We start from the raw sequence: 56,382 nt of genomic DNA on the forward strand, positions 1-56,382 counted from the left end.
CCGTCACCAGCATGCTGGCGCGCGCGCGCCACGTGCCGTCGTCGCCCGAGGCCGACGCCGCCCGCCGCCAGCGCGCCATCGCGCCGGAACTCCAGGGCATGAGCGCCGCCACCCGCCAGGCCTATGCCGCGCTGCGCCAGGCCCGCCACACTGCAGAAAAATAAGACCATGCGTATCGTTATCGACCTCCAGGCCTGCCAGCGCAGCACTCCCGATGCGGCAGCGCTGCTGCACCTGGCGCAACAGATTGCCCGCAGCGCGGCGCCGCCGCAGCAAGTGGTGGTGGCGCTGAGCGACCGCCATCCGGCCGCCATCATGCCGCTGCGCCACGCCTTCGCCGGGCTGGCCGAGGTGGTGCTGTACGAACTGCCGCCGCCGGACGGCGCCACGCCGGCCGACGCGCCGTGGCTGGCGCGCGCCAGCGAACAGATCCGCGCCGCCTTCCTCGCCACGCTGCGGGCCGACCTGGTGTTCGCGCCCGGCCTCGATGCCGCGCTCGACGTGGCCGCCGTCAGCCCGCTGTTCGACAGCTACGCCACGCTGACCGCGCTGCCGGCCGCCGACGATGTCGCCGCCATCTGGCCGCTGTTCGAACAGGCCGTGGCCGAGCACGCCGCCAACCTGGCCGCGACCAGCGCCGTGGCCGAGGGCAAGCCGCGCCTGGCCTACATCTCGCCGCTGCCGCCGGAAAAATCCGGTATCGCCGACTACAGCGCCGAACTGCTGCCGCAACTGGCGCGCCACTACCAGGTGGACGTGGTGATCGCCCAGCAGGACGTCAGCGACGCCTGGATCAAGGCCGAACTGCCGCTGCGCGACCTGGCTTATTTCGAAGCTCACGCCGGCGACTACGACCGCGTGCTTTACCACTTCGGCAATTCGCCGATGCACCAGCACATGTTCGGCCTGCTGGAGCGCCATCCCGGCATCGTCGTGCTGCACGATTTTTACCTGGGCAACCTGCTCGACCACATGCACCACAGCGGCCACAGCGCCGACGCCGGCGTGCAGGCGCTGTTCGAGTCGCACGGCTACAGCGGCCTGCGCGACCGCGCCGCCATCGGCCACCACGACGCGGTGTGGAAATACCCGTCCAACCGCGCGGTGCTGGACCAGGCCGACGGCGTCATCGTCCATTCGGAATTGCCGAAACGCCTGGCGGCCGACTGGTACGGCCCGGGCATGGCGGCGCAGTGGCGCGCCCTGCCCCTGCTGCGCGGCCTGGCCAGCGGCCTGCCGCGCGCCCAGGCGCGTCTGGCGGCCCGCCAGCGCCTGGGGCTCGATCCGTCGCGCTTCGTGGTGTGCGCCTTCGGCCTGCTCGGCCCGACCAAGCTGAACGCCGAACTGCTGAACGCCTGGCAAGCCTCCGAACTGGCGGCCGACAAGCAATGCCAGCTGGTATTTGTCGGCGCGACCATTCCCGGCGCCTACTGCCGCGAGCTGTCGTCCGCCGTCAGCGCCCAGCGCCGCGTCAGCATCACCGGCTTCGTCAGCCACGAGGATTACCAGACCTGGCTGGCCGCCTGCGACGTCGCGGTGCAACTGCGCACCGATACGCGCGGCGAAACCTCGGCCGCCGTGCTGGACTGCCTGCTGCACGGTGTGCCGACCGTGGCCAACGCCCACGGCTCGACCGCCGAACTGCCGCCGGAGGTGCTGTCGCTGCTGCCGGACCGCTTTAGCCGCGAGGAGCTCGGCGAAGCGCTGCTGCGCCTGCGCGCCAACCCGACCCTGCGCGACAGCCTGAGCGCGGCCGGCGCCGCCTATGTGCGCGAACAGCATGCGCCCGGCCGCGTGGGCGACCTGTACCACGACACCATCGAATATTTCGCCCGCCACAGCGCGCCGCGCCACTACCGCCGCCTGCTGGCCGCGCTCGGCGCGCTCGACGGCGCCGCCAGCGACACCGCGCTGCGCCTGGCCGCTCAGGCGGTGGGCGCCAACCACCTGCCGCCGGGCCCGCGCCAGCTGTTCGTCGACATCTCGGCCATGGTGCAGACCGACCTCAAGACCGGCATCCAGCGCGTGGTGCGCAGCATACTGATGGCGCTGATCGGCAAGCCGCCGGCCGGCTACCGCATCGAGCCGGTGTACAGCCCCGGCCGCGGCGAACCGTACCGCTACGCCCGCGCCTACATGCAGGACATGCTGCAGGCGCCGTTCGACATCGCCGACGACGCGCCGATCGACACCCGCGCCGGCGACCTGTTCCTCGGCCTCGACCTGATGATGCACGGCACCCAGCAGAACCGCGCCCAGTTCGAACGCATGCGCGCGCGCGGCGTGCAGATCTATTTCGTGGTGTACGACATCCTGCCGGTGCTGCGCCCGGACGTGTTCCCGTTCGGCGCCGAACCCGACTTCGCCGCCTGGCTCGACACCATCGCCGAACTGTCCGACGGCCTGATGTGCATTTCGCGCTCGGTGGCGGACGAGCTGCGCGGCTGGCTGCTGGCGCGCCCGCCGCTGCCGCGCCAGACGCCGCTGCGCCTCGGCTATTTCCACCTCGGCGCCGACATCGACGCCAGCGCGCCCAGCACCGGCCTGCCGCCGGACGCCGACCAGCTGCTGGCCCAGCTGGCCAGCCAGCCGACCCTGCTGATGGTCGGCACGCTCGAGCCGCGCAAGGGCCACGCCCAGGCGCTGGCCGCCTTCGACCTGCTGTGGCGCCAGGGCGTCCAGGCCAACCTGGTGATCGTCGGCAAGCACGGCTGGATGGTCGACAAGCTGGCCAAGGACCTGCGCGAGCATCCGGAACAAGGCAAACAGCTGCATTGGTTGAGCGGCCTCTCGGACGAGATGCTGTTAAAGCTCTACCATGCGGCATCGGGCCTGCTGATCGTCTCGGAAGGCGAGGGCTTCGGCCTGCCGCTGATCGAGGCGGCGCAGCACGGCCTGCCGATCGTGGCCCGCGACCTGCCGGTGTTCCGCGAAGTGGCGGGCGAGCACGCCACGTATTTCAGCGGTTTGACAGCCGAAGACTTGGCCGCTACCATGCGCGCTTGGCTGGATTTATTGCAAAAAAATAAAGCGCCACAGTCGGCCGGCATGCCGTGGCTGACCTGGGAACAAAGCGCCCAGGCGCTGTTGAGCGCGATGCTGGCTCCCGAATGGCAACATCTGATCCACCCTGAAGAACAACAACTATCATGATTATTGGAAACGGCCTGTTGGCCCAGGCGTTCAAGGCCTACATCCCGGCGTTTGCCGAAGAGCACGACCTGCTGGTGTTCGCCTCCGGCGTCTCGAACTCGCAGGAGCGCGCGCCCGAGCCGTATGCCCGCGAGCGCGCGCTGCTGGAAGAGGCGCTGGACCTGGACCGCTTCGTGCTGTACTTCAGCACCTGCTCGGTGTCCGATCCCGAGCTGTCGCACATGCCGTATGTCCAGCACAAAAAGGCCATGGAAGCGCTGATCATGGAGCGCGCCCGCCGCAAGGCGATTTTCCGCCTGCCGCAGGTGGTCGGCGCCACGCCCAATCCGCACACCCTGACCAACTATCTGTACGAACAGATCAGCACCGGCGCCCGCTTCAAGGTCTGGCTGCACGCGCGCCGCAACCTGATCGACGTGGCCGACGTGGCCTCGATCGTCTGCCACCTGGTGGAAAACCATGCGGCCGACGGCATTGTCACCAATGTCGCCAGCCCGGCCTCGACCGGCATCCAGCAGCTGGTGCACATCTTTGAAGAGGTGCTCGACAAGCGCGCCAACTACGAGAGCGTGGACGCCGGCGCCAGCTACGACATCGAAGCCGAGCTGGCGCTGAAGACCGCCACCGAGGCCGGCATCACCTTCGGCCCCGACTACGTGACCAACCTGATAAGGAAATACTATGGCCGCTGATCTGCCCCTGCCGCCGGCCGCCGCGCTGGCGCTGTCCTTCGTGATCCCGGTGTACGGCAGCGAGAAGGTGCTGCCGGAGCTGGTGTCGCGCCTGCAGGCCGTGCTCGACACGCTGCCGGCGGTGCGCGGCAGCTACGAGGTGATCTTTGTCTGCGACCGCTCGCCGGACCGCAGCTGGCACGTGATCCAGCAATTGTCGGCGCAATACCCGTGGGTGCGCGGCATCCTGCTGCGCATGAACGCCGGCCAGCACAACGCCCTGATGGCCGGCTTCGCCCAGGCGCGCGGCGCCATCGTCATGACCATGGACGACGACCTGCAGCACGCGCCGTCGGACATCCCGGCCCTGCTCGACGAGCTGGCCAGCGGCCGCGACGTGGTCTACGCCCGCTTCAAGAACCGCAAGCACGCCTCGTGGAAGATCGCCGGCAGCCGCCTGAACGACATGGTCGCCGGCTACCTGATGCAAAAGCCGAAAGGCCTGTACCTGTCGCCGTTCCGCGCCATGCGCGCCGAGATCGTGCGCGACATCCTGCGCTACCGCGGCCCGTATGTGTATGTCGACGGCCTGCTGCTGTCGGTCACGCGCAACATCGGCACGGTCGACGTCGAACACCACGACCGCTTTGCCGGCGACAGCGGCTACAGCCTGCGCAAGTCGATTTCGCTGTGGCTCAAGATGGCCACCAGCTTCTCGATCGTGCCGCTGCGCCTGACCTCGTTTGCGGGCCTGTTCCTGGCCGGCCTCGGCTTCCTGCTGGCCATCCTGCTGATCATCCAGAAGTTCACCATCGACAAGATGCCGATCGGCTGGTCGTCGCTGATCGTCACCATCCTGATCATCGGCGGCGCCCAGCTGGTGGCGCTGGGCATGCTCGGCGAATACCTGGGCCGCGTGCTGCTGACGCTGAACTCGCGCCCGCAATACGTGATCGGCGACAGCATCGGCCTGCTGGCCGCCGACGACCAGAACCACAAGGACCTCTGATGCAACAATTCCTTCTGTATTGCCTGTGCGGCGGCATGGGCGTGAGCACCGACTACGCGGTGTACTACCTCAGCTATACCGCCGGCATGTGGTACCAGGGCGCCAACGGCCTCGGCTACCTGGCCGGCACGCTGATGAGCTTTTTCCTGAACCGCATCTTCACCTTCGGCATGCGCGACCGCACGCTGCAGCGCCTGGCCATGTTCCTCGGCGTGGCCGCGGTCGGCTTCGGCGCCTCGGCGCTGCTGCTGTGGGCGCTGGTGCAGTTTGCCGGCGTCGATCCGCGCATCGCCAAGCTGATCACGCTGCCGATGGTGGTGGTGCTGCAATTCACGCTGAACCGCCGCCTGACCTTCAACGCCAAGAGCGCCGCCCCGGCCGCCGTTCCTTCCCAACATTGAGATCGCTTTATGACACAGCAATTTGACGCAGTAATCGTCGGCGCCGGCTTCACCGGCCTGACCTCGGCCCTGGCGCTGGCGCGCGCCGGCAAAAAAGTGGTGGTGCTGGACGGCGACACCACGCCGGGCGGCCTGGCCGGCACCTTTGAGTTCAAGGATGGCGTGACCATCGAGAAGTTCTACCACCACTGGTTCGACAACGACGTCTACGTGCCCGAGCTGGTCAAGGAACTGGGCATGGAGGGCGACGTCGTCATCATGCCGTCGAAGACCGGCATGTACTTCAACGGCAAGCACTGGAGCCTGTCGACGCCGCTGGACCTGCTGCGCTTCTCGCCGCTGCCCTTCCTCGACCGCATCCGCCTCGGCCTGATGGTGCTGAAGGTGCGCAAGGTCAAGGACTGGAAGGCGATCGAGCACCTGACCATCCAGGAATGGCTGGAGCCGCTGTGCGGCAAGAACGCCTACCGCGTGGTGTGGAAGCCGCTGATCGAGAACAAGTTCAATGTCTACCAGGACGCCATCAACGCGGTCTGGATGTGGAAGAAGCTGGTGCTGCGCGGCTCGACCCGCGACGCCAAGGGCGGCGAGCAGCTGGCCTACTTCAAGGGCGGCTTCGGCCGCCTGGCCGAAGCGATGGCGGCCGAGATCCGCAAGCTGGGCGGCGAGATCCGCTACGGCGCGCCGGTCACCGGCGTGCAGGCCGACGGCGGCAGGCTGCGCGCCGTGACCACCGCCGACGGCGCCGTCGACGGCAAGGAATTCCTGTTCACGCCGGCCTTCCCGATCATCGCCAACATCTTCGAGGGCAACGCCGACGCCGCCTGGCTGCAGCGCCTGCGCCGCGTCAAGTACCTCGGCAACGTCTGCCTGGTGCTGGAACTGGACCGCAGCCTGTCGGACACCTACTGGATCAACGTCAACGACCCGGGCTTCCCGTTTGTCGGCGTGATCGAGCACACCAACTTCGACAGCCCGGCCAACTACGACGGCAAGCACATCGTGTTCCTGTCGCGCTACCTGGCCAAGGAAGATCCGCTGTGGGCCGCCGGCGATAACGACTACCTGGACTTCGCGCTGGGCCACCTGCAGCGCATGTTCCCCGACATGCAGCGCAGCTGGATCCAGGACTTCCGCATCTGGCGCGCCGAGTTCGCGCAGCCGGTCACCGAAGTCGGTTACTCGCAATACGTGCCGGGCCGCGACACGCCGTACAGCAACGCCACCATCAGCACCATGGCGCAGATCTATCCGGAAGACCGCGGCACCAACTACGCCATCCGCGAAGGCAAGGCCGTGGCCAAGCTGATCGCCGCCAAGCTGGCCTGATCCGGCGTGCGCACCGAGCTTCAGCAAGACGTCCGCTCGTTCTGGCTGCGCACGCTGCCGCTGCTGCTGTGCGGCCTGCTGCTGGTGGCCCGGCTGGCGGACGCCCTGTGGTCCGACTCGGTCGACCTGGCCCACCACTACGCGCTGGCCGCCCGGCTGGCGCAGCACTGGGTGCTGCCGGCCGCCTACGACCCCAGCCTGGGGGAAATGAATGTCTACCCGAGCGGCGCCCACCTGCTGGCGGCGCTGGTCGGCCGTGTGGCCAACTCCACGCTGCTGGGCCTGCAACTGACGGCCTGCGCCGCCGTTGTGGCCATCTGGGTGGTGCTCTTGCTGTTCCTGCGCCAGTTGCCGGCGCGCGCCGCCGTCCTCAGCGGCGTGACGCTGCTGGCCCTGCTGCTGCTCAACCGCCATCTGCAATGGCTGGTACCGCATGGCGGCGAACTGGTCACCAATTTCTTCTACGCGCAGCTGACGGCCCAGGCCGGCGCGCTGCTGGCGATGCTGGCGGCGCTGGCCATCGAGCGCGCCGGCTTGCCGGCGTGGTGGCGCTACCTGCTGCTGCTGGCCGCGATCCAGGTCCTGTGCAGCGTCCACCTGATGCCGGCGCTGGAACTGCTGGCAGTGCTGGGACTGGGTTGCGCGCTGGATCTGCTGCCGCTGGCGGGACGCCAGCGCCGCCAGTCCGCCGCGCCGCTGGCCCGGCTGCGCGCGGTCCTGCCTGCCCTGCTGGCGCCGCTGATCGGCGCACTGCTGCTGGTGCGCCATCCGGGCTACGCCGTGATGCGCTCGCTCAGCGACCATGACGGCGGCATATTTCTCCATAATCTGAACAGTCCGCTGGCGCTGGGCCTGTATGCCGGCGGCGTGCTGCTGCTGTCCCTGATCATGCTGTACAGCTGGCGCCAGGCGCCGGCCGGCGAAGCGGCGCGTCACGCGCTGGGACTCAAATATATCGGCCTGTACGGCGGCGCCTGCGCACTGATGTGCGTGCTGCAATCGCTGGCGCTGCTGTTCCACGTCGGCACCGACTACGCGGTCAAGAAATACGTGTACGCCCTGCACACGTCGCTGCTGCTGGAGTTGTGCATGGTGCCGGCGCTGCTGCTGGCCTGGCACCGCCGGACGGCGCTGTATCCGACGCCGGCCCGCAAGCTAGCCTGGGGCCAGGCCGCCCGGCTGCTGTCGCCGCTGCTGCTGGCGCTGGCGGTGCTGCAGCAGCTGTCGCCGCGCATACCCCATGCCGACACCTCGACGCTGGTCCGCCTGGAGCAGCAGCTGACCACCGTGCGCGACCTGCGCCTGGCCGAACCGGCCGGCCGCTACACCTATGCGGCGCGGCTGGGCGTGAGTCCGGCCTACGCCTATATGTTCAGCATCGGCGTGTTTGGCGTACCGCGCGACAACAACGCCGGCGACCTGCTGGGCGACCGCATTCCCGGCGACCTGGCCCAGGTCGGCCACCTGCTGACCATCGCCAGCCTGGCCGAGGCCCAGCCGTACGCGCGCTGTCGTCAGGTTGACAGTCCGGCCGGCCTGGCGCTGCTGGATGGCGCCTGCCTGCAGGCGGAAATCAGCCCGCCGGAGCAGCATATCGCGCTGACCGACAAGAATCCGGCGATGCTGTGCCAGCTGACGGGCTTTTCCGCGCCGGAACAGAACGGCAGCTGGAGCAGCGCCAAAACCGCGGTGATCGCCTGCCCGGTGCCCAAGCGGGTCGCCGGCAAGCCGCCGACGCTGGCGGTACTGGCCACCCAGGCCTTTCTTGAGTCCCTGCCGCTGCAGCGGCTGGAGATCCGCGTCAACGGCGCGGCGCCGGCCACTTTCCGCTATGACGCGGCGACGCCGGCCCGTCTGCTGGAATTGCCGCTGCCGGCCAACGCCACAGCGCTGACGCTGACCTTGTCGCTGCCGGACGCCCGCTCGCCGCAGGCGCTGGGCCTGGGGACCGACCAGCGCGAATTGGGCGTGATGGTCCGCTCCATCTCCTTCCACTAAAGTCAACCTCCAACCAGGCGCACCATGTCCAAACCTGTTCCCACCACCACGCCGATCTCCGGCGCCGTCAAGGCCGCGCTGCTGCTCGGCATGGTCGCCCTGCTGCTGTGCGTCGGCATCGACACCATCTGGGCCACCTCGTCCGACTTCTCGCACCACTACTCGCTGGTGGCGCGCATCGCGCAATTGTGGATCCTGCCGCCCGGCGTCGACCCGAGCCTGGGCGAGATGAACATCTATCCGCGCAGCAGCCACATCCTGGCGGCCGTGCTGGGCATGCTGGTGCACTCGCCGCTGCTGGGCATGCACCTGCTGACGCTGCTGTCGATGATTGGCGCCTGGGCCGGCCTGGGCGCGCTGATGCTGACCCTGCCGCGCCGCGCCGCGCTGTCCACCATGCTGCTGCTGGCCTTCCTGCTGCTGGTAAACCGTCCGCTGCGTCTGGATATCTACGGCATCGAAGACATCGGCAACTTCTTCTTCGCCCAGCTGGTGGCGCAGGCGCTGATGCTGGGCGTGCTGGTGGCGGCGCTGGCGATGGAGCGGCGCGGCGTGGCGCCGCTGCTGCGCAACGGCTTCGTCCTCGGCAGCATCTACCTGCTGGCCGGCACCCACCTGCTGCCGACCGTGCAACTGGTGTGCGTACTGCTGGCGCTGGTGGCGCTGGACTTTGTCATGCAAGGCAAGCGCGGCAGCCGCGCATGGACCTTGAGCGCGTTGGCGACGCTGGCCACCATGGCGCTGGCGGTGCTGCTGATGATCAAGCATCCGGCCTATGCGGCCATGAAAACCATCAGCGCCAACGACGGCTCGCTGACCCTGCACTGGCTGGGCAGCATGGCGCGCATCGCCGTCTACTGCGTGGCGATCGCCCTGCTGTCGGGCTGGCTGACCTTCAGCTGGTGGCGCATGGCGCGCCGCGGCGAAGGCCGCGACTGGCTGGCGTTCAAATATATCGGCCTGTTCGGCCTGGCGGCGGCCGGCCTGTGCCTGCTGCAGATCGCGCTGCTGCATGTGGGCCAGGGGTCCGAATACGCCGTCAAGAAGCACGGCTTCACGCTCAACAGTGTGTTCCTGGTGGAGCTGGCGCTGCTGCCGGCGCTGCTGTCGACGCGGCTGCGCCAGGCCGCGCCGGGTCCGCATCCGCTGTGGGACGTGCTGCACGGCGCGCTGGCGCTGCCGCTGCTGATCGCCACCGCCTTCCTGACCATCACCTGGCACCGCGGCAGCATCGACACCTCCGACGCCGTGGCGCTGGAACACAAGCTGGAGCTGCGGCGCGACCTGGTGCTGCAACCGACGCCGGGCAAATATGTCTACGTGGTGGAAGTGCCCGGCATGCCGTCGTGGATGTCCTATCTGTACACCATCGGCGTGTTCGGCACGCCGCGCACCATGAACAGCCTGGACGTGCTGAGCGACCGGCCGCTGACCGAAACGCAGCTGATCGGCACCATCATCACCGGCGCCGGCGCCAACCTGGGCCGCATGAAGGAATGCCTGCAGCCGGGCTCCAACAGCGAGCTGGCGCTGATCGACGGCGCCTGCGCCACGCGCCAGTCGGCGCTGGGCCGGCCGGTGATCGGCATGACCAGCATCGACGGCCAGCCCAACTGCACGCTGGAAGGCTTTGGCATGGGCGAAGAAGGCGGACGCTGGACGGTGCTCGGCGAGGCGACGCTGAACTGCCCGCTGCCGGTGTTCGACAAAGGCGCGCCCAGCACGCTGACCATCCACGCCAACGCCTTCCTGCAGGGCGCGATGACGCAGCGCCTGCGGGTGTCGCTGAACGGCGGCGCGGCGCAGGAATTCACCTTTGTCAGCCAGCAGCCGCCGCCGCTGGTGGAAATCAAGCTGCCGGCCCACGCCGACGGCCAGCTGAAGATCCACCTGGCGATGCCGGACGCGGTCACGCCCAAGTCGCTGGGCCTGAGCGGCGACGATCGCCAGCTCGGGGTGATCATCAAGTCGCTGGAATTCAAGTAATTCCAGACGAAAAAAAACCGCCGCGTATGACACGCGGCGGTTTTTTTTTGGCTGACGCCAGCTTACTTCGGCGAACCGCCCAGCAGGAAGGCCAGCTTCGGCTTGGCCTTGGTGATGCCGCTGTTGCCGGCCGTGGCGCTGGGCGCCGGCGCGGCCTTGGTCGGCTCGTAGGGCTTCAGGAACCATGGATCGACCTTCTCGCGGCGTGGCGGACCGCCGCCGCCGAGGCTGCGCGGCGGACGCTCGCCGCGCTCGGCCGGACGGCCGGCCGGGGCGCGGCCCATGTCTTCGGTGCGGCGCGGACGGCGTTCGCCGCGCTCGTCGGCAAAGCTCGGCGCCGGGTTGAAGCCTTCCGGCTCGGCGCGCTTGATGGTCTGCTTGATCAGTTTTTCGATGTCGGTCAGCAGGCGCTCGTCCTTGTCCGAGTAGATCGAAATCGCATCGCCCGAGGCGCCGGCGCGGCCGGTGCGGCCGATGCGGTGCACATAGTCTTCGGCGTTGTACGGCAGGTCGTAGTTGATCACGCACGGCAGGTCGGAGATGTCGAGGCCGCGCGCGGCGACGTCGGTCGCCACCAGGATGTCGATCTCGCCCTTCTTGAACGCGTCCAGGGCGGCCATGCGCTCCTGCTGCGTGCGGTCGCCGTGAATCGCCACCGCCTTCATGCCTTCGCGCTCCAGCTCGCGCGCCAGGCGCGAGGCGCCCAGCTTGGTGTTGGAGAAGATGATCACCTGCTTGAGCTCGCGCTGGCGCAGGATGTGCGCGGTCAGCGCGTGCTTCTGGTTCTCGGCAATTTTATAGACCACCTGGGTGACCTTGTCGGCGGTCTGGTTGCTGCGCGCCACTTCGATGGTGATCGGGTCGGTCAGGAAGGTGTTGGCCAGCTTCTTGATTTCCGGCGAGAAGGTGGCCGAGAACATCAGGTTCTGGCGCTTCTTCGGCAGCAGGTTGATGATGCGCTGCAGGTCCGGCAGGAAGCCCATGTCGAGCATGCGGTCGGCTTCGTCCATGACCAGCATCTGCACCTGGCCCAGGCTGATGTTCTTTTGCTCCACGTGGTCCAGCAGGCGGCCCGGGGTGGCGATGACGATTTCCACGCCGGCCTTCAGGATCACGGTCTGCGGCTTCATGTCCATGCCGCCGAACACCACGGTCGAGCGCAGCGGCGTGTGCTGGGCGTAGGCCTTGACGTTCTCGGCCACCTGCACCGCCAGTTCGCGGGTCGGCGTCAGGATCAGCGCGCGCACCGGATGGCGCGCCGGCGAGGTGCTGGCGCTGGCGTGGGCCAGCAGCATCTGGATGATCGGCAGCGAGAAGCTGGCGGTCTTGCCGGTACCGGTCTGGGCGGCGCCCATGACGTCGCGGCCTTGCAGCAGCACGGGAATGGCCTGCGCCTGGATCGGCGTCGGGTGCTCGTAGCCCTGGTCGTTCAGCGCACGCAGGATGTCCGGCGACAGGCCGAAATCGGCGAAGCGCACGGTGGCTGGGGCGGCAACGGCAGGCTGCTCGGATGGGGACGGGGTAGTGATCTCGGTATCGGACATAATGTGGACGGATGGTGAAGCGCCGTAAACTATACCCTAATTTCTGGCAACTGCGCTAAAAACCGCCAGTTTTATGCTGAAACTATTGCATCAATGGCATGTATAATAGCCGGCTGACCTGAATCTGGATGAATGCGCCCCTCTGCCATGCCCGTGTCTCTCTCGACGTTACGCCGCCTTCTGCTGGTCTGCCTGCTGGCATGCTTCCTGGCTCCGCTGTTGCCGCCGGGCGCAGCCGAGGCCGCGCCGGCGCCGTCGCTGCGTTTCAAGAAACTCGGCCCGCTCGGCGGCGACGAACCGTCGATGCTGTCGCTGATCCAGGACCGCAAGGGCTTTGTCTGGGTCGGCACCCACACCAACGGTCTGTACCGCTACAACGGCTACCAGGCGGTCAAGTACACCAACAACCCGTCCGACCCGGGCAGCCTGCCGCATGACCGCGTGTCGGCCATCTTCGAGGACAAGCAGGGCCGGGTGTGGGCCGCGACCCAGAACGGGCTGGCGCGCTTCAATCCCGAGACCAACAACTTCACCACCTTCACCACCGAGCTGGCGCCGAAGAACCACCGCATCGTCAAGAACATCATTTCCGACGGCAAGGACGGCCTGTGGATCGGCACCTGGGGCGGCCTGCAGCACTTCGATCCGGCCCAGGGCAAATTCGACGCCGTCTACGCCCACAGCGACAACGATCCCGACAGCCTGGCCAGCAACGACCTGAACGCGCTGGCGCTGGACGCCAAGGGCGGTGTCTGGATCGGCACCTGGCCCGGCGGCCTGGACTACCTGGCGCCCGGCGCGAAAAAGTTCCGCCACCACCAGGTCGATCCGGCCGCCAAGCCGGACGCGCGCGTCAACATCGTCCGCGCGCTGCAGTTCGACAACGGCGGCGCGCTGTGGATCGGCACCGAGTCCGGCATCATCCGCTGGGACGGCAGGAGCGACTGGGACACGCGCAAGGCGATCGCCTCGCCCTACAGCCGCATCACCAACTTCGGGCTCGACAACAAGGGCGTGCTGTGGGCCACCACGCTGTCGGCCGGCCTGCTGCGCTGGAACGACGCCAACGACATGTTCGACCAGTTCGTGCACGCCGCCGACGATCCCTACAGCCTGCCCGGCGACAACCTGCGCGCGGTGATGCAGGACCGCGGCGGCATGCTGTGGATCGCCTCCTTCACCGACGGCATCGCCATGGCCAACCTGAGCAGCGAAGGCTTCACGCGCCACGTGCCGTTCCGCATCGACAGCCGTTCGGCGCCGGCCAGCAATGCGCTGCTGAGTCTGGCGCGCGCGCCGAACGGCAGGATCTGGCTGGGCGGCAACGTCGGCATGAGCTTGTACGATCCGGCCACCAGCACCGTGCTGCGCAGCTACCACGCCGACGACAAGACGCCGGGCAAGCTGTCGCACTCCATCGTCTACAGCATGTACCAGGACGAGGACGGCAAAGGCCCGCTGTGGCTGGGCACCTCCAACGGCCTGAACCGCCTCGACACGCCGGACAGCCCGTTCCAGACCATCCACTTCGGCAACACCGCCAGCGACTACATCAACGCCATCGCGCCCGGCGCCGGCGGCATGCTGTGGCTGGCCACCGGCAACAGCCTGATCCGCTACGAGATCAGGACCGACGCCCGCAAGATCTACTACAACGATCCGCAGGACCCGCACTCGCGCAGCGTCAACGGCACCTCGGCGGTGCTGGAAGACCGCCAGGGCCGCGTGTGGGCCGGCTCGGAATGGAACGGCGGCGGCCTCGACCTGCTGGACACCGCCAGCGGCAAGTTCCGCCACTACCGCCACTCGTCCAGGGACACGGCCAGCCTCAGCGACGACAACATCGCCAGCCTGCACGAGGATGGGCAGGGCCGCATCTGGGTCGGCACCAGCAAGGGCCTGGACCTGGTGGTGTTCAAGCCGGACGGTTCGATCGCCTTCAAGTCCTACGCGGCGGCCATGCGCGCGCCGAAGATCCTGGCCATCCAGCACGACAACGACGGCAAGATCTGGTGCAGCACCATCGCCGGCCTGTACCGGCTGGAACCGGACAGCGGCAAGGTCACCCAGTTCACCGCCTCGGACGGTTTGACCGAGGGCTTCACCGTCAACTCCTCGTCGTTCGGCGCCGACGGCACGCTGTACTTCGGCGGCGTGCACGGCATGACGGCGGTGACGCCGACCAAGGTGAAAACCAGCTCGGTGCCACCGCAGGTGGCGATCACCGACATCACCGTGTTCAACCACTCGCTGCAGAACGGCAAGCCGGCCGAGAACGTCAAGGCCGACGGCCCGGTGACGGCGCCCACCGCGCTGACGCTGTCGTCGCAGGCCTCGGTGTTCGCGCTGGAGTTCGCGGCGCTGCATTACACCGAGCCGTCCGGCAACCGCTATTCCTACCAGTTGCAGGGCTTCGACCGCGACTGGGTGGAGACCGACGCCAGCCACCGCACCGCCAGCTACACCAACCTGAATCCGGGCCAGTACGTGTTCCGCGTCAAGGCCGCCAATCACCTCGGCGTGTGGAACAATGTGCCGGCCACGCTCAACATCACCATCACGCCGCCGTTCTGGCAGCGCTGGTGGTTCCGTTCCGGCCTGGCGGCGCTGGTGGTCGGTTCGCTGGTGCTGGCGTACAAGATCCGCATCAGCCGCCTGACCCGGCATCAGGCCGAGCTGGAGCGGACGGTGGCGGCGCGCACCGCCGAGTTGGAGGAATCCAACCGCAAGCTGGCCGCACTGAGCACCACCGACGGCCTGACCGGCGTCAGCAACCGCCGTGGTTTCGACGTGGCGCTGGAGGCCGAATGGCGGCGCGCGGCGCGCACCGGCCAGACGCTGGCGCTGCTGATGCTGGACGTGGACTACTTCAAGAAGTACAACGACCATTACGGCCACCAGGCCGGCGACGCCATGCTGCGCACCGTGGCCGGGCTGATCACCACCCACGGCCGCCGCACCACCGACGTGGTGGCGCGCTACGGCGGCGAAGAGTTCGCGCTGCTGGCGGCCGCCACCGACGCCACCGATGCCTTCGGCGTGGCGGAGGAGATCTGCGGCGAGCTGACCCGGCGGGCCTTGCCGCACGCGCAGTCGCCGTTCGGTATCATGACCATCAGTATCGGGGTTGCGGTGCTGGTGCCGACCGAGGACACCGCGCCGCAGGACCTGGTGCAGCTGGCCGACCGCGCGCTGTACCGCGCCAAGGAAAAAGGACGCAATATGGCGCTGCTGGCGATGCCGCCGATGTGAGCGCCGACGTGAGATAAGTATGGATGATCCGAAGCCACAACCACCCACCCCGCCCGCACCGGGCGACTGCTGCAGCAGCGGCTGCGTCTACTGCGTCGAAGACCTGTACCAGGAAGAACTGGCGCGCTACCAGCAAGCCCTCAAGGACTGGCGGGCGCGCCACCCGGAATAAGTCCGCGGCGCTGCCAGAACAGCAGCGCGGTGATGCCGATGGTGATGCCCAGGCCGACGCCGAATTCCGTGGTCAGATAACGCACCGCGCCGCTGTCCGCCGTCAGCGCATCGAAGATCGCCTGCACAAACAGATTGTGGCTGGCGTGCAGCAGCGCGCAGGGCCAGACGCTCTCGCTGCGCAGCCTGAGCCAGCCGATCGGAAACGCCATCGCCACCACCGCCAGCGTGAAGCAGCCGAGCGCAACGGCCGGATTGGTGCCGGCGTTGTAGCTGCCCCATAGCAGATTCGGATAATGCCAGACGGCCCAGATCAGGCCGCTCGCCACGCAGGCGCCGGTGAAGCCGAAGCGCGCCATCAGGCGCGGGAACAAAAAACCGCGCCAACCGATTTCTTCGCCCAAGGCCCAGGTCAGCCCGGAAATCATGCCCACCGTCAGCAGCAACGGCACGCCGACAGCGAAGGCGCCCAGCAGCGGCCACTGCGCCAGGTTGTAGGAGCCGGCCACGCGCTGCGCGAACGCATCGACGGCGAAGCTGTCCGCAAACAGCGCCCAGGCCAGCAGATACACCGGCAAGGCATACAGCAGCGGCACGCCATAACTCAGCGTCAGCCAGCGGCGTTCCGGCCAGCGCCAGCCCAGCGTGCCGAGATCGACGCCGCACACCTTGCAGGTGATGAAGGCGGCAAACGCCGGACACCACATGATGAAGCGGTCCGTCATGGGATTCGGCTGCGCCAGGTGAATGCCGAGGGCATCGGCCGCGCCGGACAGCAGCACCAGGCAGGCCAGGAACACCGCGATCTGGCGCGGCACGTCACTGTCCCGCGACATCATGCGTTCTTGCGGCGGCGCGCGCCGACGGTGAGCCACACTGCCGACACCAGGAAGTAGAAGGCGCCGACGCCGGCATAGCCCGCCACCGTGGCCAGTGCCGGCGGTTCCGGCGTATGCAGTGCCTGGAAGATGAATGCGCCGCCGGCCAATGCCGACTGGCCGCCGCTCAGTATCATCGCCCACTGCCCGCCGTTGGCCTTCCAGCGGCGCACGGCGGTGAACAGCTGCAGCAGCCCCGCCACGATGGCCCAGGCGCCGAATACGCCCAGCACCGCCTGCATGCTTTGCAGCGACAGGGCCACCGCCAGCGTCGTCGCCAGGCTGACGGCGAAATTGATGGTCTGGCTGCGGTTCAGCGCCAGCCCGCCGTTGCGCGCGGCGTCGATGAAGTTGGCCACCGCATCCCAGGCGGGATAGCTGACCAGCAGCACGGCGCCGACAAACCATGAGAACTTGCCTGCCGTGAAGGCGGCGATCACCCAGGCGACGGAAAACGCCGCGCGCAGGGCGTAGTACTGTTTTAGCCAGCGTTCCTGGCTCGATTGCTGATTCATCGTATTCTTCCCCCTTGTGCTACCTACTAGTTGGTAGGATTCTGCTACTAAAAAAAGGGATGCGGTGCATCCCGTGCTTATATCGTGGTCAGCTGGTCCAGTTGCGGCGTCATGATCGCGCTGAACATCGCCGGCTCGCCATAGGCCCGCGACGACAGCATGGCGCCGTGCACTGCCGCCATGAAGATTTCCGCTTCCACCTGCGGCGTGCGCGCCAGCTTCATCACGCCCTGCTGCTGTCCCCGCTCCAGCACGCCCGCCATCCAGGCCGACAAGGTGCGGAAGTGCGTGCGCACCTCTAGCGCCACTTCCTCGGGCAGGATCGGCAGTTCGCTGGCCAGCAGCGCGCAGATGCAGAACGGCGCGCTGGCGTCGCCGATACAGGTTTCCCAGTAGCGGACGTAGGCGCGCAGCTGCTCGGCCGGGCTGGCGATGCCGTGCTCCAGGTTCGCCAGACCGTCCCTGATGGCGGCGCGGTACTGGCTCACCAGCGCACGGACCAGATCGACCTTGCTGGGGAAGTGGTGGTGAATGCTGGCTTTCTTAATGCCGACCACTTCCGCTATGTCGGCGTAGCTGAAGCCGTTGTAGCCGCCGGCAGCGATCAAGACCCTGGCGCTGCCGAGGATATCTTCGGCAGTGTTCGATAATTTACTCATGCAGCATCCTACCTTCTGGTAGGATGGCAGTCAAGCGCCAATTTTTCACCCCAAACGAAAGGGTCTGCCCCCAAACGAAAGGGTCTGCCCCCAAACGAAAGGGTCTGACCCCATGCGGGGTCAGACCCTGGCCGCAGCGGTGTGCGGGTGTCACGGGTGCCGCGTGCTGCACTGCAAAAGCGTGACGCGGCGGTTTTGGGGGCAAGCTTAGAATGCCTCCCACTCATCCCCACCCACCGTCTCCTTGACCGGCTTCTTCAACGCCGGCCGCACCGCCGGCGCCTTGGCGCTGGCCACCACCGCTGGCGGCACCGCCCGCTTACGCGGCGGCGCCGGACGCGGCGCCGCCTGCGCCGTCGCCAGCAGCTTGAACACGCTCACCACTTCACTCAGCTTGGCCGCCTGCTCCTGCATCGACTCCGCCGCCGCGGCCGCCTGTTCCACCAGCGCCGCATTCTGCTGCGTCACCTGGTCCATCTGCACGATCGCCGTGTTCACCTGCTCGATGCCGGCGCTCTGCTCCACGCTGGCCGAGGTGATCTCGCTCATGATGTCGGTCACGCGGGTGATGCTGGTGACGATTTCGTGCATCGTCTCGCCGGCCTGATTGACCAGCACCGAACCGGTTTCCACCTTCTCCACCGAATCGCTGATCAGCAGCTTGATGTCCTTGGCCGCCGCCGCCGAGCGGTGCGCCAGGTTGCGCACCTCGCCCGCCACCACCGCGAAGCCCCTGCCCTGCTCGCCGGCGCGGGCCGCTTCCACCGCCGCGTTCAAGGCCAGAATATTGGTCTGGAAGGCAATCCCGTCGATGACCGAAATGATGTCGACAATCTTGCGCGACGATTCGTTGATCGAGGCCATGGTGCCCACCACCTGGCCCACCACGTCGCCGCCCTTGAGCGCGATGCCGGAGGCCGATTGCGCCAGCTGGTTGGCCTGGCGCGCATTGTCGGCGTTCTGCTTGACGGTGCTGGTCAACTCCTCCATCGAGGACGCCGTCTCTTCCAGCGAGCTGGCCTGCTCTTCGGTGCGCGACGACAGATCCTGGTTGCCGCTGGCGATTTCCGCCGAGGCCGTGGCGATGGTGTCGGTGCCGTTGCGCACCTGGCTGACCAGGCTTTGCAGGTTGCCGGTCATGTCCTTCAGCGCCTGCATCAGCTGCCCGGTTTCACAGGAACTCTTGACGTCGATGTCGCGCGTCAAGTCACCGTCCGCCACATCGCGCGCCAGCGACACCGCTTCCTGCAGCGGCCTGGCGACGATCCGCGCCACCCACATCGCCAGCACCATGCCGATGCCGATATTGACCACCAGCAGAATAATCGAGGTAATCCGCGCGTTCTGGTACACCACCGAGGCCGCCTCGCTGGCCGCATCGCCGCCGTCGACGTTCAGTTTGACCAGCTTGTTGATGATGTCGGTGAATTCGGTGATGCGGGAGGCGGAAGCGGTCATCACCGCGCGCCCTTCCGTCTTGCTGCCGGAGCGCGACAGCTGCACCATTTTGTCGTGCTCGCCCATATAGGCCGCCACGCTCTTGTCGAAATCGGCCGCCATGGCCCTTTCTTCCGGGCTGGAAATCAGGCCTTCATAGGCGCTGCGGTGTTTTTTCAGCGAGGCCAGCGCCTCGTCCATGCGCTTCTCGTAGCCGGCCATCAGCGCCGCGTCGTCGTTGAGCAGGTGCGCCAGTTCCCAGCGCCGCAGCTCGCCCACGTCGGAACGCAGGTCCATCACCGCGCGCACGCTGGGCATCCAGTTGTCCGCCAGGTCGGTCGACGCCTGGTTGACGCGGCTCATCGACACCATATTGCTGATGCCGAGGATTAAGGTCAGCAACAATACCGCACCGAACGAGACGATCAGTTTGGGGGCGATTCTCAGATCGTAAAACCACTTCATGGCGGATCTCCTGATGGTTGCACCGGGTATCCAGTATGCAACTAACAGGAGCCCGGTGCCAGCGACAAGCTGTTGCTGTGTTTTCCACACAACAACCTGTCGCTTTAGGGCGATTTACAGCTTGCCGTTCAGGGTCAGGAACACCTGGCGCGGCGCGCCGTTCAGCAGCGTTTGCGCGGTGCCGTTCGGATCGCTGGCCTGGAAGCCGTTCGAGCCGATGGTGCTGATGTACTGCTTGTCGAACAGGTTGGTCACGTTCAGCTGCAGCGACAGTTCCTTGGCCCAGCCCAGCGACTTCAGCTTGTAGCCGGCCGACAGGTTGGCCAGCCAGAACGACGGCACGCCGTTGTCGTTCAGGTAGGTGTAGTAGCGCTTGCCGGTGTACTTGGCGCCGAGACGGGCGAACAACGGGCCGCCTTCATACGACACCTCGGTGTTGAACAACTGGCGCGGCGCGTCGACCACGGTCTTGCCGCTGACCGCCACCAGCGTGGTGCCGTCCATGTAGTTCGACTTGTACTTGGAATCGTTGAAGGTGTAGGAGTTGAACCAGCTGAACTCGCGGTTGAACTTCCACACGGCGATCGCTTCCAGACCCTTGGTGTCGACTTTACCGACGTTGACGAAGGTCGAGGCGCAACCGACGATGCCGGCGCAGGTGGCCACGCTCAGCTGACGGTCATCGAAGCGCGCGCTGTACACCGCCAGCGAGCCTTGCAGGCTGGCGCGCTTGAAGCGGTAGCCGAGGTCGACGTTGGTCGAGGTTTCCGGCTTCAGGTTGGCCACGCCGGCGTTGTAGGCGGCCTGGGTCTGCGAGAACGGACCGGTCACGCCCGGCTGGTGCGCGCGCATGTTTTTCGATGCCGAACCGAACACTTCATCGTCGCTGGTGAGCGCGTAATTGAAGCCGGCCTGCGGCAGGAATTTCTTGTTGGCGTCCAGGTCGCCGGCGGCGCGCGTGCCGACGATGTTGGTGGCCTTGATGTCGACGTCGAGCGACTTGAAGCCGGCGTTGATTTTCAGCTTGTTGTCCATCAGCGCCAGCGTGTCCTGCAGGTAGTACTGCGAGGTGGTGGTGATGAAGTTCTGCTTCCAGTCGGTGGCGAACGGATTGGTCAGGTAGTACATGGTGTCGGCCGGACCGGTCACGCCGTAGTAGTTGCGGCTGGCGGTGTGGTTGTTGCGCTCGCCCCACAGGCCGGCAGCGATGGTGTGGTCGCCGATTTCCCAGCTCAGGTCGCTGGTGACGCCGTCGCGGCCGATGCTGTACTCGGTGGTGCGCACCGAGATCGGGTTGGCGGCGTCGGTCGGCACGTAAGGCGTGTACCAGTGGCCCTGGCCCTTGTTGTCGTGGTGGTAGACGGTGGTCTTCAGGTCCAGGTTCTGGGCCAGGTGCAGGTCCAGCGTCAGGCCGCTCAGGGTGTCCTTGCGCAGGCCGCCGGCCGAGTAGTAGGCGTCGTCCAGGCTGTTGACGCCGCCGCTGTAGATGCCCTTGGCGGCATTCACCGCGCGCTGCCAGTCGGACTGGTAGTTGTCCCAGTTGTAGCCGAGGCGGCGGATCATTTCCAGCGACAGATCCTGGTAGTCGATTTCCTTGCGGTCCGAGTAGTTCAGGAAGCCGGTCAGGCTGTTGTCGCCGAAGTTGAACACGAAGCGCGAGTTCCACTGATCCTGGTCCTGGCCGCCCTGGCCTTTCCATTTGTCGGTGCGCTGGCGGGTGCCGCTCAGGTAGGCCTTGAAGACGCCGTTGATCAGGCCGGTGTCGACGCGGGCGAAGGTGCGCGAGGTCGAATCGCTGCCGAAGGTCTGCGCGAAGGTCAGGGCGCGCTCGTCGCTCGGGGCCAGCGTGAAGAACTGCACGGTGCCGCCCAGGTTGCTCGACGAGGCGGTGCCCAGCGAACCGGCGCCTTGCGACACCGACACGCTGCCGATGTTTTCCGACGAGATGGCGCGGCTGATGTGCAGGCCGTTGTTGTTACCGTAGGTCATGTCGCCGAGCGGAATGCCGTCCAGCGTGAAGCCCAGCTGGTTCTGGTTGAAGCCACGGATGCTGAAGCGGGTCGACCACTCGTAGGCGCCGAACGGATCGGACGACTGGAAGTTCACGCCGGGCAGCTTTTCCAGCACTTTCAGCGGGCTGGTGCCCGGCAGCGCTTCGGCCAGGTCGGCCTTGTTGATGTTTTGCACCTGGCGCGACTGGCCGCGGCCGGTGATTTCCACGGTTTGCACCGGACCGGCCATGGCGGCGACAGCGGCGCTGTCATCGGCGGCGTCGGCATCGGCGGGAACGGCGGCGGCAGCGTAGGCGGCGTGGCAAGCCAGGGCTTGCAGAACCAGCAGGCACAGAGGTTTCAGGGGGAAGCGCTGTTGCATGATTGTTGTTCTTTCTTGCTAGGTTGGTGGAATATCAACTGGCAAGATTGTAGGAAGAGCATGTGACGATGCGATGACGCCGGCATGACATCTTGATGACACAACAACAGTTGTTCATGCAGTCATAGTACGGCTCCGCACGGAAGCGCGGCCGGCGCCGCCGTAGCATGGCGGCAAACAGGAGACCACATGGACAAACACGCCCCGGCCAAGGGTTGGCTCGGCAAGCTCGGCCCCGGCCTGATCACCGGCGCGGCCGACGACGACCCGAGCGGCATCGCCACCTACTCGCAGGCCGGCGCGCAATTCCGCTACGGCATGCTATGGACGCTGCTGCTGGCCTATCCGCTGATGGTCGGCATCCAGGCGGTCAGCGCGCACATCGGCCGCGTCAGCGGGCATGGCCTGGCGACCAATATCCGCCGCCACTTTCCGGCCTGGCTGCTGTACACGCTGGTGGCCTTGCTGCTGCTGGCCAACACCATCAACATCGCCGCCGACATCGCCGCCATGGGCGAGGCCGCCAGCATGGTGCTGGGCGGCGGCGCGCACTGGTACGCGGCCGGCGCCGGCGTGCTGTCGGCGGTGCTGCAGGTGATGCTGCCCTACCGCAGCTATGTGCGCGTGCTCAAGTGGCTGACGCTGGCGCTGCTGGCCTATGTCGCCACCACGCTGACGCTCAAGCTGCCGTGGCCGGCCATTCTGCATGCGGCCGTGCTGCCTTCGCTACACTGGAACAAGGATTACATCACCACCGTGGTGGCGATCTTCGGCACCACCATCAGCCCCTACCTGTTCTTCTGGCAGGCCTCGCAGGAAGTGGAAGACCTGCACGCCGATCCCGACGCCCGGCCGCTCAAGCACGCCACGCACCAGGCCAGCGAACAGCTCAAGCGCATCAAGATCGACACCGTCACCGGCATGGGCTTTTCCAACCTGGTGGCGATGTGCATCATGCTGACCACCGCCGCCACGCTGGGCGCCCACGGCATCACCCACATTGCGTCGTCGGCGCAGGCGGCCGAGGCGCTGCGGCCGATCGCCGGCGACTTCGCGTTCGCCCTGTTCAGCATGGGCATCATCGGCACCGGCCTGCTGGCGGTGCCGGTGCTGGCCGGCTCGGCCGCCTACGCCATCGCCGGCGCCATGCGCTGGAACAACAGCCTGGAGTTGCAATTGGCCGGCGCGCGCAAGTTCTACGCCATCATCATCGGCGCCACGCTGGTGGGCACGGCGCTGTGCTTCACCGCCATCGACCCGATCCAGGCGCTGTTCTGGAGCGCGGTGGTCAATGGCGTGATCGCGGTGCCGGTGATGGTGGTGGTGATGCTGCTGGCCGTGCGGCCGGCCGTGATGGGCGCACTGGTGATCTCGCGCCGCCTGCGCGTGCTGGGCTGGCTGTGCACGGCCGTGATGGCGCTGGCGGTGCTGGCGATGTTTGCCACGCTGGGGTAAGCTGGGGTTTTCCCCGGAGGTGCGATGCGACGCTTGTTTGCCCTGCTGCTGACCCTGATGATGGCGCTGCCCGCGCTCGCCATCGACCGGCCCTTCCCCGCCAACATCCTGCGCGGCAAATTCACCCCCGGCTATTTTCCCGACATTACGCTGGACGGCAAGCCGCGCCAGCTGTCGCCGTCCGCGCGCATCTTCAACCAGGACAACCGCATCGAAATGCCGGCCGCCGTGCGCGGCGCCGACCTGGTGGTCAACTACACGGTCGACGGCATGGGCTATGTCGACCGCATCTGGATACTGACGGCGGACGAAGCCGCGCAGCCGGTGCCGGCGGCTAAATAACGAAGTCCGGCTGCGCTTGCGGCGCGGCGCGGCCGTCGGCAAAGTGCAGCAGCTCGTCGGGCAGGATAGGCCGCGAGATGTGGTAGCCCTGCAGATAATGGCAGCCCATCTTTTCCAGGATCGCGGCCTGCCCCGCCGTTTCCACGCCCTCCGCCACCAGTTGCAGGCCCAGGCTGTGGCCCATGGCGATGATGGCGTGCACCAGGCTGTTGCTACGCTCGCTATGCTCGATATCCATGACAAAGGCGCGGTCGATCTTCAGCGTGTTCAGGTGGAACTGCGTCAGGTAGCTGAGCGAGGAATAGCCGGTGCCGAAATCGTCGAGCGATATGCCGACGCCCAGCGCGCGCAGCTGCGCCAGCACGGTCTGGACGTTGGCGGCGTCCTCGATCAGCACGCGCTCGGTCAGCTCCAGTTCCAGCTGGTGCGGCGACAGGCCGTTGCGGATCAACGCCTGCGACACCAGCGTGACAAACTGCGGATCGGCCAGCTGCCAGGCCGAGACGTTGATGCTGATGGTCACATCGTCCAGCACGCTGTGCTTCCACAGGCCGACCTGGCGGCAGGCCTGCTCCAGCACCCAGGTGCCCAGCGCGATGATCATGCCGCTGTCCTCGGCGACCGGAATGAAGCGGTCCGGCGGCATCGGCCCCAGCAGCGGGCTGTTCCAGCGCAGCAGCGCCTCCACCTTGGTCAGCTTGCCGGTGTGGGCGTTGGTGATGGCTTGATAAACCAGGTAGAACTCGTTGGCCTCGATGGCGTCGCGCAATGCACCGTCGATCACCAGGGCGTCCTTGGCGACGGCGTTCATGGCGTCGTTGAACACGCGCTGCTCGCCGCGGCCGGCTTTCTTGGCCTCGTACATGGCGATGTCGGCGTTGCGTATCAGGGTGTCGCTATCGGCGCCGTGGTTTGGATAGCAGGCAATGCCGATGCTGGCCGTGACGCTGATCGCATGGTAGGACAGCTCGAAGCCCCTGCCCATGGCGGCGATGACGGCCTCGGCGCAATCGGCCGCCATCTGCTCGGCGCTGTGGGGCGCCAGGTCGGAAATAACGATGATGAACTCGTCGCCGCCGAAGCGGGCCAGCACATCGGTCGGCCGCAGCAGCTGGTGCAGGCGGTCGGCGGCATTGCGCAGCAGTTCGTCGCCGGCGGCGTGGCCGAAGGAATCGTTGACGCGCTTGAACTTGTCCAGGTCGATGAACAGCACCGCGCATTCGCGGCCGGCCGCAGCCGCTTTCCTCACCTCCTCCGTCAGCCGGACCGACAGCGCGTGGCGGTTGCAATAGCCGGTGACCGGATCGACGCGGGCGGCCTGGTACAGCAAATCGTCCTTCTTCTTGCGCTCGCTGACGTCAAGCAGCTGGACCAGGCAGTACAAACGGCCGCGCTCGACATATGGCGACCCCAACAGCTCGACCGGCAGATGGTTGCCATTTCGCAACTTAAAGATGGCGGTATCGGCGATCGGATATTGTGCGCCGTCGGCCTCGAAGCGGAAGAAATAATGGTCGGCCATCTCGCGCGTCAGGCCGGGCAGCAGATCGCAAACATGCAAACCGATCAACTCCTGCGCGCTGTTAAATCCAAGCAACTTTGCACAACGTTCATTGGCGACATGGATGTAGCCGCGCCGGTCGCGGATCAGAAATCCGTGGCTCAGGCTGTCGATGGTGCGGGCGTAGCGCTGCTGGATTTCATCCTGGACCGCGTAGATCAGGCCGAGCATCGTCAGCACTTTGAGAATGCTGGTGCCGACAAACCATACCGCATAGACATCCGGACTGAGGCTGACGGCGGAGAATAAATTAAACCCGCCGCGCAGCATCAGCGTCAGGCCCAGCCAACGATAGCGATTATTAACGCTGACCAGCCGCGAGCCCACCCATAACATGACCAGGCCCAAAGCCGCAGCACTGCCGCGCGGCAGCCATTGATTATTCAGGTGCCAGGCGTAATAGAAAATACCGCTGAGGACCAGAATGACCGGCGACATCCAGCGCACATGATGTGCGCGTAATTTACCGATAAAGAATTGCGTACCGGCCCAATAACCGGCCGCGCCGACGGTTAAACACAAGGCGCATAAATACAGCTGCAATTCCAATGGAATAAGGCCCGTGCCGCCAAACCATATAATCCCGCCGGCCATAATCGCCAGTTGGCCGGCGCCCCAGAATAGCGCGTGCTTTTCCTTGCGCTGCATCAGCCATAGGAAAATCAGTAATGCGCTCAAGATGGAGTCGGCGGTAAATTCCACCACCATCGCTGTGAGATAGCCTGGTTCTGCGCTCATTGGCGTTCTGCGCCCTGCGGGCGGATCAAGATGACTACCCGCATTGTAAGCTGAAAGGCAAAGTCATGCTAAAAATTAGCACAAACCAGCCAGTTTTCAGCTTATGCCCTACAGGAACAGGGAAATCGCCAGAGTCCACATGATCAACGCGATAATGCCGTCCAAAATACGCCAAGCATTGGGTCGGGAAAATATCGGCGTCAAATAACGCGCTCCCAGTCCCAAACTGCTGAACCATATGGTCGATGCCAGCATCGCCCCCAGCGCAAAATACCAGCGCCCGTCGCCGGGCTGCTGGCCGCCTATCGACCCTAATAAAACCACGGTATCGAGATAAACATGGGGATTTAATAAACTGAATGCCAGCATAGCTGCAATAACAGTGCGACGATCTGGCGCGGTATTATTTTCATTCGTCACCATTGCACCAGGATGCAATGCGGATCGCGCCGCCCGCAATCCATACCAGAATAAAAACCCGAAACCTGTGATTTTTATCCAAAATAAAAGACTGGGCGCCTCAATAATCAATTGCCCCATGCCGGCGACGCCAGCGCCAATGAGCACCACGTCGCAGATAATACAAATGGCGATGCAGGTCAGCACGAATTCGCGTTTCAGCGCCTGCCTGAGTAAATACGCATTTTGTGAACCAATCGCAACGATCAGGCTGCCGCCCAAGCCGATGCCCTTCAAAAAAGCAGTGAATTCCATGAGCTTCTCCGTGCAAAAAACCGCCAGATTACGGCCCATCGGAAGATAAGTATAATTAATATTATTTGCCAAATATTAGGTGAGCTAATGAGCCGCGTAGACTACCGGGGACTGGCCGCGCTCGACGCGGTGATCGATCATGGCAGCTTTGACAAGGCCGCCGCCGCGCTGTCGATCACCCAGTCGGCGGTGTCGCAACGCATCCGCATGCTGGAAAACAGCGCCGGCGAGCTGCTGATCATCCGCAGCCAGCCGCCCTTGCCGACCGAAACCGGCCAGCGTTTGATCGCCCATTACCGCCAGGTGCGGCTGCTGGAATCGGCGCTGGACAAGCGTCCCGGCGACACCGATGTCCGCCCGGAAATCGCCATCGCCGTCAACGCCGACAGCGCCGCGACCTGGCTGCAGGAAGCCGTCACGCCGCTGATGAGCCGCGGCGATTGCATGCTGCAGATCCATCTGGACGACCAGGACCACACGTTGACCATGTTGCGCGAAGGCCGGGTTTTCGGCTGCGTGACCAGCGAAACCGCCCAGGTGCCGGGCACCACCGTCACGCCGCTGGGCGTCATGCGCTATTTATGCGTCGCCAGCCCGGCGTTTGCCGCGCGCTGGTTCCCGGACGGCATGAACGCGCAAGCCGTGCAGCAGGCGCCGGCGCTGAATTTCGACCGCAAGGACATGCTGCAAACCCGCTTCATCGCCCAGCACACGGGCTATACGGGCCGCTATCCGCACCATGCGCTGGCCAGTTCGGATGGTTTTGTGCGGTTTCTGGAGGGGGGACTGGGTTACGGCATGCTGCCGATCCCGCAATGCGAGCGGCAATTAAAGGAAGGCACACTGGTCGACCTGGCGCCGGGCGAGTGGCTGGATATTCCATTGGTATGGCATATGTGGGACATACAGACCCCGTTTACGCGCGCTTTGTCGGACAACCTGGTCGCAACTGCACGCAACTGGCTGCGTTAAGTCGCCCATTCCTCGCGCACGCGGGCTTCCCACGCATCCGCGTCCGGCTGGTGCAGATAGCGCTCTTCCGACGCTGGCACCGTCATCTGCGGGCCGATGCGCTGGTAAATCATCACGCTGGTCCACGACAAGGTGCCAGGCCCATGCGTTTCCAGCAACCGGAACGCCGGATGCTGGATCGGATAAGTGGTGGTGGTGACCAGCGCGCCTTCCGGCAGTTCGCGCGCCAGCTTGTTGCTGATCGCATCCATCAGCGGCCCGAAGCAGGTGCTGTACAGGAACACCAGGCTGGCGCCGCGCACATCCACCTTGAACATATCGCTCTCGATGAAGGCGATGCGTGATCCCAGCTCCAGCAGGTGGCGGCCGGTCGTTTGCGCGCCGGAAGGCAGCAGCAGCGGCGCATCCGCCAGCAGCGGCTGCGGCAGGGATTCCAGCCCCAGGCGATTCAGCGTCAGCAAGCTCACCAACCGTTCCTGCGCCAGGCGATGCCGGTAAGTCATCAGCTCGATGCCGACGCAGCGCGTAAACGGCAAGGTCAGCGCGGCCGTCATCACCACTTTGCCCAGGCCGCTGCCCAGATCGACCATCACGCCGCCCGGCGGCAGGAAGGGTTTGACCGCGTCGAAGTAGTTTTCCAGCTCGAAGCGCTGCATTTCGCCGTAGATGAGACCACCTTCCTGTATCAGCCAGGCATGGACTTCATCATCGGAAATGTCTTCCAGTTCGCGGAAGCCCGGCAGCGCCGCCAGCTTGGGCAGCATGCCCAGCGGCAGGATGCTGGCCGGCAGCGTGCCGATCATCACGCTCAGGTGGGGACGCAGGCGTTGCAGCAGATAATCCTGCCGGTCTGGCCGCTCCAGGCAGGCGCGCAGCGCGTAGCCGATTTCCAGGAAGGAGAGGAAAGGCGAATCCGGCGTCAGCTCCAGCGTCGGCCGCGCGTGTGATTCGCCGCCCTGGATGCTTTGGAACAGCGCCTCGAAGATATCAGCGGGCCGGCCGAAGCGCTGCACCGGCTCGGTGGCGCGATTTTCAGTACGAAAACGGGGATGCAGGGTCGTGCTATTCATGCGAACGAGGATTGCACTTCTCGTTAGTTTTGTAAATAGAACATCACGCCGGACGCAACGGTTTTAGCATCTTCGCAACATCTTCGTAGTGCGCCTGCCAGCCGGAGGCGGCCAGCTTGGGTGCGCACACCGGGCAGACCTCGAAGGGGTTGCAGTCGTGTTGCAGCCCGGTGTACAGGCGGCCGATGACAGGCTTGCCGGCATACGAATCCGTCATCACCGGACGCGACTTGAGCGACGGCTTGGCCACCGCCGGCACGAAATCGGCGCCGCCGGGCGGCAGCCAGCGCTCGAACGCCTCGACCGGCTTACCGTCCGGCACATACCAGGATTTGCGCTCGCCATTCCAGCGCGCGCCAAGCGCCTTGGCTTCTTCTTTTTCCGCGAACGGCACTTTTAAAAACATCATCTCAATTACTCCGCGACAGCAAGATTGTTATTTTACTGTCTGCCGCTTATATTGGCGCATATGAACCGCATCCACCGCGCCACCGCCGCCGAGCTCAACGACGCCCGCCATCTGCTGCACGAATATTTCGACGTCATCAATGTCGTGCTGCGCGATGACGACGACGCCATCCGCGCCTTCCTCAACGACGCCAGCTCGGCCATGTGGATCGCCTACGTCAACGATGTGCCGGCCGCCTGCGTGGCCATGCGTCCGCTGGCCGAAGTGCCCGGCGCCACCGAGTGCAAGCGCCTGTACGTGAAGCCCGACTATCGCCGCCTCGGCCTGGCCGACGCGCTGATGGACGCGCTGGAAAGCCACGCGGCCCAGGCTGGCCATGACGCCGTCTACCTCGACACCAAGGACGACCTGATCGGCGCCATCAAGCTTTACGACCGCCTTGGTTACGAACGCTGCGCGCGCTACAACGACAATCCGCAGGCCACCATTTTCATGCGCAAGCGCTTGCGCTGAGGTTTTCGTAAACGCCGGCGCAACAATCGGTGCTGTATGCGAAAATGGCGATATGCCTACGATAGAACCTCTTACCCTGACACTGGCGGAGCTGGCCGAACGCTGGAACATGCTGCCGCAAGAAGTGCTGATCTCGCCGCACGCCCTGCCCATGTATTTTTACTTTGACGGCCTGGTGTTCGACTTCAACGACAAATGGCACCGCGCCAACGGCGACGTCAGCATCGTGCAGACGCTGGAAGGCCATAAGACGCGCCAGTCCACGCTGGAAATCGACCTGCAGCGCCAGACCATGCACAAGCGCGGCCTGCTGAAGCTGACGCAATGGGAAGAAGCGCTGAGCGACGAGGAAATGCAAAGCCAGCAAGCCGAGTCCGACCGCCTGACCGCTGAAATCGCGCGCCTGGCCGAACTGCTGCAAAAGCGCGCCGAAGAACGCCAGCGCCGCGTGCGCAACGGCCTACTGCGCACCGCGCCGCGCACGCTGAGCGAAATCGCCGACCGCGGCCAGACCCGCTTCCCGCAATTCGCCTACATGCCGCACACGCCCAACCGGCCGGCCGGCGAAACGCCCGCCATTCCCGAAGGCGCCGTGGTCGCCCTGGAGGACGGCTTCCCGCTGAAAGAATTCCTGACCGGCGCGGACCTGGTGGTGTCGATGCTGGACGTCCGCGCCGTCGAAGACGCCGCTACGTAAGCGCAATCCGCTTCTGCTCGCGCGCCGAGCGGTAGATTGCTTCGATGATGCGGATGTCGCGCAAGCCTTCTTCGCCCGGCACGATCGGTTCCTTGTTGTTGATGATACACAGCGACAGGTGGTCCAGCTGGCCGGACCATTGCGTCGCGCCCGGCCCCGGCGGCGGGTTGACCGGCGTGCTGCGGTCCTGTCCCACCCACAATTTGTTGCCGTCGTAACGGGTGCCCGGCTCCAGGTCGATGCGCCCCTTGTCGCCCATCAACAGGATGTGGTTCTGATTGGCGCTGTACATCGACATGCAGGAGGCGATCACGCCCGACGGGAATTCCAGCTGGAACTCGATCATGTCCTCCACCTCGCGGAAGCGCGGATCGTTGCGGTCCGTGGTTTCCTTGGCGTAGACCGAGACCGGCTCTTCGGCCGTCATGTAACGTGCGGCGTTCAGCGCGTAAATGCCGATATCCATCAGTGAACCGCCGCCAGACATCGCCTTCTTCAAACGCCAGGCATTGGGATTGCTGGCCGTGAAACCGTGCTCGGAACGGAAATAGCGCAGCTTGCCGATCTCCCCTGCGCGGGCACGGCGGCGGGCTTCCAGGTTGTAGGGTTCGAAGTGGCAGCGGTAGCCGATCATCAGCTTCTTGCCGGCTTTTTTGCAGGCGGCGATCATGGCCTGGCATTCAGCCGACGAGACCGCCATCGGCTTCTCGCACATCACGTGCTTGCCGGCAGCGGCGGCGCGGATGGTGTACTCGGCGTGCATCGACACGGGCAGGCAGACGTAGACCACGTCGATGTCCGGATTGTCCTTGATGCTGTCGAAATTCTTGTAATCGTAGATGCTGCTTTCCGGCACGCCGTACTCGGCCGCCACGCGCCTGGCCTTGACTGCGTCGCCGCTGACCAGCGCCACCAGCTTGCTGTGCTGGCAGTTCTTAAACTGCGGAATGATGATCCCCAGTCCATAACCGCCCAGCCCGACAACCGCATAGCCCAGCTTGCGGTCCGGCGTTGCCGCCATCGCCGGAAGTCCCGCTGCAAGTCCGGCCGCAGAGAGCGTGATAGCGCTACCAGCAGCAAGCACGACACCGCGTCGATTCAAATCAATCATCTCCTCACTCCTTTATTGGGGTTGTGGAGATGATTTTAGTACAAGAACAACCTTACTGCGCGCTGGTCTTCTTCGATATCTGCGCCAGGGCCGCATCCAGCGCCTGTGCCGCCGGCACATTCACGTCCGGCTGCACGCCGGTGCGCTCCCAGTTGGCTTTGGTAACCGGGTCCACGCTGCGGCCGATGGCGACAAAAGCGATCAAGTGATGCGAAACAGGCTCGCCGAACTGCTTGTGTGCGCCGCCGGACGTCTTCGTGCCGACGATGATCGCGCGCTTTTGCCGCTGCAGGCCATAGACGAATGCTTCGGAGGCGGAGACGGTCTCCTCATCGACCAGCACGTACAGCGGACGCTTGCTGCCGTAGCGCGGCCCGGCCAGCTTGGTGGTCGTGATGAAGGAATCGGTGACCTTGCCGTCGCGGTCCAGTTCATCGAGTAAATGCACAGGGCGATCATCAAAGAAATAGCTGGAGAGCAGCGTCACCATTGGCGGCATGCCGCCGTGGCCATCGCGCAGGTCGATAATCATGGCCTCGCTGCCGGCAGCCTGTGCCATGACCTTCGCCAGCGCCTCGCTGGAAAACTGGTCGACGGGGCCGAAGCGGCTCACCTGCAGATACGCCACCTTGCCTTTCATCTCAAATTTTGCCAAACCAAAGTTATCCGGACCGGGCCGTGCGACCGGCTTGGCTGGCGTAGCCGGCGCGGGCGGTGGCGGCGGTTCATCCAGCGCATCAAACTCGACGTAGACCAGGCCGTTATGCTGGTCCGGCAAGATGGCGTCCAGATCTTTTTCTACCTTGTCCGCCAACGCCTTTTCATCCAGCCCGGCATAGTCGCCATGCGTCAGATGAGCGCGCAGGCCATCCGCCAACAGCTTGCCTTTAGCTGGGAACACGTAAGTATCTTGCAGCTTCTGCGCGTAATCCTCAATCACCTTGGCGCGCGCCGCATCGTCGAAGGAGGCAGCACTCGCCGCGCCAGCAAACAACATCGAAAGCAATAAGAAACGCATCGTGTCTACCTTGTCATTTTAATTAGATGCCTGGATCGTAACATAACCGCTTATGTAAATACATTCACTATATCGCTTGACGCTATATCGACCACCGATATACGATTGTTCCATCGCAACCTTTGGGATGAACGTGATGATCGAAGTGACCAACCTGAATAAGTCGTTCGGCAAGTTGCGGGCGTTGAACAATGTGTCCTTCAAGGCAGGCAACGGCGGCATCACCTGCATGCTGGGCCCGAATGGCGCCGGCAAGACCAGCCTGCTGCGCACCCTGCTCGGCCTGATGCCGCGCGACAGCGGAGCCGTCTACGTGGACGGCGTCGACCCGGCCGCCGACGCCCGGACCGTCCGTGCCTCGATCGGCTTCCTGCCGGACCAGGTCGGCCTCTACGACCGCCTGACCGCACGCGAATACCTGAGCTACTTCGCCCGCCTCGGCGGCATGGACGCACCGCAAACACAGGCGCGCGTTGCCGAAGTTGCCGAACTGTTCGACATCGAGTCCCTGCTGAACCGGCGCACCCTCGGCTTCTCGCAAGGCGAACGGATGCGCGTTTCGCTGGCGCGCGCCACACTGACTCGACCGCGGAATCTGATCCTGGACGAGCCAACGCGCGGACTGGACGTGATGAGCACGCGCACCTTGCGCAAAGCCCTACTCTCGCTGCGCGCATCGGGCTGCTGCATCCTGCTGTCGACGCACATCATGCAGGAAGTGGCGCAGTTGAGCGACCACATCGTCGTGATGGCGCGCGGAACGGTGATCGCCTCCGGCTCGCAACAGCAACTCCAGCAAGCGTCCGACGCGGACGACCTGGAAGACGCCTTCGTCAACCTGGTGGCTACCGCAGAAATGGAGTACGCATGAACATCCTCACCATCGTACTGGGCAAAGAACTGCGCGAAAGCATGCGCGACCGCCGCACGCTGATCATGCTGGGCGTATGCGTCGTGGTCTATCCGCTGCTGCTGGCGCTGCTGCTGACCAAACAGATCCGCGCCGCCGAACCGCAGCAGACGTTCATCGAAGTGGCGCTGCTTGAATCGTCCGCGCCGCTGTCCGCCTACCTGACACAGCACCACGTCAACGTGCACACGGTGCGCGACGCCGGCGAACTATCGCGCAGTCCATCCGCACAGGAAGGAACCGTAGGCGTCGCCATGGAAGGCAGCGACGACCTGACCGTCTACTACGACAGCACGACGGTCAAAACCGAAGCCTACCAGCGCCTGCTTGGCTTGCTGCGAGATTTCAATACCCAGCAATTCGTCCGCGCGCATCCCGACGCTGCGCAGTTGCCGCAACTCAGCGAACAAGACACCAGCTCCAGCGCACTGCGCGCCGGCGACCAGATCAAGGGCTTCATCGGCATGCTGTTCATGCCCGCCTTCTTCTTTTGCATGAGCACGGTGATTGACGCCACGGCCGGCGAAAAGGAACGCCGCACCGCTGAAGTGCTGCTGGCGCAACCGCTGTCGCCGGTATCGCTGATCGCCGGCAAATGGCTGAGCGCGTCGCTGATCGGCGTGGTGGGATTGAGTGCCGAGCTGCTGCTGGTGCACGGACTGATGCTGTCATTGCCGCTGGAACAGATCGGCATGTCGTGGACGGTGAGCACGGCGGAAATTATCGGCCTGTGCATCGCCAGCGCCAGCCTGCCGCTCCTGGCCGCAGCCGTGGAAATGGCGCTGGCCATCAACGCCAGGACCTACAAGGAAGCGCAGACCACGGTCGGCCTGACCGCCATGGTGCCGCTGCTGATTTCCGTGCTGGCCGGCGTGATGGGCGTCGCCCCACACATCGCACAGGCGTTGCCGATGCTCAGCAACCACTACCTGCTGCAACAGCTGGCCTCCGGCGCGCATCCCGGTCTGATGCAGTATGGCAGCGTGTTCCTGATCAATTTACTGTGCGCGGCGCCGTTCCTGGCCTTCGCGGCTGCACGCATCTCCCGCCCAGGCTACCTGGCGAATGCCTGAGAAAACCGCGATTTCTTACTCAAAAATTCCGCATCAGGATCGAGGTCGGGAAATTGACGAATCACCGGCCTCATCAGCTCCTCGCACATGCATGATAATCCTTCGAAATAAACTAATAGCAATGTTACAAATCACGACAATCAGGCCATAAACAAGCGGTAAAATATTCAGGAATGGCTTTTTTACTAACGCACGGAGATGATCATGAAAATTATTGGATTGGGCTTGGCGGCCGCCGTAGTATGGTCTTTCGTTGTGCCTGCATATGCCCAGCAGCAAGAACAGGCCATCAGCGTGGCCGAAACCTCGCCCGCCGTCGATACCGTATCCGTCACCGCGCGGCGTTTCCACATGGAGCCGATTGAATTTCTGGGCTACGAATACTCGTACCCCCTCAGCAACGGCGACGTGGTGAAATTCAGCCGCAAGGTGTTGCATTACTACGTAACGATCAAAGGCCTGCCGCCGGTGGAAATCTTCCCCACCGCCGTCGACCAGTTCGTCACCGCAGGCGGCGCCAAGCTCCTCTTCACGGAAGACGGCGACGCCTTGACCATCGACCATTACGAAGCGATCCAAGCCGCGTCCGGATTACCCGTTGCAACCGTGCAAGGCGCACCGAAATAAGGGATCGAAAGAGGAGACACAAAAAAATAATAGCTGCCCAAGAGCAGCTATTGAAAGATGGTAGGCCCTCCCAGAGTCGAACTGGGCACCAACGGATTATGAGTCCGCTGCTCTAACCAAGCATGAGCTAAGGGCCCTAAGGGATGTTGCTGCGCTGGAGCCTGCTTAGCCTCGCTGACGCGCACCCGGCTTGCGCCGAGCACGCGAGCATAAGGGCTAGCACAAGCCCCAGTCAAGTCTTAGTTGCCTTCCAAGAAGCTTTTCAGCTTGTCCGAACGGCTTGGGTGACGCAGCTTGCGCAAGGCCTTGGCTTCGATCTGACGAATCCGCTCGCGCGTCACGTCAAACTGCTTGCCGACTTCTTCCAGCGTGTGGTCGGTCGACATTTCGATACCGAAACGCATGCGCAGCACCTTGGCTTCGCGTGGCGTCAGCGAATCGAGCACGTCCTTGACCACGCCGCGCATCGAGGCGTGCAGCGCGGCGTCGGATGGCGCCAGCGTGTTGTTGTCCTCGATGAAATCGCCCAGGTGCGAATCGTCGTCGTCGCCGATCGGCGTCTCCATCGAAATCGGTTCCTTGGCGATCTTCATGATCTTGCGGATCTTGTCCTCTGGCATTTCCATCTTGATGGCCAGCGTTGCCGGGTCCGGCTCGGCGCCCGTCTCTTGCAGGATCTGGCGCGAGATGCGGTTCATCTTGTTGATGGTCTCGATCATGTGCACCGGAATCCGGATGGTGCGCGCCTGGTCGGCGATCGAGCGGGTGATGGCCTGACGAATCCACCACGTTGCATAGGTCGAGAACTTGTAGCCGCGGCGGTATTCGAACTTGTCCACCGCCTTCATCAGGCCGATGTTGCCTTCCTGGATCAGGTCGAGAAATTGCAGGCCGCGGTTGGTGTATTTCTTGGCGATCGAAATCACCAGGCGCAAGTTGGCCTCGGTCATTTCGCGCTTGGCCTTGCGCGCCTTCATTTCACCAGCCGCCATCTGGCGGTTGATGTTGCGCAAGTCCGGCAGCGGCAGCACCACGCGGGCTTGCAGGTCGATCAGGCGTTGCTGCAGCTCCTTGATGGTCGGGATGTTACGGCCCAGGATCGCGCTGTAGGCGTGGCCGGCGGCCACTTCGCCATCGACCCATTCCAGGTTGGTTTCATTGCCCGGGAAGACTTTGATGAAGTGGGCGCGCGGCATGCCGCACTTGTTCACCGCCACGTCCAGAATCTGCTTCTCGATGTGGCGCACTTCGTCCACCTGGCCGCGCAGCGTGTCACACAGCTTCTCGACCACCTTGGCGGTGAAGCGGATGCCCAGCAGTTCAGCCGAGATTGCTTCCTGCGCCTTAATGTAGGCCTTGGAGTTGTAGCCTTCCTTCTCGAAGGCGCGGCGCATCTTGTCGAACTGCAGGGAAATGGTGTCGAATTTTTCCAGCGAGGCGTTTTTCAGCGCCTCCAGCTGTTCGGCCGAGTAGCCGGCGGCAGCACCTGACGGGCTGGCTTCTTCCTCTTCCTCTTCTTCCTCTTCCTGCTCTTCTTCGTCCTCTTCGTCCTCGTCGCTGGCGGCGGCCGGGGCCGGCGGCGCGTCTTCGCTTTCGTCTACCAGGCCGTCGACAATTTCGTCGATCTTGATTTCATCGGCGCGGATACGGTCGGACGCGGCGATGATCTCGGCGATCGTCACCGGGCAGGCGGAGATCGCCTGGATCATGTCTTTCAGGCCGTCCTCGATGCGCTTGGCGATTTCGATCTCGCCTTCGCGGGTCAACAGCTCGACCGAACCCATCTCGCGCATATACATGCGGACCGGGTCGGTGGTGCGGCCGAAATCGGAATCGACGGTGGACAGCGCCGCTTCGGCAGCGGCCTCGGCTTCGTCGTCGGAGGTGACGGTGGCGACATTGTCGGACAGCAGCAGCGTCTCGGCATCGGGCGCGTGCTCGTAGACGGCGATGCCCATGTCGTTGAAAGTGCCGATAATGCCTTCGATCGCTTCCGGATCGACGATATTGTCGGGCAAATGGTCGTTGATCTCGGCATACGTGAGGAAGCCGCGTTCCTTGCCGAACTTGATCAGGGTCTTGAGTTTCTGGCGGCGGCGTTCGAGCTCTTCCTCGGTCGCTTCGGTGTCCGACGAGAAGGCGTCCTTCAGCAGCGCTTTTTCCTTGGCCTTGCGGTCCTTGGCCTTGGCCTTGTCGACCGCCTTCAGCTCGGCGCGTTCGACCGCGTTGAGCGCGGCGACTTCGTCGTTCTCAGGCTGGAATTCTTTCGGTTTGCGCCCGCGCCGGCCCGGCACTTTGACCGAAGGCAGCACGTAGCCCGAAGTATCGATCGCCGCCAGCGTGGCCGCGTCCGTGGTCTGGCTGACCACCGGCGGATTGCTGGCAACGCGCGTCTCCGGCTTGTCCGCCGTTTTAGCGGATTTTGCGCTCACTTTAGTCGGCTTTACAGCCGCTTTGGATTCAGGTTTCTTGATTGGCACAGGCGCTTTCGATTACGGATAAAGTTTCGATCCTAAGATCACTACGTCTTCGAACTTGCCGACTACACAAGTCCGACAATACTACGACTTACTTACACCTGGGTCAGGCCGACCTACACTATAGAACTCCGGGGAATTCTACTGCATCAGACACGTGCGTGGGGGCAAGAAACCGTGACTCGGTTAGATAGCAAACAGACTATTTGCTGAACCGTAGCTGGCCCTGGCCGCCGACACCCGTCCTTCCGCGTCGATCAAGAGCCTAACTCACTGAAAACAAACACACTCTGAACAGAAAAACGATGCCAAAACATACAACACTTAGCGTTTTATTATAGCACGTCACTTTTCAATTTCCAGAGGGAAGACCCGCAGGTCTGCCGTTGGAATAATGACAGAAACATTACGCAACAAAACGTCCTCCAACTTTAACGGGTAGGCAACTCCGCCTGCGCCTCGCGCAACAACTGGTCTTGCTGGGCGGTTAATTCCCGGTAGCGCACGCCGATCTCGTCGGACGACAGGCCGGCCGCGAACAACTGGCTCAACTCATGCTTCAAGGCATCGTGCTTGACCTGGCGGATCGCCGCCCGCAGCACCACGCGCTCGGTGTCGCGCTCGGTTTCCGGCTCCTTGACGATTTCCGCAATGATGCCGTCGTAGTCCTCGCCCTGCGATTTCAAATGCTGGGCAAAGGCGGCAAACGCGCCGCCCTCGCCCATCGCGCGCGCCGCCGCCAGCAGCTGCGCCAGGCGCTCGGCCGATTCCTGGCCGAAGAACTGGAACGCGGTCTGCGCGGCCTCGTCGATTTCCTGCGCCAGCGCCGGATGGGCGATCAGCAGACGCATGATCTGCAACTCCAGCCCTTTCGGCTGCGGCCGACCGCCGCGCGGCGGCGCGATCTTGGTCAGCGCCACCGGCTTGGCCAGCTCGAACAGCACTTCAATCTCCGACGGCGAGGTCTGCGTCAGCTGCGCCAGGCCGCGCACGATCTGCAGCCGCAGCGAGGTCGGCGTCATGGCCTGCAGCATCGGCTTGGCGTCGAACTGCGCGCGCGCCCGGCCTTCCGGGCTGTTCAGGTCATGCTCGCCGCAGGCTTCGCGGATCAGGAACTGCGACAGCGGCATCGCCTCGTGAATTTCCTGCTCGAACGCTTCCTTGCCGAATTCGCGCACATAGCTGTCCGGGTCGTGCTCGGTGGGCAGGAACAGGAACTTGATGGTCTTGTTGTCCGTCACGTGCGGCAGACAGGCTTCCAGCGCGCGCCGCGCGGCGCGGCGGCCGGCCTTGTCGCCGTCAAAACTGAAGATCACCGTGTCGGTCTGACGCAACAGTTTCTGCACATGGTGGGTGGTACAGGCGGTGCCCAGGGTCGCCACGGCTTGCGGGAAACCCATCTGCGCCAGCGCCACCACGTCCATATAGCCTTCCGTCACCAGCACATAGCCCGCATCGCGGATCGCCTGGCGCGCCTCGAACAAACCATACAGTTCGAAGCCCTTTGAAAATAAAGGCGTTTCGGGAGAATTCAAGTACTTCGGTTCGCCCTGGTCCATGACCCGGCCGCCAAAGGCGATGACCTGGCCCTTGGTATTTCTGATCGGGAACATCACGCGCTCGCGGAAGCGGTCGTAACGCTTGCGGTTGCCGCCGTCCTCGTCCACCTTGTCGATCACCAGGCCGGACTCGGCCAGCGCCACCACTTCGTAATCGGGAAACACGGAACGCAGGTTGTCCCAGCCGTGCGGCGCGTAGCCAAGGCCGAAACGGGCGGCGATTTCGCCGGTCAGCCCGCGTTTTTTCAGGTAGGCGATAGCGTCCGGCGCCGTGCGCAGTTGCTGCTTGTAAAAGTCGCTGGCGCGCGTCATGGCGTCGGTCAGGGCCATGCTCTGGGCTTGCATCTGCGCCCGTTGCGCCGGCGGAATCTTGTCGTCCTGATCCGGCACCACCATGCCGACGTTCTGCGCCAGTTCCTTGACGGCATCGACAAAGCCCATGCCGGAGTATTCGATCATGAAGCCGATCGAGGTGCCGTGCGCGCCGCAGCCGAAGCAGTGGTAAAACTGCTTGGTCGGGCTGACCGTGAAGCTGGGCGACTTTTCGTTGTGGAACGGGCACAGACCCATGTAGTTCGCGCCGCCCTTTTTGAGCTGCACGTAACGGCCGACCACGTCGACGATATCGACGCGGTTCAGCAAATCGGCGATAAAAGTTTGTGGTATCACAGGGCTGGACGGTCTTGTTATTGATCAGACTATACCGCCGCAATTTGACCCGCCTTGAGGCGCATCAAACGGCGGCGGCGGGTACTTACGCCGGGGTCAGCGCTTTTTTGACCAGGGCGGAGACGACGGTCATGTCGGCGCGGCCAGCCAGCTTCGGCTTGACGATGCCCATGACTTTGCCCATGTCCTGCGGACCGGCGGCGCCCGAGGCGGCCACGGCGGCAGCGACTTCGGCGGCGATTTCCTCGTCCGACAGGCCGGCAGGCATGTAGGTGGTCAACACGGCCAGTTCGGCTTTTTCGATGTCAGCCAGGTCGGCGCGGCCGCCGGCTTCGAACTGGGTGATCGAATCCTTGCGCTGCTTGATCATTTTTTCAATGATGGCGACGGTCTGCTCGTCGCTGACGTCGATGCGCTCGTCCACTTCCTTGCGTTTGATTTCCGCCAGGATCAGACGGATGGTCGCCAGGCGGCCAGCTTCTTTGGCACGCATTGCGTTCTTCATGTCTTCGGTGATTTGTTCTTTCAAGGCCATGGCGTTTCTTTCAAAGTGGTTGAAGAAAGTTGCTATAAACCGGCCGCAGCGAGGCGCGGCGCCGAAGACAGTACAACTAGTACGGCGAGGCGCCAGCAACGACGCTGCGGCCGGTTTATAGCGACTTTAAAAATGCGAAAACCCGCTGCGGCTAGCCGGAGCGGGTATCTCTTAGATGCCGCTAAACGCAACCGGCATGCGCCAGGTTGGTCTGCGTAAGCAATCTTAGAAGAGTTTTTTCGGCAGCTGTTGGCTGCGGATGCGTTTGTAGTGACGCTTTACTGCAGCAGCCAGCTTGCGCTTACGCTCAGCCGTTGGCTTTTCGTAGAACTCGCGTGCGCGCAGTTCGGTCAGCAGACCGGTTTTTTCGATGGTGCGTTTGAAGCGACGCATTGCGACTTCGAACGGCTCGTTTTCTTTAAGGCGAATAGTGGTCATGTAAAAATTCAAACCGTTGGAGGTTATAGGGAGACAGAGACTATAGCAGCTTTTTCCGAAAAATGGAAGCCACCAGCTGTCGGGAACAGCCAGACATGCGGCTTTCATAGGAAAAACAACACGGTGCAGACGGCCAGTATATCAGACCGCCTGGCCCGCCGCCACTCCGGAAGCCCAGGCCCACTGGAAGTTGTAGCCGCCCAACCACCCGGTCACGTCCACCGCTTCGCCGATGAAATACAGGCCCGGCACCTTGGTCACCATCATGGTCTGCTGCGACAGTTCGCGGGTATCGATGCCGCCGCGCGTGACTTCGGCCTTTTTGTAGCCTTCGGAACCGTTCGGCGTCAGCGACCACTGATTGATGGCGGCGCCCAGCTTGCGCAGTTGTGCATCCGGCAAGTCGGCCAGGCGCGCATCCAGCGCGAAACCGTGTGCCACGAGCAAACCTTCCGCCAGGCGGGTCGGCAGCCATTGCGCCAGCACATTGCCCAGCTGCTTCTTGATGGTGTTCTTGCCTTCGATCAGCGTGGCGGCCAGGTCCAGCTCCGGCAGCAGGTTGATGACGATCGGCGTGCCCGGCTGCCAGTACGAGGAAATCTGCAGAATCGCCGGGCCGGACAGGCCACGGTGGGTGAACAGCAAGTCTTCGCGGAAGCGCGCGCCGGTCGGGTTGCGGCCTTTCAGCGAGCCGGTTTCCACATCGACTTCCAGCGCGATGCCGGACATTTCCACGAACGGCGCCCACTGCTGGGCGTCGAAGGTCAGCGGCACCAGCGCCGGGCGCGGCTCGACCATGCGCAGCTCGAACTGCTGGGCCACGCGGTAGCCGAAGTCGGTGGCGCCGATTTTCGGGATCGACAGGCCACCGGTGGCGATCACCACGCTGGGCGCTTCGATCGTGCCGCTATCGGTTTCGATCACGAAGCCTTCCTCGCCCTGCGCCAGGCTTTCCACCTTGCACGGCATGCGCCAGTGGACGTCGCCGCCGGCGCACTCGTCTTTCAGCATTTCGATGATCTGTTCGGCGGAGTCGTCGCAGAACAGCTGGCCGCGATGTTTCTCGTGGTAGCCGATGCGGTGCTTCTTCACCAGCGCGACGAAGTCGGCCGGCGTGTAGCGCGACAAGGCGCTCTTGCAGAAGTGCGGATTTTCCGACAGGAAGTTGGCCGGGCCGGCGTTCACATTGGTGAAGTTGCAGCGGCCGCCGCCGGAAATGCGGATTTTCTCGGCCAGCTTGGTGGCGTGGTCGATCAGCACCACACGCAGGCCGCGCTGGGCGGCAGTGGCCGCGCACATCATGCCGGCCGCGCCTGCGCCGATTACCGCTACATCAAACTTTGCCATGGGATTCCCGTCGTTTCAGTGAAGGGGCGAGATTCTACTCTATCGGCTCGCTGACATGCTGGCGCGACAGAATGGTCCGCGCCACCAGCAGGCATTGCGCCACCTGTTCGGCGATCGGCGGCGGCACCGGCACCTCGCCGTCCAGCACCGACTGTATCCACGCCGCCGTGGTGGCCGCGTCCTTGTTTTCCGGCAGCAGCGGCAGCTCGCCGACCAATGTCTGCTTCGGCACCAGGGTCGTGCGCAGACCGCCGTGGAACCAGTCGATCTGCTGCGCCTTGTTGGCGTTGGCCACCGTTTCGCCTTCGGTGCCGCGCATCAGGAAGGCATCGCCGCGCTCGTGCAGCGCCGCCGTCGTGAAGTATTCGCCCAGCATTTCCAGGTATTCCGGGTGCGTGTACGACACCAGCCGCAACGCTGCACCGGCGAACGGCTGCATGATCTTGACCAGCGTGTGCGTCGAATTGCGCACGCCCAGCTTGCGTCGCAGCGACAGCAGGTAGGCCAGCTTGGGCGCCATGGTCTCGATGGTGATGAAGGCCGGCTTGCCCTGCGACATGGCCTCCTCCGCCTCGGAGCGATGGCGCGCCGCCGTCACGCCCAGCGCCGCAAACACTTCCGCCGTCGCCACGCGGCCCAGGTCGGTGGCGACGCCGTGCACCAGCACCGGCACGCCCTCGCGCGCCAGCAGCAAGGCCAGCAGCGGCGTCAGGTTGGCCATCTTGCGGGCGCCGTTGTAGGTCGGGATCACCACCGGGGCGAACTGGCCCGGCGGCGCGTTGAACGGCTCGAACGACCCTTCGGCCGCATCGAGGAAGCCGGCGATTTCCTCGACCGACTCGCCCTTGATGCGCATCGACAGCAGGATGCCGCCCAGTTCCAGATCGGAGACGCGGCCGTCCAGCATGGCCTGGTACAAATCGTGGGCGTCGTCGCGGCTCATGCTGCGGGCGCCATTCTTGCCGCGCCCTATTTCTTTGATGAAACGCGCGGCTGCAAAAGGTTCGGTGTTTGGTGTCATGACATCAGCTTAAACCACGAGCGTGCATTTCGGCTACACTATCTGTCCCCCGAAAATAAAACACTACTGTAGAGATCATGATTTCCCCAGACATTGAAAACGTCAACGTCACCTCGTTTGCTCCGATGCCGTCGCCGGAAGCCTTGCACAGCAAGCTGCCGCTGACCGATCTGGCTTCCGAGACCGTGATGAAGGGCCGCGACGCCCTGCGCAACATCATCGACCGCCAGGACAAGCGCCTGTTCGTGGTCGTCGGCCCATGCTCGATCCACGACCCGGTGGCCGGCCTGGACTATGCCCGCCGCCTGAAAGCCTTGCAGGCCGAAGTGGCCGACACCATGCTGCTGGTGATGCGCGTGTATTTCGAAAAGCCGCGCACCACCACCGGCTGGAAGGGGTATATCAATGATCCGGACATGGACGATTCGTTCCGCGTCAACGTCGGCATGGAAAAGGCGCGCCAGTTCCTGCTGGACGTGTGCGAACTGGGCCTGCCGACCGCCACCGAGGCGCTCGACCCGATCTCGCCGCAGTACCTGGGCGACCTGATCGCCTGGACCGCCATCGGCGCCCGCACCACCGAATCGCAGACCCACCGCGAAATGTCGTCCGGCCTGTCGACCCCGGTCGGCTTCAAGAACGGCACCGACGGCGACATCAGCATCGCCATCAACGCCATCCTGTCGTCGGCGCATCCGCACTCCTTCCTGGGCATCAATGCGCAGGGCAATGTGTCGATCGTGCGCACCCGCGGCAACGCTTACGGCCACGTGGTGCTGCGCGGCGGCGATGGCCGTCCGAACTACGACTCGGTGTCGATCGCGATCGCCGAACAGTCGCTGGCCAAGGCCAAGCTGCCGGCCAACCTGGTGGTGGACTGCTCGCACGCCAACAGCTACAAGAAACCGGAACTGCAACCGCTGGTGATGGCGGACGTGATCCATCAAATCGTCCAGGGCAACAAGTCGCTGGTGGGCGTGATGATCGAGTCGAACATCGTCGGCGGCAACCAGAAGATCCCGGCCGACCTGAGCCAGCTGAAGTACGGCTGCTCGGTCACCGACGGCTGCATCGACTGGGAAACCACCGAGCAGATGCTGCGCGACGCGCACAAGCAGCTGCTGGGCCGTCCCTAAAACCCGCACACCGCTGCGGCCGGGGTCTGACCCCGTACGGGGTCAGACCCCTTCTGCCTTGGGGTGAAAGGATGCGCTTGGATAGCGCGGGGCTGTTTTTGACGTTGGGTTTCAGTAGCAGTAGGCCACCAGGCTGGTGGCCACGCCAAACGTCCCCGCCAGCGCCGCCTCGGCCTTGCTGGCCGGGGCGCTCAGTTCCTCCAGGTCCAGATAGACCCGGCAATTTTCCACCTTCACCGAATACCGGCGCGCGCCACTGAAGCGGGCATCGGCGCCCTGGCACTCCAGCACGGCATGCACGCTGTCCTCGTCGGAGCGGTACAGCGCCACGCCCGGCAACTCCTGCCATGCCAGCCCGCGCGGCACCAGGCGCACGCCGCCGTCAAGTGGCACTTCCTTCACTTTGCAGATCAATTTCCATTGTGCGGACATGGTTCCTCCTACGCTTTGCTTACTTTATAAGCAAAACCGATGCCATCGAATTTCTGGCCATTTGGCAAAATTCCGCACCCGGCCAGTGCGGTCCGGCGCGCTGCTGGTGCATGCTTGCACGCACTTTCCATTACAATGGCGGATTCCCCTTTTGAAATCTGCTGCTTCCATGATCGTTCTTGGCGTTGAATCCTCCTGTGACGAAACCGGCCTGGCGTTGTACGACACGCAACACGGCCTGCTGTCCCACGCCCTGCATTCGCAGGTCGCCATGCACGAGGAATACGGCGGCGTGGTGCCGGAGCTGGCCTCGCGCGACCACATCCGCCGCGCCATTCCGCTGCTGACGCAGACGCTGGAACAGGCCGGCAAGACGCTGGACGACATCGACGCCATCGCCTACACCCAAGGCCCCGGCTTGGCCGGCGCGCTGCTGGTCGGCTCGTCGGTGGCCTGCAGCCTGGGCCTGGCGATGGACAAGCCGGTGCTGGGCGTGCACCACCTGGAAGGCCATCTGCTGTCGCCGCTGCTGGCGTCGGAGCCGCCGGAATTCCCCTTCATCGCGCTGCTGGTGTCGGGCGGCCACACGCAGCTGATGCGGGTGGACGGCGTCGGCCAGTACACGCTGCTGGGCGAAACGCTGGACGACGCCGCCGGCGAAGCCTTCGACAAGTCGGCCAAGCTGCTGGGCCTGGGCTATCCGGGCGGCCCGGCGATTTCGCGCCTGGCCGAATTCGGCGACCCGGCGGCCTACAAGCTGCCGCGCCCGATGATGCACACCAAGGATTTCAACTTCAGCTTCTCCGGCCTGAAAACGGCGGTGCTGACGGTGGTGAAGAACCACGAGGAAAAAGTCATCGCCAACATCTGCGAACAGGACAAGGCCAACATCGCGCGCGGCTTCGTCGATGCGATCGTGGAAGTGTTGACGGCGAAATGCGTGTCGGCGCTCAAGCACACCGGCCTGAAGCGGCTGGTGATCGCCGGCGGCGTGGGTGCGAACGCCCAGCTGCGCGCGTCGCTGAACGCGGCGGCGGCCAAGAAGCGGTTCAAGGTCTACTACCCTGAGCTGGAATTCTGCACCGATAACGGCGCGATGATCGCGTTCGCAGGCGCCCGGCGCCTGATGATCAATCCGGACGCTGCGAAGAAGGATTACTCGTTCAACGTGCGGCCACGCTGGCCGCTCGACGAGCTCAAGGTTATTTAAGTCGACGCGAAGGCCATGCCGGCGAGCACCGCCAGGCCGACCAGCGGCACCCAGTACTTGGCCTTGCCTTTGCTCAGGCTGACGCCACGGGCGGCGATGCGCTCGCTGCGCAGGCGATGTTCGTCGGCAGGCGATTCGTGCACGACGGTCTTGTTGTCTTTTTCAGTTGCGGTATTCATAACAGCCTCCATGTAATCGATCATCGTCCTTTCTGGAGGGCAATGCAATTGTTGTGCCAACCAAATAGGCAGAAAGCTGCCTAGTCAGGTGGATTCTAGGCGCTTTTGTGGTGAAGTTGCCACACGATATAACGCTTCGAGCACCGCAACCGTGCACACACGCACCTATTTCCGCAGTTATCTTGCTTTCGCCGCATTGACAGCCCGGCGCTGGCCTTGCAGCCGCAATGGCGCCTGCTCCGAGACAAAATCGATGAAATGCCGCACCCGCAGCGGCATCTGCGTGCGCTGCTGGTAGTACATGAACACGCCGCGATTCGCCGTGATGGTCTGGGTCAGCAGGGGCACCAGCGTGCCGGCGGCCAGCTCGCGCTCGATCATGAACACCGGCACCTGGCCGATGCCGGTCCCGCACAGCACCGACGCCAGCTCCCCTTCCACCGTATTGAAACTGGCCACCGCCGGCACGTCCTGGTAGACGGTGGCGCCGTCGACGTGCAGCTCCCACGGCATCATGCGACCGGTGTTGGGATGGCGGAAGCCGGTGCAGCGATGGCGCGCCAGGTCGGCCACCGTGCGCGGCACGCCGAAGCGCTCCAGATAGCCGGGCGTGGCGCACACCAGCAGCATCATGTCGCCCAGCGCCCGCGCCACCAGGTTGCGCTCGGGCGGACCGCCGGCGCGGAAGCCGACGTCGATCTTGCTTTCCACCAGATCGGTGAAGTGGTCGTCCAGCTGGATGTCGAAATGGGTGCCGGGATAGCGCTGCTGGAACTCCTGCAGCAACGGCACGATGATGGCGTTGCCGATCGAGGTCGGCGCCGCCAGCCGGATCAGCCCATCGACTTCCAGCCGGCTGCTCTGGATCTGCTCCAGCGCCTCGTCCAGCAGGCGCAGGCCGGGGTTGGCCAGCTCGAACAGCCGCGCGCCGTCGTCGGTCAGACTCAGGCTGCGCGTGGTGCGGTGAAACAGCCGCACGCCCAGATGCTCCTCCAGCTGCCGCACCGCCTTGCTGACCGCCTGCGGCGTCAGACCCGCATCCACCGCCGCCTGGCTGAAGCTTTTGGCGCGCACCACGCCGATGAACAAACTGATGACCCGGGCTTTATCCATAGTTTTTATTTACAACCAAAAGGTGAAAATCAAACAGCTTTCCCATGGCTAGTGTAGCAGGTAACGGCGGCCTAAACTTGCCTCCATCAACTCACACACCGAAAGGAAATCATCATGACTGGCACTGCACAAAAAGTTTGGTTCATCACCGGCGCATCGCGCGGCTTCGGCGTCCTGACGGCGCAAAAAGCGCTGGAACGCGGCGACCTGGTGGTGGCCACCGCGCGCGATCCGCAAACCGTCACCGCCGCGCTGGGCGAGCATCCCAACCTGCTGGCGCTGCGGCTGGACGTCAAGCTGGAAGCCCAGGCCATCACCGCCACGCAACAAGCGGTGGCGCGCTTCGGCCGCATCGACGTCCTGGTCAACAATGCCGGCTACGGCCTGCTGGGCGCGGTGGAAGAAGCCAGCGGCGAGGAAGTGCGCGCCGTGTACGAGACCAACGTCTTCGGCCTGCTCAACGTCACCCGCGCCGTGCTGCCGGTGATGCGCCGCCAGGGCAGCGGGCATGTCATCAACATCTCGTCGGTGGGCGGCTACTCGTCGTATGCCGGCTGGGGCGTGTACGGCTCCACCAAGTTCGCGGTTGAAGGCTTGAGCGAGGCGCTGGCGATGGAGCTGGAACCGCTGAACATCCAGGTCACCGTGGTGGAACCGGGCTTCTTCCGCACCGACTTCCTCGACACGACCTCGCTGGTATCCACGCGCGACCGCATCGATTCGTATGCCGCCACGGTCGGCGCCATGCGCTCGTTCGCGGCGGACGTGAATCACGCGCAGCCCGGCGATCCAACGAAGCTGGCCGGCGCCCTGCTGCAACTGGCCGACAGCGCCACGCCGCCGGTGCGCCTGCAACTGGGCTCGGACACGGTGCAGCGCGTGCGCGCCAAAAACCAGTTCGTCGAAAAAGAGATGGCGGAGTGGCTGGACCTCGCCCTCTCCACCGACCACGTTTAATTCAGCAGATCCGCGCGTGGATAGCCCCATGCCGGCACGCCAGCCGGGCATGGGGCGGTTGGCGAAATATGCAGCGTGGTGAAGTTGCCGCGCGGCGTGGTGGCGAAGCGGTAATCGGACAGCATGCCATCGGCCAGCAGCGGCATGCGGCCGAAGCGCAGCCAGGCGTCAGCCTGGCAGTTGCTGGCCTTCAGCGCGCGCAGCTCCTGCACGCTGCCGGTCACTGTCGCCGGCGACGCCGACAGCCCGGCCGGACAGGTCACGTCCGCCAGTTGGGCCACGCCGCCGCGCATGCGGTACTGCGCGCCGGCGACTTCCATGGTGATGTAGCTCCAGCACAGCGGCTGCGACGGGAAGGCCGTCAGCGCCACGTCCAGCACCTGCACATCCGGATTCATGGCCTTCACGGCCGCCGTGATTTGCGTCCGCGCCGCGTGCGAGGCCGCGCCCTGCACGCCGATGAAGGCAACGCTGACGCCCAGCGCCAGCATTATGCCGGCGCGACCCTGCGGTCCGGAGCGCCACTGCGTCCAGCCACACACCAGCCCAATCAGCAGCAGCACCGCGAACGAAGTCCAGCCGAGATAACCGCGCGCGGCAAACGCCACCAGCGCCCCAAACAGCACCACCAGCCCGCCAATACGCAGCCCACGCCAGCGCATGATCAGCGCCATCGGCACGCCGATCGCCACCCAGAACAAGGGCTCGACGATGAACACCATGTCGCCATACAGCCAGCGCCCGTCGAACGGATACCACGGATGCACGCCATACGAATTGGTGAAGTCCATCAGCAGATGCAGCGCAAAGCCGAGACCTATGCTCCACGCCAGACCAAGCCGCGCCGGCCGGCTGACGCGCAGCAGCGTCCGCGCCGACGGCCAGCATAGCCACAGCAGAGCCGCCAGCAGCAAGGCCTGCGGCACCGCCCATAGCGCCGTGTGGGTATGGCCACGATGGTTGAGCAGATAGCCCAGCGGATCGGGCAGCAGCCGGGTCAGAAAAAGGTCCAGGTCGGGAAAGTTGCTGGCCAGCGCGCAGGACACCAGCAGCAGCCGATGCCGCACGCGCTGCGCCGCGCTGTCCACTTCCGCCGGCAAGCTGCGGTGCACAAGCTCGCCGACGCCAAATCCGATAATGCTATGGGTGATGTTATCCATCCGCATCCTGGTCCAGCAGCTGCTCCAGCCGCTTTGGGTAATGATTGAGAAAGTCGCGCGTGACGGCGTAGTGTTCCGTGTCTTCGTAGGCCACTTCGGTGATGCCGGTGCCGTCGAACAGCAGGATCTTCGCGTTCGGATACGCCAACAGAATCGGCGAGTGGGTGGCGATGATGAATTGCGATTCCTGCCGCACCAGCTGATCGATCACCCGCAGCGCCGCCAGCTGGCGGTTGGGCGACAGCGCCGCCTCCGGCTCGTCCAGCAGATACAGGCCGTTGCCGCGAAAGGTATCGACCAGCACCGACATGAACGCCTCGCCGTGCGAGCGCGCATGCAGCGACTTGACACTCGCCGCACTGCGTTCGTCAAGCTCGTCCAGCCTGGTCGCAACGTTGTGAAAGCTCTCGGCGCGAAAGAAGTAGCGGTCGCGCGGCGTCTTGAAGCTCTTCGACAGGCGCAGCGACTGGAACAGCGGCGCCGCCTCCTGCGCCGTATTCAGGTTGAAGACATTGCGGCTGCCGCCGTCGATGCTGAAGCCCAGCGCCAGCGCGATCGCTTCCAGCAGCGTCGACTTGCCGGCGCCGTTCTCGCCGATGAAGAAGGTCACGTCCGGATGAAAATCCAGCGACGACAGGTCGCGCACCGCAGGCACGCGGTAAGGATGGCGCTCCCAGTCGACGTCATCGCCAAACAGCGCCGTAATCCTTTGCAGATACGGCTTGGCCAGCAATCCCACTAGCGCTGCACCTCGACGCCGCGCCAGAACGCCACATGGTCCTTGATCTGCGCCGCCTTCTCGGAAGGCTCCGGGTAGTACCAGGCCGCGTTCTCATTGACCTTGCCGTTCACGTTCAGCGAGTAGTAGCTGGCCAGGCCTTTCCACGGACAGCGCGAGGTGTGGCTGCTCGCCTGCAGATACTCGCGCTTCACGCTCGACGGCGGGAAGTAGACATTGTTCTCAACGATTTCAACCTCGTCGTCGTTCGCCTGCGCGATGACGACGCCATTCCAGCTAGCGGTAGGCATGACCAGTCTCCTTTATGTGGCGCCGCACTCCACGCGATTGCGGCCGCCGTGCTTGGCGCGGTACAGCGCGGTGTCGGCCTGCCGCAGCAGGCTTTCCGCATCGGCGATTTCCATGTGATCGAACGAACCGACGCCCAGGCTGGCCGTCACGTGCACCGGCAGCGTGCCGGCGTAATGCACCTGCGCCTCGATCTTGGCGCGCAGCGTTTCAGCGAACTTGCAGGCGCCTTCCAGCGGCGTCGATGGCAGGATCACGCACAGCTCCTCGCCGCCGTAGCGGCCGGGAATGTCGATCACCCGCACGTTCTCGCGCAGCAGCTTGCCCAGGGAAGTCAGCACCTGGTCGCCCACCGCGTGGCCATGTTCGTCGTTGATTTTCTTGAAGTGATCGAGGTCGATCATCACCGCCGACAGCGGCGAGCGGAAACGCTTGGCGCGCGCCGTCTCGAACTTCAGGCGGTGCAGCAGCGAGCGGCGGTTGTGCAGGCCGGTCAGGTCGTCGGTGGTGGCCAGCATTTCCAGCTCGCGCACCGTCGCCTCCAGCGTTTTCTCGTTGGCGCGCAGTTCGATCAGCGCCATCACCTGGCGCGCCAGCTTGGCCAGCACGGCGCGCTTGTCGTCGCTCAGGCGGCCCGGCCGCGTGTCCAGCACGCACAGCGTGCCGATGGCGAAACCGTCGGACGAGGTCAGCGCCACGCTGCTGTACATGCGCATATACGGTTCGCTGATGGTCAGGCGCATCTGCGACGTGCGCGGGTCCAGCCGCAGGTCGGGGATTTCGGTGGCGGCGTCGCCCAGCACCGCCAGCGAGCAGTAGCTCTCGCCGCGCGGCAGTTCGCCCATGTGCATGCCGGCGCAGGATTTGATCCACACGCGCTCGGCGTCGACCAGCGAGATGAAGGCGTAAGGCACCTCGCAGATTTTCGCCGCCAGTTCGGTCAGGAAGCTGAAGTCTTCGCAGGCGGGGGTGTCGAGGATGTGGTAGCGGTGCAGCGCGGCCAGGCGGAAATTATCGGCCGGCGATTTGGCGGTAAACAGCGTGTGTACTTTTTCTGCGGCCAGCATGGGCTTCCCTGGATAGTGACAACGGTCTCTTACCCAGGGAGTTTATAGCAAAACAAGATCGGCGGGAGCCGAGACGCCCGCCTGGCTGGCACTTTTTATGCCGATTTGGCCATAATGTCGCGCAGCGCTTTTTCAAACACAGCCGCCGGCTGGCCGCCGGAGATCAGGTGGCGCTCGTTGATGATCACGGCCGGCACCGAGTTGATGCCGTGGCGGTGGAAGAATTCCTCCGCATGGCGCACGTCGCCCGCGTATTCGCCGGAGTGCAGCACCTGGCGCGCCGCTTCCTTGTCCAGGCCCACTTCGCCGGCCAGGTACACCAGCACCTCGTGCGCGCTCGGGTCCAGGCCCTGCGTGAAGTAGGCCTTGAACAGCGCCTCCTTCAGTTCCTTCTGCTTGCCCTGCAGGCCGGCCCAGTGCAGCAGGCGGTGGGCGTCGAAGGTGTTGTAGATGCGGCCACGCTTGTCCATCGCGAACTCGAAGCCGACGTCGGCGCCGCGCGAACGGATCATCTCGCGCGCCTGTTGCTGCTGCTCCGGCGTCGAACCGTATTTTTCGGTCAGGTGCTCGCCGATGTCTTGGCCTTCCGGCGGCATGGCGGCGTTCAGCTCGAACGGCTGGAAGTGGATGGTGACGTCGGCGTCGTCGCCGATGGCGGCCAGCGCCTTGTCCAGCGACTTCAGGCCGATGGCGCACCATGGGCAGGAGACGTCGGAGACGAAATCGATTTTCAGCGGAGTAGCCATTTATTTACCTTTCTTCTTGGCCGCATCCTTGCTCTTGCTGCCGATGCGGCTTTCCTTCCCGGCGATCAGGTTGGAGATATTTTTTGCGTGACGGAAAACCAACAGCACGCTCATGATGAACACGGCGGCCAGCTGCGGCTCCACACCGAACAATAAACCATAATAGAACGGCGCGAACACGGCCGCGATCAGGGCCGCCAGCGACGAATAGCGGAAGGCGAACGCCACCACCGCCCATGTCACCAAGGTGGCGACGCCCAGCCAAACATTCAAGCCCAGCAGCACGCCGGCCGCCGTCGCCACGCCCTTGCCGCCGACAAAGCGGAAGAATACCGGCCACAGGTGGCCCAGGAACACCGCCAGCGCCACCAGCGCCACGGTGGCGTCGCCGACGCCGAGCCGCTCCTGGAAGTAGATCGCCAGCCACACGGCCAGCCAGCCCTTGAAGGCGTCGCCCAGCAGGGTGACGATGGCGGCGGCCTTATTGCCGCTGCGCAACACATTGGTGGCGCCGGGATTTTTCGAGCCGTAGGTGCGCGGATCGGCCAGGCCGAACAACTTGCTGCTGACAACGGCAAATGAGATCGAGCCGATCAGGTAGGCGGCCACGGTCATCCAAACTGTATTCATCTTTTCCTCAAATTCTTGTTATCGCCCGGAAAGGGCTGCTGAATATACACCGCCGCGCCCTACTCGGCCAGAGCGCAGTGCACCGCCTTGGCGCCCAGCAGGTCGACCAGCACCTGGGGCGCGATGCCGACCAGGTAGCCGCGCCTGCCGCCATTGATATAAATCGTTTCCAGCGCAAGGATGCTATCCTCTACGTACACCGGCATGGTCTTCTTGGTGCCGAACGGCGAAGTTCCGCCGATCATGTAGCCGCTGTGGCGTGACGCCACCTCCGGCTTGCACGGTTCGACGGACTTGCAGCCGATGTTGCGCGCCAGATTCTTGGTTGAAACCTTGCAATCGCCGTGCATCAGCACAATTAAAGGTTTGGCGGCTTCGTCCTGCATCACCAGTGTCTTGACCACGTGATGTTCGTCGACGCCAAGCTCGCGCGAGGACACGCCGGTGCCGCCGTGCTCCTCGTAGTGGTACGGGTGCTCGGTGAACGCCACCTTGTGCTTGCGCAGCAGCTGGGTGGCGGGGGTTTCGGAGATATGCTCTTTTTTAGCCATGGTGAGATCGGGAGTTGTCCATTATGCAGCAGGAAATTCGCTTTGCCACTTTCAATGTTTGCAATCTTTCCCAGCCTGGGGCGAAATTGTACGACAATCTGGCGCCCCTGACCGAGGCCGAGTATGAAGCGAAAGTCGCCTGGACGGCGCAGCAGCTGGACCAGCTGGACGCCGACGTCATCGGCCTGCAGGAAATTTTCTCGCTCGACGCCCTGCGCGACGTGCTGGCGCGCAGCACCCATTATCGCCACGCCACGCTGACCGGCTTTACGCCGCCGCCCGATCCGCTGACCGGCGCGCCGCGCATGACGCCGGAGCTGGCGCTGATCTCGCGCCTGCCGCTGGCCGCCCCGGCCGAGGCCTACATCATGTTCCCGCAAGGCGTGGCGCTGCCGGCCGGCAGCCGCGACGCCGACCGCTTCGCGCGCGCGCCGCTGCATGTGCAGCTGCGGCTGCCGGACGAACGCATCATCGACGTCATCGTGGTCCACCTCAAGTCCAAGCGGCCCGACTACCGCATCGGCGACACCGGCGACAATCCCATGCTGCACGCCCAGGCCAACCTGCGCTCGCTGATCCGGCGCGGCACCGAGGCGGTGGCGCTGCGCGCGCTGTTGAGCGACCTGGATAAGGAACAACGCCGCCCGCGCGTGGTGCTGGGCGACTTCAACGACACCGTCGACGCCGTCACCACCCACATCGTGATGGGCGGCGGCGCCGCCTGCGAGCCCGGCGAGGAACTGCACGGCCAGCTGTTCGACAGCCGCCAGATCCAGTCCGGCCGCGAGCGCCGGCGCGACAGCGGCTACACCATCTCCCACGACGGCCGCCACGCCACCATCGACCACGTGCTGGTGTCGGAAGAGTTCAATCCGGCCTCGCGCCACGCGGTCGGCGAGGTGGTCGATGTTACATACCTGAACGAACACCTGGTCGAGGCGAGGCCGGAAGCCTCCGACCATGGCCAGGTCCTGGTGCGCCTGAAACTGTATTAAGCGCCGTCGCCCCCGTTTTTCTGCAGTTCAGGCGTGCTTTTGCACCGCTTGTCGCATGCCCATGGCCGCGGCCCTTGCAAATGCCTAGAGTGGCAACATGCGGAGACCACTTCAGGCCAGAAAAACGATATGAAACTAGAAACTTTACCCCCAATTTCCCAGCCGACCGTACGCAGCGCGCGCTGGCGCAAGCCGGCCGCCGTGCTGGTCGTCATCGCGCTGGCAGGCGGCGGCTGGACCGTCCTGCGCGGCAAGCAGGAGGCGGCCCCTGCCGTTGCGGCCGCGCCGGTCAAGGAGAAAAAAGACATCTTTGAACTGTCGAGCGGCGACATCGCCGCCATCGACGCCCGGTCATTGGCGGTCAGCTTGCCCCTCTCCGGCTCGCTGGCGCCCCTGAGTTCGGCCACCATCAAGTCCAAGGTCTCGGGCGTGGTGGAGGCGACTACCCTCCAGGAAGGCATGGCGGTCAGCGCCGGCCAGGTGCTGGCCCGCATCGACCAGGCTGACCTGCGCGCGCGCCTGCAACAGCAGCAGGCCATGCTGGACGAGGCGCAAGCCAAGCTGGCCCTGGCCACCAAGAACGAAACCAACAGCCAGGCCCTGCTCAAGCAGAAGTACATTTCGCAGAACGCCTATGATTCGACGCAGAACTCGGTCGACCTGGCGCGCGCGTCGGTCAAGTCCGCCAGCGCCATGGTCGAACTGGCGCGCATCGCGCTGAACGACGGCGTGATCAAGGCGCCGATCGACGGCGTGATCAGCAAGCGCCACGTGCAGGCCGGCGAAAAACTGGCGCTGGACATGCCGGTGTACAGCATCGTCAACCTGGCGGAGCTGGTGCTGGAAGCGCAGGTGCCGGCCTCGGAAATCCCGCGCGTGAAGGTCGGCCAGGACGTCAGATTCCGCGTCGACGGCTACGCGCAGCGCGACTTCCACGGCAAGGTGGCGCGCATCAATCCATCGACCGAAGCCGGCTCGCGCGCGATGCTGGTGTATATCGCCGTGAAGAACGACGACAGCGCGCTGCGCGCCGGCATGTTCGCCAAGGGCAGCATCGTCACCGACCGTTCCGGCGTGGCGCCTATCGTGCCGCTGGCCGCCGTGCGCAGCGACAAGGATGGCAAGCAGATCGTCTACAAGGTCGCCGCCGGCAAGCTGGTGGCGCAGCCGGTCAAGCTCGGCCTGCGCAACGACGACGAAGGCTATGCCGAGGTCACCGAAGGCCTGGAGCAAGGCGCCAACGTCATCGTCTCGCGCCTCGACAGCCTGAAACCGGGCGCGCTGGTCAAGCTGCCGGCCGGCGCCAGCGCCGCCGAGGCACCGCCGTCGGCGCAGGCCAAGGCCGCTGAACCGGCGAAGGGCTGATCATGTGGATCACTAAAGTCAGCATCCAGAATCCGGTGTTCGCCACCATGGTGATGGTGGCGCTGATGGTGCTGGGCCTGTTCTCGTACCGGGGCCTGGGACTGGAAGCCATGCCCAACGTCGACATTCCCGGCGCCGCCATCGAGGTACAGTATCCGGGCGCCTCGCCGGAAGCGGTGGAGAACGACATCACCCGCCCGATCGAGGAAGCGGTCAACACCGTCAGCGGCATCAAGACGCTGCGCGCCAACTCGTGGGAAGGCCGCGCCGGTGTCTACATCGACTTCGAACTGTCGGCCGACATGGACCGCGCCATGCAGGACTTGCGCGACAAGGTGGCGCAGGTGCGCCCGCGCTTCCCGCGCGAAGCCAAGGACCCGTTCATCGTCCGCTTCGAAGGCGAGAACGCGCAGCCGATCGCGCAGATCGGCCTGACCGCCAGCGAGCACTCGCTGCGCGACCTGTCGACCCTGGCCGACCAGGTGATCGCCAAGCGCTTCCAGGGCGTGGCCGGCGTTGGCCAGGTGCGCATCAACGGCATGGCGGCGCGCCAGATTCTGATCCAGCTGCGCCCCAACGACCTGACCGCGCAGGCGGTCGGCGTCGACGAAGTGCTGAACGCCATCCAGAACACCAACACCAACCTGCCCGCCGGCTTCATCAGCTACGGCGCCAGCGAGCGCCTGGTGCGGGTGGAAGGCAAGATGAAGGACCCGC

The 56,382-nt window shown here is 64.5% G+C and carries 51 protein-coding genes and 1 tRNA gene (1 of these 52 only partly in view); 23 read left to right on the forward strand and 29 right to left on the reverse strand.

Going from position 1 to position 56,382, the window contains the following annotated elements; genetic code table 11:
• Positions 1–168 precede the first annotated feature (168 nt).
• From GJ695_RS15945 to GJ695_RS15975, 7 genes are read left to right on the forward strand one after another with little or no spacing between them, the layout of a single operon-like run.
• The gene (locus GJ695_RS15945) at positions 169–3,153 is read left to right on the forward strand and encodes a glycosyltransferase (RefSeq protein ID WP_154366376.1); all 2,985 of its coding nucleotides are present in this window, start codon (positions 169–171) and stop codon (positions 3,151–3,153) included.
• Positions 3,150–3,845, forward strand: a complete 696-nt coding sequence (locus GJ695_RS15950) for an NAD-dependent epimerase/dehydratase family protein (RefSeq protein WP_154366377.1) — start codon at positions 3,150–3,152, stop codon at positions 3,843–3,845. The genes GJ695_RS15945 and GJ695_RS15950 overlap by 4 nt, the downstream gene beginning before the upstream one ends.
• Positions 3,835–4,833, forward strand: coding sequence for a glycosyltransferase family 2 protein (locus GJ695_RS15955; RefSeq protein WP_154366379.1), 999 nt, complete (start codon positions 3,835–3,837; stop codon positions 4,831–4,833). The genes GJ695_RS15950 and GJ695_RS15955 overlap by 11 nt, the downstream gene beginning before the upstream one ends.
• On the forward strand, positions 4,833–5,234 hold the full coding sequence (locus tag GJ695_RS15960; RefSeq protein ID WP_154366381.1) for a GtrA family protein: 402 nt from the start codon (positions 4,833–4,835) through the stop codon (positions 5,232–5,234). Before GJ695_RS15955 ends, GJ695_RS15960 begins: the two co-directional genes overlap by 1 nt.
• 9 nt (positions 5,235–5,243) lie before the next feature.
• Positions 5,244–6,563, forward strand: coding sequence for an NAD(P)/FAD-dependent oxidoreductase (locus tag GJ695_RS15965; protein WP_154366383.1), 1,320 nt, complete (start codon positions 5,244–5,246; stop codon positions 6,561–6,563).
• A 6-nt stretch (positions 6,564–6,569) separates the two neighbouring features.
• Positions 6,570–8,561: a hypothetical protein gene (locus GJ695_RS15970; protein ID WP_154366385.1), complete on the forward strand. Its 1,992-nt coding sequence runs from the start codon at positions 6,570–6,572 to the stop codon at positions 8,559–8,561.
• 24 nt (positions 8,562–8,585) lie between these two features.
• Positions 8,586–10,547, forward strand: a complete 1,962-nt coding sequence (locus GJ695_RS15975; RefSeq protein WP_154366387.1) for a hypothetical protein — start codon at positions 8,586–8,588, stop codon at positions 10,545–10,547.
• Positions 10,548–10,609: 62 nt separating this feature from the next.
• On the opposite strand, the gene GJ695_RS15980 is transcribed toward GJ695_RS15975, so the two are convergent.
• A complete protein-coding gene (locus tag GJ695_RS15980; protein ID WP_154366390.1) occupies positions 10,610–12,091 on the reverse strand; it encodes a DEAD/DEAH box helicase in 1,482 nt (493 codons plus the stop codon).
• 147 nt (positions 12,092–12,238) lie between these two features.
• On the opposite strand from GJ695_RS15980, the gene GJ695_RS15985 reads away from it, so the two are divergent.
• The gene (locus tag GJ695_RS15985; protein WP_154366391.1) at positions 12,239–15,343 is read left to right on the forward strand and encodes a ligand-binding sensor domain-containing diguanylate cyclase; all 3,105 of its coding nucleotides are present in this window, start codon (positions 12,239–12,241) and stop codon (positions 15,341–15,343) included.
• A 19-nt stretch (positions 15,344–15,362) separates the two neighbouring features.
• A complete protein-coding gene (locus tag GJ695_RS15990) occupies positions 15,363–15,515 on the forward strand; it encodes an oxidoreductase-like domain-containing protein (RefSeq protein ID WP_154366393.1) in 153 nt (50 codons plus the stop codon).
• On the opposite strand, the gene GJ695_RS15995 is transcribed toward GJ695_RS15990, so the two are convergent.
• The 5 genes from GJ695_RS15995 to GJ695_RS16015 form a co-directional block, all read right to left on the reverse strand.
• Positions 15,484–16,353, reverse strand: a complete 870-nt coding sequence (locus GJ695_RS15995) for a CPBP family intramembrane glutamic endopeptidase (protein ID WP_154366395.1) — start codon at positions 16,351–16,353, stop codon at positions 15,484–15,486. The two genes, GJ695_RS15990 and GJ695_RS15995, sit on opposite strands and share 32 nt — an antisense overlap.
• Positions 16,350–16,907, reverse strand: coding sequence for a DUF308 domain-containing protein (locus GJ695_RS16000; protein WP_154366397.1), 558 nt, complete (start codon positions 16,905–16,907; stop codon positions 16,350–16,352). Before GJ695_RS16000 ends, GJ695_RS15995 begins: the two co-directional genes overlap by 4 nt.
• Positions 16,908–16,984: 77 nt before the next feature.
• The gene (locus GJ695_RS16005; protein ID WP_154366399.1) at positions 16,985–17,566 is read right to left on the reverse strand and encodes a TetR/AcrR family transcriptional regulator; all 582 of its coding nucleotides are present in this window, start codon (positions 17,564–17,566) and stop codon (positions 16,985–16,987) included.
• A gap of 207 nt (positions 17,567–17,773) precedes the next feature.
• Complete coding sequence (locus tag GJ695_RS16010) at positions 17,774–19,468, reverse strand: methyl-accepting chemotaxis protein (RefSeq protein WP_154366400.1); 1,695 nt, start codon at positions 19,466–19,468, stop codon at positions 17,774–17,776.
• A 114-nt stretch (positions 19,469–19,582) separates the two neighbouring features.
• Positions 19,583–21,841: a TonB-dependent receptor gene (locus tag GJ695_RS16015; protein ID WP_154366402.1), complete on the reverse strand. Its 2,259-nt coding sequence runs from the start codon at positions 21,839–21,841 to the stop codon at positions 19,583–19,585.
• Between the two features lie 189 nt (positions 21,842–22,030).
• Between GJ695_RS16015 and GJ695_RS16020 the strand changes: the two genes are divergently transcribed.
• Together GJ695_RS16020 and GJ695_RS16025 are read left to right on the forward strand one after the other, a co-directional pair.
• The gene (locus GJ695_RS16020; RefSeq protein ID WP_154366404.1) at positions 22,031–23,296 is read left to right on the forward strand and encodes an NRAMP family divalent metal transporter; all 1,266 of its coding nucleotides are present in this window, start codon (positions 22,031–22,033) and stop codon (positions 23,294–23,296) included.
• Between the two features lie 24 nt (positions 23,297–23,320).
• On the forward strand, positions 23,321–23,638 hold the full coding sequence (locus GJ695_RS16025; RefSeq protein WP_154366406.1) for a hypothetical protein: 318 nt from the start codon (positions 23,321–23,323) through the stop codon (positions 23,636–23,638).
• Here the strand turns inward: GJ695_RS16025 and GJ695_RS16030 are convergent.
• Both GJ695_RS16030 and GJ695_RS16035 read right to left on the reverse strand, forming a co-directional pair.
• Complete coding sequence (locus tag GJ695_RS16030) at positions 23,631–25,937, reverse strand: putative bifunctional diguanylate cyclase/phosphodiesterase (protein ID WP_229260548.1); 2,307 nt, start codon at positions 25,935–25,937, stop codon at positions 23,631–23,633. The genes GJ695_RS16025 and GJ695_RS16030 overlap by 8 nt on opposite strands.
• 108 nt (positions 25,938–26,045) lie before the next feature.
• Positions 26,046–26,651, reverse strand: coding sequence for a LysE/ArgO family amino acid transporter (locus tag GJ695_RS16035; RefSeq protein ID WP_154366407.1), 606 nt, complete (start codon positions 26,649–26,651; stop codon positions 26,046–26,048).
• Positions 26,652–26,738: 87 nt separating this feature from the next.
• On the opposite strand from GJ695_RS16035, the gene GJ695_RS16040 reads away from it, so the two are divergent.
• Entirely contained in the window at positions 26,739–27,623 is an 885-nt protein-coding gene (locus GJ695_RS16040; protein ID WP_154366409.1) for a LysR family transcriptional regulator ArgP, read from the forward strand.
• Here GJ695_RS16040 and GJ695_RS16045 read toward each other — a convergent pair.
• The gene (locus GJ695_RS16045; RefSeq protein WP_154366411.1) at positions 27,620–28,693 is read right to left on the reverse strand and encodes a class I SAM-dependent methyltransferase; all 1,074 of its coding nucleotides are present in this window, start codon (positions 28,691–28,693) and stop codon (positions 27,620–27,622) included. The genes GJ695_RS16040 and GJ695_RS16045 overlap by 4 nt on opposite strands.
• A gap of 43 nt (positions 28,694–28,736) precedes the next feature.
• Positions 28,737–29,102 carry a DUF5710 domain-containing protein gene (locus GJ695_RS16050; protein ID WP_154366413.1) on the reverse strand — a complete coding sequence of 122 codons (366 nt, stop codon included), beginning with the start codon at positions 29,100–29,102 and terminating at the stop codon, positions 28,737–28,739.
• A gap of 60 nt (positions 29,103–29,162) precedes the next feature.
• On the opposite strand from GJ695_RS16050, the gene GJ695_RS16055 reads away from it, so the two are divergent.
• Positions 29,163–29,615, forward strand: coding sequence for a GNAT family N-acetyltransferase (locus GJ695_RS16055; protein WP_154366415.1), 453 nt, complete (start codon positions 29,163–29,165; stop codon positions 29,613–29,615).
• 52 nt (positions 29,616–29,667) lie between these two features.
• On the forward strand, positions 29,668–30,312 hold the full coding sequence (locus GJ695_RS16060; RefSeq protein WP_154366417.1) for a sigma-70 family RNA polymerase sigma factor: 645 nt from the start codon (positions 29,668–29,670) through the stop codon (positions 30,310–30,312).
• Here the strand turns inward: GJ695_RS16060 and GJ695_RS16065 are convergent.
• Entirely contained in the window at positions 30,305–31,333 is a 1,029-nt protein-coding gene (locus GJ695_RS16065; protein WP_229260547.1) for a Gfo/Idh/MocA family protein, read from the reverse strand. The two genes, GJ695_RS16060 and GJ695_RS16065, sit on opposite strands and share 8 nt — an antisense overlap.
• 142 nt (positions 31,334–31,475) lie before the next feature.
• The gene (locus tag GJ695_RS16070; RefSeq protein ID WP_154366421.1) at positions 31,476–32,441 is read right to left on the reverse strand and encodes a S41 family peptidase; all 966 of its coding nucleotides are present in this window, start codon (positions 32,439–32,441) and stop codon (positions 31,476–31,478) included.
• A gap of 136 nt (positions 32,442–32,577) precedes the next feature.
• Between GJ695_RS16070 and GJ695_RS16075 the strand changes: the two genes are divergently transcribed.
• From GJ695_RS16075 to GJ695_RS16085, 3 genes are all read left to right on the forward strand, one after another.
• On the forward strand, positions 32,578–33,312 hold the full coding sequence (locus GJ695_RS16075) for an ABC transporter ATP-binding protein (RefSeq protein ID WP_154366595.1): 735 nt from the start codon (positions 32,578–32,580) through the stop codon (positions 33,310–33,312).
• Positions 33,309–34,424 carry an ABC transporter permease gene (locus GJ695_RS16080; RefSeq protein ID WP_154366423.1) on the forward strand — a complete coding sequence of 372 codons (1,116 nt, stop codon included), beginning with the start codon at positions 33,309–33,311 and terminating at the stop codon, positions 34,422–34,424. Before GJ695_RS16075 ends, GJ695_RS16080 begins: the two co-directional genes overlap by 4 nt.
• A gap of 204 nt (positions 34,425–34,628) precedes the next feature.
• Complete coding sequence (locus tag GJ695_RS16085; RefSeq protein ID WP_154366425.1) at positions 34,629–35,051, forward strand: hypothetical protein; 423 nt, start codon at positions 34,629–34,631, stop codon at positions 35,049–35,051.
• A 58-nt stretch (positions 35,052–35,109) separates the two neighbouring features.
• Here the strand turns inward: GJ695_RS16085 and GJ695_RS16090 are convergent.
• The 7 genes from GJ695_RS16090 to ybiB form a co-directional block, all read right to left on the reverse strand.
• Positions 35,110–35,188: transfer RNA gene (locus GJ695_RS16090), tRNA-Ile, on the reverse strand.
• A gap of 102 nt (positions 35,189–35,290) precedes the next feature.
• Positions 35,291–37,531, reverse strand: a complete 2,241-nt coding sequence (rpoD, locus tag GJ695_RS16095; RefSeq protein WP_166455241.1) for an RNA polymerase sigma factor RpoD — start codon at positions 37,529–37,531, stop codon at positions 35,291–35,293.
• Positions 37,532–37,959: 428 nt separating this feature from the next.
• Positions 37,960–39,756 (reverse strand): DNA primase, encoded by a 1,797-nt coding sequence (gene dnaG / locus GJ695_RS16100; protein WP_166455240.1) that lies wholly within the window; start codon positions 39,754–39,756, stop codon positions 37,960–37,962.
• A gap of 85 nt (positions 39,757–39,841) precedes the next feature.
• Positions 39,842–40,291: a GatB/YqeY domain-containing protein gene (locus GJ695_RS16105; RefSeq protein WP_154358297.1), complete on the reverse strand. Its 450-nt coding sequence runs from the start codon at positions 40,289–40,291 to the stop codon at positions 39,842–39,844.
• Between the two features lie 225 nt (positions 40,292–40,516).
• Entirely contained in the window at positions 40,517–40,729 is a 213-nt protein-coding gene (gene rpsU, locus GJ695_RS16110) for a 30S ribosomal protein S21 (RefSeq protein WP_008451879.1), read from the reverse strand.
• Positions 40,730–40,870: 141 nt separating this feature from the next.
• Complete coding sequence (locus GJ695_RS16115) at positions 40,871–42,076, reverse strand: BaiN/RdsA family NAD(P)/FAD-dependent oxidoreductase (protein ID WP_154366427.1); 1,206 nt, start codon at positions 42,074–42,076, stop codon at positions 40,871–40,873.
• Between the two features lie 34 nt (positions 42,077–42,110).
• Positions 42,111–43,097, reverse strand: a complete 987-nt coding sequence (ybiB, locus tag GJ695_RS16120; protein ID WP_154366429.1) for a DNA-binding protein YbiB — start codon at positions 43,095–43,097, stop codon at positions 42,111–42,113.
• Positions 43,098–43,174: 77 nt separating this feature from the next.
• On the opposite strand from ybiB, the gene GJ695_RS16125 reads away from it, so the two are divergent.
• A complete protein-coding gene (locus GJ695_RS16125) occupies positions 43,175–44,233 on the forward strand; it encodes a 3-deoxy-7-phosphoheptulonate synthase (protein WP_154366431.1) in 1,059 nt (352 codons plus the stop codon).
• Positions 44,234–44,344: 111 nt separating this feature from the next.
• Here GJ695_RS16125 and GJ695_RS16130 read toward each other — a convergent pair whose 3' ends face one another.
• Entirely contained in the window at positions 44,345–44,665 is a 321-nt protein-coding gene (locus GJ695_RS16130) for a hypothetical protein (RefSeq protein WP_154366433.1), read from the reverse strand.
• 169 nt (positions 44,666–44,834) lie between these two features.
• Here GJ695_RS16130 and tsaD point away from each other — a divergent pair, with 169 nt between their 5' ends.
• Entirely contained in the window at positions 44,835–45,875 is a 1,041-nt protein-coding gene (gene tsaD / locus GJ695_RS16135) for a tRNA (adenosine(37)-N6)-threonylcarbamoyltransferase complex transferase subunit TsaD (protein WP_154358292.1), read from the forward strand.
• Here tsaD and GJ695_RS16140 read toward each other — a convergent pair.
• Positions 45,872–46,054, reverse strand: coding sequence for a hypothetical protein (locus GJ695_RS16140; protein ID WP_154366435.1), 183 nt, complete (start codon positions 46,052–46,054; stop codon positions 45,872–45,874). The two genes, tsaD and GJ695_RS16140, sit on opposite strands and share 4 nt — an antisense overlap.
• Positions 46,055–46,231: 177 nt before the next feature.
• On the reverse strand, positions 46,232–47,167 hold the full coding sequence (locus GJ695_RS16145) for a LysR family transcriptional regulator (RefSeq protein ID WP_154366437.1): 936 nt from the start codon (positions 47,165–47,167) through the stop codon (positions 46,232–46,234).
• A gap of 114 nt (positions 47,168–47,281) precedes the next feature.
• On the opposite strand from GJ695_RS16145, the gene GJ695_RS16150 reads away from it, so the two are divergent.
• A complete protein-coding gene (locus GJ695_RS16150; protein ID WP_154366438.1) occupies positions 47,282–48,124 on the forward strand; it encodes an oxidoreductase in 843 nt (280 codons plus the stop codon).
• Here GJ695_RS16150 and GJ695_RS16155 read toward each other — a convergent pair.
• From GJ695_RS16155 to ybaK, 7 genes are all read right to left on the reverse strand, one after another.
• Positions 48,121–49,284 carry a metal-dependent hydrolase gene (locus tag GJ695_RS16155; protein WP_154366440.1) on the reverse strand — a complete coding sequence of 388 codons (1,164 nt, stop codon included), beginning with the start codon at positions 49,282–49,284 and terminating at the stop codon, positions 48,121–48,123. The genes GJ695_RS16150 and GJ695_RS16155 overlap by 4 nt on opposite strands.
• A complete protein-coding gene (locus GJ695_RS16160; protein ID WP_166455239.1) occupies positions 49,277–50,023 on the reverse strand; it encodes an AAA family ATPase in 747 nt (248 codons plus the stop codon). Before GJ695_RS16160 ends, GJ695_RS16155 begins: the two co-directional genes overlap by 8 nt.
• Positions 50,023–50,313, reverse strand: coding sequence for a DUF427 domain-containing protein (locus GJ695_RS16165; protein WP_154358287.1), 291 nt, complete (start codon positions 50,311–50,313; stop codon positions 50,023–50,025). Before GJ695_RS16165 ends, GJ695_RS16160 begins: the two co-directional genes overlap by 1 nt.
• A 12-nt stretch (positions 50,314–50,325) precedes the next feature.
• The gene (locus GJ695_RS16170) at positions 50,326–51,378 is read right to left on the reverse strand and encodes a sensor domain-containing diguanylate cyclase (RefSeq protein WP_154366442.1); all 1,053 of its coding nucleotides are present in this window, start codon (positions 51,376–51,378) and stop codon (positions 50,326–50,328) included.
• 95 nt (positions 51,379–51,473) lie between these two features.
• Positions 51,474–52,124 carry a DsbA family oxidoreductase gene (locus tag GJ695_RS16175; RefSeq protein ID WP_154366444.1) on the reverse strand — a complete coding sequence of 217 codons (651 nt, stop codon included), beginning with the start codon at positions 52,122–52,124 and terminating at the stop codon, positions 51,474–51,476.
• Positions 52,125–52,754 (reverse strand): glycerol-3-phosphate 1-O-acyltransferase PlsY, encoded by a 630-nt coding sequence (gene plsY, locus GJ695_RS16180; protein WP_154366446.1) that lies wholly within the window; start codon positions 52,752–52,754, stop codon positions 52,125–52,127.
• 59 nt (positions 52,755–52,813) lie between these two features.
• A complete protein-coding gene (ybaK, locus tag GJ695_RS16185; protein ID WP_154358283.1) occupies positions 52,814–53,305 on the reverse strand; it encodes a Cys-tRNA(Pro) deacylase in 492 nt (163 codons plus the stop codon).
• Positions 53,306–53,328: 23 nt separating this feature from the next.
• On the opposite strand from ybaK, the gene GJ695_RS16190 reads away from it, so the two are divergent.
• From GJ695_RS16190 to GJ695_RS16200, 3 genes are all read left to right on the forward strand, one after another.
• Positions 53,329–54,300, forward strand: a complete 972-nt coding sequence (locus GJ695_RS16190) for an endonuclease/exonuclease/phosphatase family protein (RefSeq protein WP_154366449.1) — start codon at positions 53,329–53,331, stop codon at positions 54,298–54,300.
• Positions 54,301–54,429: 129 nt separating this feature from the next.
• Positions 54,430–55,665 (forward strand): efflux RND transporter periplasmic adaptor subunit, encoded by a 1,236-nt coding sequence (locus GJ695_RS16195; RefSeq protein WP_154366451.1) that lies wholly within the window; start codon positions 54,430–54,432, stop codon positions 55,663–55,665.
• A gap of 2 nt (positions 55,666–55,667) precedes the next feature.
• Positions 55,668–56,382, forward strand: the 5' end (the start) of a protein-coding gene (locus GJ695_RS16200; protein WP_154366453.1) for an efflux RND transporter permease subunit. The gene runs 2,390 nt beyond the window's last position; only the first 715 of its 3,105 coding nucleotides appear in the window; it begins with the start codon at positions 55,668–55,670; its stop codon lies off the right edge, out of view.

Origin of the sequence: Duganella alba (assembly GCF_009674495.1) — a bacterium.
In the GTDB taxonomy this organism is placed as follows: domain Bacteria; phylum Pseudomonadota; class Gammaproteobacteria; order Burkholderiales; family Burkholderiaceae_D; genus Rugamonas; species Rugamonas alba.

Excerpts from the sequence above, each read along its gene's own strand:
- GJ695_RS16150 (WP_154366438.1), top strand. The coding sequence starts at position 47,282 with ATGACTGGCACTGCACAAAAAGTTTGGTTCATCACCGGCGCATCGCGC.
- GJ695_RS16065 (WP_229260547.1), bottom strand. The coding sequence starts at position 31,333 with ATGGCGGCAACGCCGGACCGCAAGCTGGGCTATGCGGTTGTCGGGCTG.
- GJ695_RS15980 (WP_154366390.1), bottom strand. The coding sequence starts at position 12,091 with ATGTCCGATACCGAGATCACTACCCCGTCCCCATCCGAGCAGCCTGCC.
- GJ695_RS16075 (WP_154366595.1), top strand. The coding sequence starts at position 32,578 with ATGATCGAAGTGACCAACCTGAATAAGTCGTTCGGCAAGTTGCGGGCG.
- GJ695_RS16125 (WP_154366431.1), top strand. The coding sequence starts at position 43,175 with ATGATTTCCCCAGACATTGAAAACGTCAACGTCACCTCGTTTGCTCCG.
- GJ695_RS16190 (WP_154366449.1), top strand. The coding sequence starts at position 53,329 with ATGCAGCAGGAAATTCGCTTTGCCACTTTCAATGTTTGCAATCTTTCC.
- GJ695_RS15955 (WP_154366379.1), top strand. The coding sequence starts at position 3,835 with ATGGCCGCTGATCTGCCCCTGCCGCCGGCCGCCGCGCTGGCGCTGTCC.
- GJ695_RS16055 (WP_154366415.1), top strand. The coding sequence starts at position 29,163 with ATGAACCGCATCCACCGCGCCACCGCCGCCGAGCTCAACGACGCCCGC.
- GJ695_RS16010 (WP_154366400.1), bottom strand. The coding sequence starts at position 19,468 with ATGAAGTGGTTTTACGATCTGAGAATCGCCCCCAAACTGATCGTCTCG.
- GJ695_RS15995 (WP_154366395.1), bottom strand. The coding sequence starts at position 16,353 with ATGATGTCGCGGGACAGTGACGTGCCGCGCCAGATCGCGGTGTTCCTG.
- GJ695_RS16115 (WP_154366427.1), bottom strand. The coding sequence starts at position 42,076 with ATGGCAAAGTTTGATGTAGCGGTAATCGGCGCAGGCGCGGCCGGCATG.
- GJ695_RS16085 (WP_154366425.1), top strand. The coding sequence starts at position 34,629 with ATGAAAATTATTGGATTGGGCTTGGCGGCCGCCGTAGTATGGTCTTTC.
- GJ695_RS15960 (WP_154366381.1), top strand. The coding sequence starts at position 4,833 with ATGCAACAATTCCTTCTGTATTGCCTGTGCGGCGGCATGGGCGTGAGC.
- GJ695_RS16040 (WP_154366409.1), top strand. The coding sequence starts at position 26,739 with ATGAGCCGCGTAGACTACCGGGGACTGGCCGCGCTCGACGCGGTGATC.
- GJ695_RS15945 (WP_154366376.1), top strand. The coding sequence starts at position 169 with ATGCGTATCGTTATCGACCTCCAGGCCTGCCAGCGCAGCACTCCCGAT.
- GJ695_RS16175 (WP_154366444.1), bottom strand. The coding sequence starts at position 52,124 with ATGGCTACTCCGCTGAAAATCGATTTCGTCTCCGACGTCTCCTGCCCA.
- GJ695_RS16030 (WP_229260548.1), bottom strand. The coding sequence starts at position 25,937 with ATGAGCGCAGAACCAGGCTATCTCACAGCGATGGTGGTGGAATTTACC.
- GJ695_RS16060 (WP_154366417.1), top strand. The coding sequence starts at position 29,668 with ATGCCTACGATAGAACCTCTTACCCTGACACTGGCGGAGCTGGCCGAA.
- GJ695_RS16000 (WP_154366397.1), bottom strand. The coding sequence starts at position 16,907 with ATGAATCAGCAATCGAGCCAGGAACGCTGGCTAAAACAGTACTACGCC.
- GJ695_RS16025 (WP_154366406.1), top strand. The coding sequence starts at position 23,321 with ATGCGACGCTTGTTTGCCCTGCTGCTGACCCTGATGATGGCGCTGCCC.
- GJ695_RS16070 (WP_154366421.1), bottom strand. The coding sequence starts at position 32,441 with ATGCGTTTCTTATTGCTTTCGATGTTGTTTGCTGGCGCGGCGAGTGCT.
- GJ695_RS16045 (WP_154366411.1), bottom strand. The coding sequence starts at position 28,693 with ATGAATAGCACGACCCTGCATCCCCGTTTTCGTACTGAAAATCGCGCC.
- rpsU (WP_008451879.1), bottom strand. The coding sequence starts at position 40,729 with ATGACCACTATTCGCCTTAAAGAAAACGAGCCGTTCGAAGTCGCAATG.
- GJ695_RS16195 (WP_154366451.1), top strand. The coding sequence starts at position 54,430 with ATGAAACTAGAAACTTTACCCCCAATTTCCCAGCCGACCGTACGCAGC.
- GJ695_RS15965 (WP_154366383.1), top strand. The coding sequence starts at position 5,244 with ATGACACAGCAATTTGACGCAGTAATCGTCGGCGCCGGCTTCACCGGC.
- GJ695_RS15950 (WP_154366377.1), top strand. The coding sequence starts at position 3,150 with ATGATTATTGGAAACGGCCTGTTGGCCCAGGCGTTCAAGGCCTACATC.
- GJ695_RS16035 (WP_154366407.1), bottom strand. The coding sequence starts at position 26,651 with ATGGAATTCACTGCTTTTTTGAAGGGCATCGGCTTGGGCGGCAGCCTG.
- GJ695_RS16105 (WP_154358297.1), bottom strand. The coding sequence starts at position 40,291 with ATGGCCTTGAAAGAACAAATCACCGAAGACATGAAGAACGCAATGCGT.
- GJ695_RS16140 (WP_154366435.1), bottom strand. The coding sequence starts at position 46,054 with ATGAATACCGCAACTGAAAAAGACAACAAGACCGTCGTGCACGAATCG.
- GJ695_RS16020 (WP_154366404.1), top strand. The coding sequence starts at position 22,031 with ATGGACAAACACGCCCCGGCCAAGGGTTGGCTCGGCAAGCTCGGCCCC.
- GJ695_RS16155 (WP_154366440.1), bottom strand. The coding sequence starts at position 49,284 with ATGGATAACATCACCCATAGCATTATCGGATTTGGCGTCGGCGAGCTT.
- GJ695_RS15990 (WP_154366393.1), top strand. The coding sequence starts at position 15,363 with ATGGATGATCCGAAGCCACAACCACCCACCCCGCCCGCACCGGGCGAC.
- GJ695_RS16005 (WP_154366399.1), bottom strand. The coding sequence starts at position 17,566 with ATGAGTAAATTATCGAACACTGCCGAAGATATCCTCGGCAGCGCCAGG.
- ybiB (WP_154366429.1), bottom strand. The coding sequence starts at position 43,097 with ATGACACCAAACACCGAACCTTTTGCAGCCGCGCGTTTCATCAAAGAA.
- GJ695_RS15985 (WP_154366391.1), top strand. The coding sequence starts at position 12,239 with ATGCCCGTGTCTCTCTCGACGTTACGCCGCCTTCTGCTGGTCTGCCTG.
- GJ695_RS16170 (WP_154366442.1), bottom strand. The coding sequence starts at position 51,378 with ATGCTGGCCGCAGAAAAAGTACACACGCTGTTTACCGCCAAATCGCCG.
- GJ695_RS16165 (WP_154358287.1), bottom strand. The coding sequence starts at position 50,313 with ATGCCTACCGCTAGCTGGAATGGCGTCGTCATCGCGCAGGCGAACGAC.
- GJ695_RS16130 (WP_154366433.1), bottom strand. The coding sequence starts at position 44,665 with ATGTCCGCACAATGGAAATTGATCTGCAAAGTGAAGGAAGTGCCACTT.
- GJ695_RS16145 (WP_154366437.1), bottom strand. The coding sequence starts at position 47,167 with ATGGATAAAGCCCGGGTCATCAGTTTGTTCATCGGCGTGGTGCGCGCC.
- GJ695_RS16015 (WP_154366402.1), bottom strand. The coding sequence starts at position 21,841 with ATGCAACAGCGCTTCCCCCTGAAACCTCTGTGCCTGCTGGTTCTGCAA.
- GJ695_RS16050 (WP_154366413.1), bottom strand. The coding sequence starts at position 29,102 with ATGATGTTTTTAAAAGTGCCGTTCGCGGAAAAAGAAGAAGCCAAGGCG.
- GJ695_RS16080 (WP_154366423.1), top strand. The coding sequence starts at position 33,309 with ATGAACATCCTCACCATCGTACTGGGCAAAGAACTGCGCGAAAGCATG.
- ybaK (WP_154358283.1), bottom strand. The coding sequence starts at position 53,305 with ATGGCTAAAAAAGAGCATATCTCCGAAACCCCCGCCACCCAGCTGCTG.
- tsaD (WP_154358292.1), top strand. The coding sequence starts at position 44,835 with ATGATCGTTCTTGGCGTTGAATCCTCCTGTGACGAAACCGGCCTGGCG.
- plsY (WP_154366446.1), bottom strand. The coding sequence starts at position 52,754 with ATGAATACAGTTTGGATGACCGTGGCCGCCTACCTGATCGGCTCGATC.
- GJ695_RS15975 (WP_154366387.1), top strand. The coding sequence starts at position 8,586 with ATGTCCAAACCTGTTCCCACCACCACGCCGATCTCCGGCGCCGTCAAG.